The sequence below is a fragment of the Pseudomonas sp. BIGb0278 genome (assembly GCF_024809895.1).
Lineage (GTDB): Bacteria > Pseudomonadota > Gammaproteobacteria > Pseudomonadales > Pseudomonadaceae > Aquipseudomonas > Aquipseudomonas shirazensis.
On the sequence record NZ_JANUEL010000002.1, the window covers coordinates 1 to 57671 of the forward strand.

Annotated in this window: 50 protein-coding genes and 1 pseudogene (1 of these 51 running past the window's edge); 28 read left to right on the forward strand and 23 right to left on the reverse strand. The window is 64.0% G+C overall.

Annotated features, from left to right (window positions below; genetic code table 11):
- Nucleotides 1-328: 328 nt before the first annotated feature.
- Together M2396_RS08780 and M2396_RS08785 are read right to left on the reverse strand one after the other, a co-directional pair.
- On the reverse strand, nt 329-1822 hold the full coding sequence (locus M2396_RS08780; RefSeq protein WP_101316178.1) for a CoA-acylating methylmalonate-semialdehyde dehydrogenase: 1494 nt from the start codon (nt 1820-1822) through the stop codon (nt 329-331).
- A 69-nt stretch (nt 1823-1891) separates the two neighbouring features.
- Complete coding sequence (locus M2396_RS08785; RefSeq protein ID WP_103435945.1) at nt 1892-3238, reverse strand: aspartate aminotransferase family protein; 1347 nt, start codon at nt 3236-3238, stop codon at nt 1892-1894.
- 119 nt (nt 3239-3357) lie between these two features.
- Between M2396_RS08785 and M2396_RS08790 the strand changes: the two genes are divergently transcribed.
- The 6 genes from M2396_RS08790 (at nt 3358) to M2396_RS08815 (ending at nt 9216) form a co-directional block, all read left to right on the forward strand.
- Complete coding sequence (locus M2396_RS08790; RefSeq protein ID WP_101316174.1) at nt 3358-4275, forward strand: LysR family transcriptional regulator; 918 nt, start codon at nt 3358-3360, stop codon at nt 4273-4275.
- 72 nt (nt 4276-4347) lie between these two features.
- Entirely contained in the window at nt 4348-5010 is a 663-nt protein-coding gene (locus M2396_RS08795; RefSeq protein ID WP_101316172.1) for a TetR/AcrR family transcriptional regulator, read from the forward strand.
- A gap of 9 nt (nt 5011-5019) precedes the next feature.
- Complete coding sequence (locus M2396_RS08800; RefSeq protein ID WP_101316170.1) at nt 5020-5601, forward strand: YigZ family protein; 582 nt, start codon at nt 5020-5022, stop codon at nt 5599-5601.
- Nucleotides 5602-6025: 424 nt separating this feature from the next.
- On the forward strand, nt 6026-6712 hold the full coding sequence (locus M2396_RS08805) for an SDR family oxidoreductase (RefSeq protein WP_101316168.1): 687 nt from the start codon (nt 6026-6028) through the stop codon (nt 6710-6712).
- A 120-nt stretch (nt 6713-6832) separates the two neighbouring features.
- The gene (locus tag M2396_RS08810; RefSeq protein ID WP_101316166.1) at nt 6833-8188 is read left to right on the forward strand and encodes an 8-oxoguanine deaminase; all 1356 of its coding nucleotides are present in this window, start codon (nt 6833-6835) and stop codon (nt 8186-8188) included.
- Nucleotides 8189-8268: 80 nt separating this feature from the next.
- On the forward strand, nt 8269-9216 hold the full coding sequence (locus tag M2396_RS08815) for an adenosine deaminase (protein WP_259074255.1): 948 nt from the start codon (nt 8269-8271) through the stop codon (nt 9214-9216).
- Between the two features lie 21 nt (nt 9217-9237).
- Here the strand turns inward: M2396_RS08815 and M2396_RS08820 are convergent, their stop codons facing one another.
- A complete protein-coding gene (locus M2396_RS08820) occupies nt 9238-9954 on the reverse strand; it encodes a helix-turn-helix transcriptional regulator (RefSeq protein WP_259074258.1) in 717 nt (238 codons plus the stop codon).
- A gap of 521 nt (nt 9955-10475) precedes the next feature.
- Here M2396_RS08820 and M2396_RS08825 point away from each other — a divergent pair.
- Nucleotides 10476-10673 (forward strand): hypothetical protein, encoded by a 198-nt coding sequence (locus M2396_RS08825; protein ID WP_101316160.1) that lies wholly within the window; start codon nt 10476-10478, stop codon nt 10671-10673.
- Here the strand turns inward: M2396_RS08825 and M2396_RS08830 are convergent.
- Nucleotides 10624-11805: a multidrug effflux MFS transporter gene (locus M2396_RS08830; protein ID WP_101316158.1), complete on the reverse strand. Its 1182-nt coding sequence runs from the start codon at nt 11803-11805 to the stop codon at nt 10624-10626. The two genes, M2396_RS08825 and M2396_RS08830, sit on opposite strands and share 50 nt — an antisense overlap.
- Before the next feature lie 151 nt (nt 11806-11956).
- Complete coding sequence (locus tag M2396_RS08835; RefSeq protein WP_150573641.1) at nt 11957-12154, reverse strand: heavy-metal-associated domain-containing protein; 198 nt, start codon at nt 12152-12154, stop codon at nt 11957-11959.
- 145 nt (nt 12155-12299) lie between these two features.
- On the opposite strand from M2396_RS08835, the gene M2396_RS08840 reads away from it, so the two are divergent.
- The 5 genes and pseudogenes from M2396_RS08840 to M2396_RS24300 all read left to right on the forward strand — a co-directional run bounded on the left by M2396_RS08840 (nt 12300) and on the right by M2396_RS24300 (nt 17459).
- Nucleotides 12300-12686, forward strand: a complete 387-nt coding sequence (locus M2396_RS08840; protein ID WP_101316154.1) for a hypothetical protein — start codon at nt 12300-12302, stop codon at nt 12684-12686.
- Between the two features lie 52 nt (nt 12687-12738).
- A complete protein-coding gene (locus M2396_RS08845; RefSeq protein ID WP_259074264.1) occupies nt 12739-14937 on the forward strand; it encodes a cation-translocating P-type ATPase in 2199 nt (732 codons plus the stop codon).
- Nucleotides 14934-15338: a Cu(I)-responsive transcriptional regulator gene (gene cueR, locus M2396_RS08850; RefSeq protein WP_101316150.1), complete on the forward strand. Its 405-nt coding sequence runs from the start codon at nt 14934-14936 to the stop codon at nt 15336-15338. The genes M2396_RS08845 and cueR overlap by 4 nt, the downstream gene beginning before the upstream one ends.
- A gap of 375 nt (nt 15339-15713) precedes the next feature.
- Nucleotides 15714-16601 (forward strand): annotated as a pseudogene (locus M2396_RS24295) (cache domain-containing protein); the annotation flags it as partial.
- A 129-nt stretch (nt 16602-16730) separates the two neighbouring features.
- A complete protein-coding gene (locus M2396_RS24300; RefSeq protein ID WP_401181835.1) occupies nt 16731-17459 on the forward strand; it encodes a methyl-accepting chemotaxis protein in 729 nt (242 codons plus the stop codon).
- 35 nt (nt 17460-17494) lie between these two features.
- Here the strand turns inward: M2396_RS24300 and M2396_RS08860 are convergent, their stop codons facing one another.
- Together M2396_RS08860 and M2396_RS08865 are read right to left on the reverse strand one after the other, a co-directional pair.
- Entirely contained in the window at nt 17495-18286 is a 792-nt protein-coding gene (locus M2396_RS08860) for a helix-turn-helix transcriptional regulator (RefSeq protein WP_259074269.1), read from the reverse strand.
- A gap of 64 nt (nt 18287-18350) precedes the next feature.
- Complete coding sequence (locus tag M2396_RS08865; RefSeq protein ID WP_101316144.1) at nt 18351-19628, reverse strand: acetyl-CoA C-acetyltransferase; 1278 nt, start codon at nt 19626-19628, stop codon at nt 18351-18353.
- 117 nt (nt 19629-19745) lie between these two features.
- Between M2396_RS08865 and M2396_RS08870 the strand changes: the two genes are divergently transcribed.
- The 7 genes from M2396_RS08870 (at nt 19746) to M2396_RS08900 (ending at nt 26397) form a co-directional block, all read left to right on the forward strand.
- Nucleotides 19746-21098, forward strand: a complete 1353-nt coding sequence (locus M2396_RS08870; RefSeq protein WP_259074271.1) for a 3-oxoacyl-ACP reductase — start codon at nt 19746-19748, stop codon at nt 21096-21098.
- A gap of 2 nt (nt 21099-21100) precedes the next feature.
- The gene (locus M2396_RS08875) at nt 21101-21964 is read left to right on the forward strand and encodes a MaoC/PaaZ C-terminal domain-containing protein (protein ID WP_188035269.1); all 864 of its coding nucleotides are present in this window, start codon (nt 21101-21103) and stop codon (nt 21962-21964) included.
- A 60-nt stretch (nt 21965-22024) separates the two neighbouring features.
- Nucleotides 22025-22330 carry a MazG-like family protein gene (locus tag M2396_RS08880; protein WP_103435930.1) on the forward strand — a complete coding sequence of 102 codons (306 nt, stop codon included), beginning with the start codon at nt 22025-22027 and terminating at the stop codon, nt 22328-22330.
- On the forward strand, nt 22327-23076 hold the full coding sequence (locus tag M2396_RS08885; RefSeq protein ID WP_150571465.1) for a methyltransferase domain-containing protein: 750 nt from the start codon (nt 22327-22329) through the stop codon (nt 23074-23076). The genes M2396_RS08880 and M2396_RS08885 overlap by 4 nt, the downstream gene beginning before the upstream one ends.
- A 22-nt stretch (nt 23077-23098) precedes the next feature.
- On the forward strand, nt 23099-23731 hold the full coding sequence (locus tag M2396_RS08890) for a DUF4136 domain-containing protein (RefSeq protein ID WP_259074279.1): 633 nt from the start codon (nt 23099-23101) through the stop codon (nt 23729-23731).
- Between the two features lie 20 nt (nt 23732-23751).
- Nucleotides 23752-24321 carry a DUF4136 domain-containing protein gene (locus M2396_RS08895; RefSeq protein ID WP_181089664.1) on the forward strand — a complete coding sequence of 190 codons (570 nt, stop codon included), beginning with the start codon at nt 23752-23754 and terminating at the stop codon, nt 24319-24321.
- Nucleotides 24322-24447: 126 nt separating this feature from the next.
- Complete coding sequence (locus tag M2396_RS08900) at nt 24448-26397, forward strand: pilus assembly protein TadG-related protein (protein ID WP_259074282.1); 1950 nt, start codon at nt 24448-24450, stop codon at nt 26395-26397.
- Here M2396_RS08900 and M2396_RS08905 read toward each other — a convergent pair.
- Together M2396_RS08905 and M2396_RS08910 are read right to left on the reverse strand one after the other, a co-directional pair.
- A complete protein-coding gene (locus M2396_RS08905; protein ID WP_259074284.1) occupies nt 26382-29018 on the reverse strand; it encodes a PAS domain-containing sensor histidine kinase in 2637 nt (878 codons plus the stop codon). The genes M2396_RS08900 and M2396_RS08905 overlap by 16 nt on opposite strands.
- A complete protein-coding gene (locus M2396_RS08910; RefSeq protein WP_150571461.1) occupies nt 29015-29458 on the reverse strand; it encodes a TadE/TadG family type IV pilus assembly protein in 444 nt (147 codons plus the stop codon). Before M2396_RS08910 ends, M2396_RS08905 begins: the two co-directional genes overlap by 4 nt.
- Before the next feature lie 75 nt (nt 29459-29533).
- On the opposite strand from M2396_RS08910, the gene M2396_RS08915 reads away from it, so the two are divergent.
- Both M2396_RS08915 and M2396_RS08920 read left to right on the forward strand, forming a co-directional pair.
- Nucleotides 29534-30004, forward strand: a complete 471-nt coding sequence (locus M2396_RS08915) for a prepilin peptidase (RefSeq protein ID WP_150571460.1) — start codon at nt 29534-29536, stop codon at nt 30002-30004.
- A gap of 97 nt (nt 30005-30101) precedes the next feature.
- Nucleotides 30102-30899 (forward strand): response regulator transcription factor, encoded by a 798-nt coding sequence (locus M2396_RS08920; protein ID WP_101316126.1) that lies wholly within the window; start codon nt 30102-30104, stop codon nt 30897-30899.
- Here the strand turns inward: M2396_RS08920 and M2396_RS08925 are convergent.
- The 8 genes from M2396_RS08925 to cpaB are packed head-to-tail and all read right to left on the reverse strand — an operon-like array spanning nt 30896 to nt 38283.
- Nucleotides 30896-31156, reverse strand: coding sequence for a DUF3613 domain-containing protein (locus M2396_RS08925; protein WP_101316124.1), 261 nt, complete (start codon nt 31154-31156; stop codon nt 30896-30898). The two genes, M2396_RS08920 and M2396_RS08925, sit on opposite strands and share 4 nt — an antisense overlap.
- Before the next feature lie 49 nt (nt 31157-31205).
- Nucleotides 31206-31877: a tetratricopeptide repeat protein gene (locus M2396_RS08930; protein WP_150571459.1), complete on the reverse strand. Its 672-nt coding sequence runs from the start codon at nt 31875-31877 to the stop codon at nt 31206-31208.
- 11 nt (nt 31878-31888) lie between these two features.
- A complete protein-coding gene (locus M2396_RS08935; protein WP_188035266.1) occupies nt 31889-32782 on the reverse strand; it encodes a type II secretion system F family protein in 894 nt (297 codons plus the stop codon).
- A complete protein-coding gene (locus M2396_RS08940) occupies nt 32779-33660 on the reverse strand; it encodes a type II secretion system F family protein (protein ID WP_101316120.1) in 882 nt (293 codons plus the stop codon). The genes M2396_RS08935 and M2396_RS08940 overlap by 4 nt, the downstream gene beginning before the upstream one ends.
- Nucleotides 33657-34913 carry a CpaF family protein gene (locus tag M2396_RS08945; protein WP_150571458.1) on the reverse strand — a complete coding sequence of 419 codons (1257 nt, stop codon included), beginning with the start codon at nt 34911-34913 and terminating at the stop codon, nt 33657-33659. Before M2396_RS08945 ends, M2396_RS08940 begins: the two co-directional genes overlap by 4 nt.
- Entirely contained in the window at nt 34910-36100 is a 1191-nt protein-coding gene (locus tag M2396_RS08950) for a pilus assembly protein (RefSeq protein ID WP_259074291.1), read from the reverse strand. Before M2396_RS08950 ends, M2396_RS08945 begins: the two co-directional genes overlap by 4 nt.
- Nucleotides 36097-37329: a type II and III secretion system protein family protein gene (locus M2396_RS08955; protein WP_188035263.1), complete on the reverse strand. Its 1233-nt coding sequence runs from the start codon at nt 37327-37329 to the stop codon at nt 36097-36099. Before M2396_RS08955 ends, M2396_RS08950 begins: the two co-directional genes overlap by 4 nt.
- Nucleotides 37330-37347: 18 nt before the next feature.
- Nucleotides 37348-38283: a Flp pilus assembly protein CpaB gene (gene cpaB / locus M2396_RS08960; RefSeq protein WP_220633015.1), complete on the reverse strand. Its 936-nt coding sequence runs from the start codon at nt 38281-38283 to the stop codon at nt 37348-37350.
- A 286-nt stretch (nt 38284-38569) separates the two neighbouring features.
- On the opposite strand from cpaB, the gene M2396_RS08965 reads away from it, so the two are divergent.
- The gene (locus tag M2396_RS08965; protein ID WP_101316110.1) at nt 38570-38752 is read left to right on the forward strand and encodes a Flp family type IVb pilin; all 183 of its coding nucleotides are present in this window, start codon (nt 38570-38572) and stop codon (nt 38750-38752) included.
- Nucleotides 38753-38804: 52 nt separating this feature from the next.
- Nucleotides 38805-39212, forward strand: a complete 408-nt coding sequence (locus M2396_RS08970; protein WP_259074295.1) for a response regulator — start codon at nt 38805-38807, stop codon at nt 39210-39212.
- Between the two features lie 50 nt (nt 39213-39262).
- On the opposite strand, the gene pbpC is transcribed toward M2396_RS08970, so the two are convergent.
- The gene (gene pbpC, locus M2396_RS08975) at nt 39263-41623 is read right to left on the reverse strand and encodes a peptidoglycan glycosyltransferase PbpC (RefSeq protein ID WP_259074298.1); all 2361 of its coding nucleotides are present in this window, start codon (nt 41621-41623) and stop codon (nt 39263-39265) included.
- 59 nt (nt 41624-41682) lie between these two features.
- Between pbpC and M2396_RS08980 the strand changes: the two genes are divergently transcribed.
- Nucleotides 41683-41976, forward strand: coding sequence for a hypothetical protein (locus tag M2396_RS08980; protein WP_101316104.1), 294 nt, complete (start codon nt 41683-41685; stop codon nt 41974-41976).
- 162 nt (nt 41977-42138) lie between these two features.
- Here M2396_RS08980 and M2396_RS08985 read toward each other — a convergent pair whose 3' ends face one another.
- On the reverse strand, nt 42139-47040 hold the full coding sequence (locus M2396_RS08985; RefSeq protein WP_259074300.1) for an alpha-2-macroglobulin: 4902 nt from the start codon (nt 47038-47040) through the stop codon (nt 42139-42141).
- Nucleotides 47041-47218: 178 nt separating this feature from the next.
- Between M2396_RS08985 and M2396_RS08990 the strand changes: the two genes are divergently transcribed.
- The gene (locus M2396_RS08990) at nt 47219-48556 is read left to right on the forward strand and encodes an MATE family efflux transporter (protein ID WP_259074302.1); all 1338 of its coding nucleotides are present in this window, start codon (nt 47219-47221) and stop codon (nt 48554-48556) included.
- 216 nt (nt 48557-48772) lie between these two features.
- On the opposite strand, the gene speA is transcribed toward M2396_RS08990, so the two are convergent.
- From speA to M2396_RS09010, 4 genes are all read right to left on the reverse strand, one after another.
- Complete coding sequence (speA, locus tag M2396_RS08995) at nt 48773-50686, reverse strand: arginine decarboxylase (RefSeq protein ID WP_101316098.1); 1914 nt, start codon at nt 50684-50686, stop codon at nt 48773-48775.
- Nucleotides 50687-50837: 151 nt separating this feature from the next.
- The gene (locus tag M2396_RS09000; RefSeq protein ID WP_101316096.1) at nt 50838-51209 is read right to left on the reverse strand and encodes a translation initiation factor Sui1; all 372 of its coding nucleotides are present in this window, start codon (nt 51207-51209) and stop codon (nt 50838-50840) included.
- A gap of 213 nt (nt 51210-51422) precedes the next feature.
- The gene (locus M2396_RS09005) at nt 51423-51959 is read right to left on the reverse strand and encodes an NUDIX hydrolase (protein ID WP_101316094.1); all 537 of its coding nucleotides are present in this window, start codon (nt 51957-51959) and stop codon (nt 51423-51425) included.
- A 2-nt stretch (nt 51960-51961) separates the two neighbouring features.
- Nucleotides 51962-53029, reverse strand: coding sequence for a DUF2333 family protein (locus M2396_RS09010; protein WP_101316092.1), 1068 nt, complete (start codon nt 53027-53029; stop codon nt 51962-51964).
- Nucleotides 53030-53274: 245 nt separating this feature from the next.
- On the opposite strand from M2396_RS09010, the gene M2396_RS09015 reads away from it, so the two are divergent.
- The 3 genes from M2396_RS09015 to M2396_RS09025 all read left to right on the forward strand — a co-directional run.
- On the forward strand, nt 53275-54612 hold the full coding sequence (locus M2396_RS09015) for a diguanylate cyclase (protein ID WP_101316090.1): 1338 nt from the start codon (nt 53275-53277) through the stop codon (nt 54610-54612).
- A 1313-nt stretch (nt 54613-55925) separates the two neighbouring features.
- On the forward strand, nt 55926-56705 hold the full coding sequence (locus M2396_RS24305; protein WP_401181838.1) for a methyl-accepting chemotaxis protein: 780 nt from the start codon (nt 55926-55928) through the stop codon (nt 56703-56705).
- A gap of 78 nt (nt 56706-56783) precedes the next feature.
- Nucleotides 56784-57671, forward strand: partial view of a protein-disulfide reductase DsbD gene (locus M2396_RS09025; protein WP_259074312.1) — the 5' portion only. 882 nt of this gene lie beyond the right edge of the window; only the first 888 of its 1770 coding nucleotides appear in the window; its start codon is at nt 56784-56786; its stop codon lies beyond the right edge, outside the window.

Sequence of the window (57671 nt, forward strand, 5' to 3'; positions counted from 1 at the left end):
TCAACTTCAAACACTTGACTCGCTTGCGATCTCTCGTAGCGGGAGGCGAATTCTACAGCGTTACAACCTGCTGTCAACTGCCTTTTTCACCGCTGGCGATCTTTCGATCGAAGCCCTTGCAGCACCTCTGAAACTTCTAACTCTTTGAAACTCAAGGAGTTTTCCGTTCCAACTACGCTGGAAGTGGGGCGCATTATAAGCGCTTACAGAAACCCGTCAACCGTTATTTCATAATTGCATAACATTAAGAAAAAGCGGCCCTTCGGGCTCACAAAGCACAAACAAAACGGGGAGGCCCAAAGGCCTCCCCGCTCATACCCTGCCCCAGTTACAAGCTAGGGAAGGCAAACTGCGATGCTTCATGGCTCTTGCGCTGCGGCCAGCGCTGAGTAATGGCTTTACGACGGGTATAGAAGCGCACACCGTCCGGGCCATAGGCATGCAGGTCGCCAAACAGCGAACGCTTCCAGCCGCCGAAGCTGTGATATGCAACAGGTACCGGCAGCGGCACGTTGACACCGACCATGCCCACTTCGATCTCGTCGCAGAACAGCCGAGCCGCTTCGCCGTCACGGGTAAAGATGCAGGTGCCGTTGCCATACTCGTGATCGTTGATCAACTGCATGGCCTGCTCCAGGCTGTCGACGCGCACCACACACAGCACCGGGCCGAAGATCTCTTCTTTATAGATGCGCATTTCTGGCGAGACATTGTCGAACAGCGTGCCGCCGACAAAGTAGCCATCCTCGCAGCCTGCAACACGCAGGTCACGACCATCGACCACCAGCTTGGCACCCGAGGCAACGCCGTCATCTATATAGCCAAGTACCTTGTCGCGCGCCGCAGCAGTTACCAGCGGCCCCATGTCCAGACCACAGGAAGTGCCAGCGCCGATCTTCAGCGCGCGGATCTGCGGTTCAAGCTTGGCGATCAGCGCATCGGCTGCCTGGTCACCCACGCATACTGCGACGGAAATGGCCATGCAGCGCTCGCCGCAAGAACCATACGCCGCACCCATCAGCGCGCTGACCGCGTTATCCAGGTCGGCATCCGGCATCACCACCGCGTGGTTCTTGGCGCCGCCCAGAGCCTGTACACGTTTGCCGCGCTTGGTGCCTTCGGCATAGATGTATTCGGCAATTGGCGTCGAGCCAACAAAACTCAGGGCTTTCACCTCTGGCGCTTCGATCAGCGCATCGACCGCTTCCTTGTCACCATGCACCACGTTGAGGATGCCCTTGGGCAGGCCAGCTTCGAGCAGCAGCTGGGCGATATACAGCGTCGAGCTTGGATCACGCTCGGACGGCTTGAGGATGAACGCGTTGCCACAGGCGATCGCCAGCGGGTACATCCACAGCGGGACCATAGCCGGGAAGTTGAACGGAGTGATACCGGCAACCACGCCCAATGGCTGGAAGTCCGACCAGGCATCGATGTTCGGGCCGACGTTGCGGCTGTACTCGCCTTTGAGCACTTCCGGGGCGGCACAGGCGAACTCGACGTTCTCGATACCACGCTTGAGTTCGCCGGCAGCGTCTTCCAGGGTCTTGCCATGCTCTTCGCTGATCATCTGCGAGATCTTCGCTTCGTTCTGCTCAAGCAACTGCTTGAAGCGGAACATCACCTGGGCGCGCTTGGCCGGCGGGGTGTTGCGCCAGGCCGGGAAGGCCGCCTTGGCCGAATCGATCGCCTCTTGCACGGTGGCACGGCTGGCCAGTTCGACCTTGCGTACGGCCTGACCGGTAGACGGGTTGAAGACATCGGCGGTGCGTTCGCCCTTGGAAACCAGTTCGCCGTTGATCAGGTGCTGAACAATGCTCATGCATAACTCCAGAAACAGGAAGGAAGGATCAGGCGCGCCGGTGCACGCCTGCCGTCAAAATCAGACAGATCAATCGATCTGGTTGAGGGTCTCGCCCACCGCGTCGAACAGGCGGTCGAGCTCCTGCGGCTGGGTGTTGAAGGTCGGGCCGAACTGCAGGGTGTCGCCGCCGTAGCGCACGTAGAAGCCTTTTTGCCACAGCTTCATCGCCACTTCGTAAGGACGCACGATGGCATCGCCGTCACGTGCCGCGATCTGGATCGCGCCGGCCAGGCCGTAGTTACGGATGTCGACGATGTTCTTGGTGCCTTTGACGCCATGCAGCAGGTTCTCGAAGTGCGGCGCCAGCTCGGCGGCTGACTGCACCAGGTTCTCTTTCTGCAGCAGGTCCAGCGCCGCGATGCCGGCAGCGCACGCCACCGGGTGCGCCGAGTAGGTGTAGCCGTGAGGGAATTCCACAGCGTACTCAGGCGTCGGCTGATTCATGAAGGTGTGGTAGATCTCGCTGCTGGCAACCACTGCGCCGAGAGGGATGGCGCCGTTGGTGACCTGCTTGGCGATGCACATCAAGTCCGGGGTGACGCCGAACGCTTCGGCACCGGTCATGGCGCCCATGCGGCCGAAACCGGTGATCACTTCGTCGAAGATCAGCAGAATATTGTGCTGGGTGCAGATTTCACGCAGGCGCTTGAGGTAACCCTTCGGCGGCGGCAATACACCCGCCGAGCCAGCCAGCGGCTCGACGATCACCGCAGCGATATTGGAGGCATCGTGCAGCTCGATCAACTTGAGCATCTCGTCGGCCAGGGCGATCCCGCCCTCTTCCGGCAAGCCCTTGGTGAAGGCGTTGACCGGCAGCACGGTGTGCGGCAAGTGGTCGACATCGAGCAGCTGGCCGAACATCTTGCGGTTGCCGTTGACGCCGCCCAGGCTGGTACCGGCGATGTTCACCCCATGATAGCCACGGGCGCGACCGATCATCTTGGTCTTGGTCGCCTGGCCTTTCAGGCGCCAGTAGGCACGTACCATTTTCAGCGCAGTATCGGCGCACTCGGAACCGGAGTTGGTGAAGAACACGTGATTCAGATCACCCGGAGTCAACTGGGTAATCTTTTCAGCCAGCTGGAACGACAGCGGATGGCCGTACTGGAATGCCGGCGAATAGTCGAGCACGCCAACCTGGCGCGCGACCGCTTCGCTGATTTCCTTGCGGGTATGCCCGGCACCGCAAGTCCACAGCCCAGACAGGGCATCGAAGATGCGCCGGCCCTTGTCGTCGACCAGATAGTTGCCATCGGCGGCAACGATCAGGCGCGGATCGCGCTGGAAATTACGGTTGGCGGTGTACGGCATCCAGTGCGCGTCCAGCTTGAGCTGGCTAGCGATACCGGAAGGCGCGGTTTCGGGCATGTTCATCGGGCGGTTCCTCGGCAAACGAATAGGCAACGATGGATGTTGTTGCAGCTAAATTGGCACGGCGATAAAGTCTGGAAAAGCCAACTTTTCAAATCTTCAGTTAGCAGTGGACTAAACTAATGAGCCGACGCCCCGATCCACTTGCGCAAGTCAGCGACTTCGACATCCGCCTGCTCAAGATTTACCGCAGCGTGGTCGAGTGCGGCGGTTTTTCGGCAGCGGAGAACGTGTTGGGCATCGGCCGCTCGGCGATCAGCCAGCAAATGAGCGACCTTGAGCAGCGCCTCGGCCTGCGCCTGTGCCAACGCGGCCGCGCCGGTTTTTCGCTGACCGAAGAAGGCCGCGACGTATACCACTCGGCCCTGCAACTGCTGAGCGCCATCGAGACCTTTCGCACCGAGGTCAACGGCTTGCACCAACACCTGCGCGGCGAGCTTAATATCGGCCTGACCGACAACCTGGTGACACTGCCGCACATGCGCATCACCCATGCCCTGGCCGAGCTCAAGGACCGCGGCCCGGACGTGCACATCCAGATCCGCATGATCGCCCCCAGTCAAGTCGAGCAAGGCGTGCTCGATGGCAGCCTGCATGTTGGCGTGGTGCCGCAGGCCAGCCCGCTGTCGGGCCTGGAGTACCAGCCGCTGTACAGCGAGCGGTCGCTGCTCTACTGCGCCGTTGGCCACCCGCTGTTCTATGCCGACGACCACAAGATCGACGACGAGCGGCTCAACAGCCAGGATGCGATCGCGCCGACCTTCCGCCTGCCCGGTGAAATCCAGGCGCACTATCAGGCGCTGCACTGCACGGCGAGCGCGTCCGACCGCGAGGGCATGGCGTTCTTGATCCTGACCGGGCGTTACATCGGCTACCTGCCCGATCATTACGCCAGCACCTGGGTGCAACAAGGCCGCCTGCGGGCCCTGAAACCTGCGCAGCGCCATTACGACCTGAGCCTGAACTGGGTGACACGCAAAGGCCGGCGACCAAACCTGGTACTGGAAAGCTTCCTTGAAAGCCTTGCTGCCACACGCTAAAGGCTTGTCACTTCGGCACAGGCAGGTAATCTGTCGGACAATCCCGTTGCCTCAGCCCGTTCGGAACCGTCCATGACCCTAGAAGTCCCAGCGCATCGCCTCTCCGCCTCGGGCAAGCCCGCCGGCCGCATTCGCCAAAAGAACGAGCAGGCGATCATCCAGGCCGCCGAAGACGAGTTTGCCCGCCACGGTTTCAAGGGCACCAGCATGAATACCATCGCCCTCAAGGCCGGCTTGCCCAAGGCCAACCTGCACTACTACTTCACCAACAAGCTCGGCCTGTATATCGCCGTGCTGAGCAACATCATCGAGCTGTGGGACAGCACCTTCAACGCCCTGAGCGTTGACGATGATCCAGGCCAGGCGCTGAGCCAGTACCTGCGCACCAAGATGGAGTTCTCGCGGCGCAACCCGCAGGCCTCACGGATCTTCGCCATGGAAGTGATCAGCGGTGGTCAGTGTCTGACCGAATACTTCAGCGCCGATTACCGTGAGTGGTTCCGCGGCCGTGCCGCTGTGTTCCAGGCCTGGATCGACGCCGGCAAGATGGACCCGGTCGACCCGGTGCACTTGATCTTCCTGCTCTGGGGCAGCACCCAGCACTACGCCGACTTTTCCACTCAGATCTGCCAGGTTACCGGCCGCAGCCGCCTGACCAAGCAGGACATGGAAGACGCCAGCAACAATCTTATCCACATCATTCTCAAAGGTTGCGGCATCCAACTGCCCGCCTGACCCGGACTTATGCCATCTACCCTGCTCGACCTCTGCGAGTTTCGCGAAGAAATCCGCAAGAGCCGCTTCATCACCCTCGCCGGCCCGATCAACAGCCCTGCCGAAGCGCAGAGTTTCATCGAGCGCCACAGCGACCTCGCCGCCACCCACAACTGCTGGGCCTGGAAAATCGGCGGGCAATACCGCAGCAATGACGACGGCGAACCCGGCGGCACCGCCGGCCGGCCGATCCTCGCCGCGATCGAGGCGCAGGACTGCGATCAGGTGGTGGTACTGGTGATCCGCTGGTACGGCGGTATCCAGTTAGGCACCGGCGGCCTCGCCCGGGCCTATGGCGGCGGCGCCAACAAATGCCTGCAACAGGCGCCCAAGCGTCTGTTGGTGCAGCGCAGCGAATACACCTGCAGCTGCAGTTTCAGCGAATTGGCCTTGGTCAAACTGCGTCTGGCTGACGTTGACGGGCTGGTTCTGGATGAACAGTTCACTGCCAATGGTGTAGATCTGCGGCTGGCTATCGGGCCCAGCCATCTGCCGGCACTGCAGCAGCAACTTGCCGACCTGAGCCGCGGCAGAATTGTCCTCAGCGCGTAAATCATGGATAAAACCGCTGAAACATTACTCACAACTACTGTGCGCCTGCCTGTGGATAAGCTTGGGGCAGTCCGACCCAGGCCCCGAATTACAAGGCGCGCAGAGCATTGATCATATTTTGATCACAGTTTCGTGACAGCACTGAAAAGCTCCGCATTACAGTAAGTTATCCCCAGCCTGCAATGACAATTCGGCCGCCGGCAGGCAAAACCTGGCCCGCCCGCTTGCGCACAAATACTGTGGAGCAGCCTGTGGATAAACCGTTAGCCACTGGCTCCGGCCCTGACGGCGCAAGGCCCGTAGCCTGCTGATCATTTTTTGCACAACCGTGCATCGGCTGCCACACGCTGGCAAACTGCAGCGACTACGCTGGCAGCTCTGGTGATGGCTGCCCGGCATGCGCTACCTCTGAAGGAGTACAGAAATGACCGCAACCAAGACCGCCCTGATCATTGGCGCCTCACGAGGCCTGGGCCTTGGCCTGGTGCAGCGCCTGCACGAAGATGGCTGGAAGGTAATCGCCACCGTTCGCGACAAGGCCAACCCGGGCGACCTGGGCAGCATTGTCGGCGTGCACATCGAAACCCTCGAGATCAACAACACCGCTCAACTCGACAGCCTCAAGCAGCGCCTGCACGGCGAGACGCTGGATCTGCTGTTCGTCAACGCTGGCGTCATGGGGCCGCTGCCGCAGGATCTGGAAGCGGTCAGCCAAGAGCAGATCGGCGCCTTGTTCATGACCAATGCCGTGGCGCCGATCCGCATCGCCCGCCGCCTGGCCGGGCAACTGCGCGAAGGCAGCGGCGTGCTGGCTTTCATGAGTTCGGTACTGGGTAGCGTGAGCATCCCTGATGGCGGCGAGATTCCGTTGTACAAGGCCAGCAAGGCCGCCTTGAACTCGATGATCAACAGCTACGTCGGCGAACTGCAGCGCCCCGACCTCGCCGTGCTGGCCATGCACCCGGGCTGGGTGAAAACTGCAATGGGCGGAGAAAACGCTGAAATCGACGTGTTCACCAGTACCAGCGGCATGCTCAAGCAGATCAAGGCGCACAGCGGCAATGGCGGCCTGCGCTTCATCAATTACAAGGGCGAACCATTGGTCTGGTGAATTGAAAGCTGCAGGGCGAGGCAGTAGACTCGACGCCTCGCCCCCGCGGCGAACCTGGATCAGCAGACAGGGCAAAACTGAGCTGGCTTACCTGAACCCACTTTCAGAGGAGCCGGCACCATGCCTGCGACCCGTACCTGGTTGAAATCCCCCCTTGCCATCTTCACCGCCAACGACAGCGACGCGCGCGGCGGGCTGGTTATCGAAGACGGCAAAATCGTGCAATTGCTGGCCCTGGGCGAAAGCCCTAGCATCCCCTGCTCACAGGTGTTCGACGCCCGCGAGCACGTGATACTGCCTGGTCTGATCAACACCCATCATCACTTCTATCAAACCCTGACCCGCGCCTGGGCGCCGGTGGTCAATCAGCCGCTGTTCCCCTGGCTGAAGACTTTATATCCGGTCTGGGCACGCCTGACTCCGGCCAAGCTCGAGCTGGCCAGTAAAGTGGCCTTGGCCGAGCTGTTGCTGTCGGGCTGCACCACCGCCGCCGACCACCACTACCTGTTCCCGCAGGGCCTGGACAACGCCATTGATGTACAGGTCGAAGCAGTCCGCGGGCTGGGCATGCGCGCCATGCTGACCCGCGGCTCGATGAGCCTGGGCGAAGACGACGGCGGCCTGCCGCCGCAGCAGACCGTGCAACAGGGCGAGGTGATCCTGGCCGACAGCCAGCGACTTATCCACAGCTACCACGAGCGTGGCGAAGGCGCGCAGATCCAGATCGCCCTGGCGCCCTGCTCACCCTTCTCGGTAACCCCGGAAATCATGCGCGCCAGTGCCGAATTGGCCGCAGAGCTGGACGTGCGCCTGCACACCCACCTGGCCGAAACCCTTGATGAAGAGGAGTTCTGCCTGCAGCGCTTTGGCCTGCGTACCGTGGATTACCTGGACAGCGTCGGCTGGCTGGGCCCGCGCACCTGGCTGGCCCACGGCATCCACTTCAACCCCGACGAAATCGCCCGCCTCGGCGCTGCCGGTACCGGCATCTGCCATTGCCCAAGCTCGAACATGCGTCTTGCTTCGGGGATTGCACCCACGGTGGATCTGGAAGCTGCCGGCGCCACGGTTGGCCTCGGCGTCGATGGCTCGGCCTCCAACGATGCCTCGAACATGATCCTCGAAGCGCGTCAGGCGCTGTATCTGCAACGGCTGCGCTATGGCGCCGAACAGATCACCCCGGAACGCGCCCTGGGCTGGGCCACCCGTGGCTCGGCGCACTTGCTGGGGCGCAGCGATATTGGCCAGCTGGCGGTTGGCAAACAGGCTGACCTGGCCCTGTTCAAGCTCGATGAGCTGCGCTTCTCGGGCAGCCATGATCCGCTGTCGGCACTGCTGCTGTGCGGCGCCGACCGTGCCGACCGGGTCATGATAGGCGGCAAATGGCGCGTGATTGACGGCCAGATCGAAGGCCTTGACGTCAAAGGCCTGATCGCCGACCACCGCCAGGCCGCAGCGCAACTGATCGCCGGTTGATATGCGCAGGCCAGGCCGGGCGCATTGCCCGGCCTGGCCCTGTAGAATGGCGACAACCGTTCCTGATCGAGATCACACACATGTACGACTGGCTGAACGCCTTGCCCAAGGCGGAACTGCACATGCACCTGGAAGGCTCGCTCGAACCCGAGCTGCTGTTCGCCCTGGCCGAACGCAACAAGATCGCCCTGCCTTGGGCGGATGTAGAAACCCTGCGCGGTGCCTATGCCTTCAACAACCTGCAGGAGTTTCTCGACCTCTATTACCAGGGCGCCGATGTCCTGCGTACCGAGCAGGACTTCTACGACCTGACCTGGGCCTACCTGCAACGCTGCAAGGCGCAGAACGTTATTCACACCGAACCGTTCTTCGACCCGCAGACCCACACTGACCGGGGCATCCCCTTCGAAGTGGTCATGGCCGGCCTGAGCAAAGCACTGAAGGATGGCCGTGAGCAACTGGGCATCAGCAGCGGGCTAATCCTCAGCTTCCTGCGCCACCTCAGCGAAGAAGAAGCGCAAAAAACCCTCGACCAGGCGCTGCCGTTCCGCGATGCGTTCATTGCCGTCGGTCTGGACAGCTCGGAGAAAGGCCATCCGCCGAGCAAGTTCCAGCGCGTATTCGAGCGCGCCCGCAGCGAAGGCTTTGACGCAGTAGCCCACGCCGGCGAAGAAGGCCCGCCCGAGTACATATGGGAAGCTCTCGACCTGCTCAAGATCAAGCGCATCGACCACGGCGTACGCGCCATCGAAGATGAGCAGCTGATGCAGCGCATCATTGATGAGCAGATCCCGCTGACGGTGTGCCCGCTATCCAATACCAAACTCTGCGTATTCGAACACATGGGCCAGCACAACATCCTCGAGATGCTTGAGCGTGGCGTCAAAGTCACGGTCAACTCCGACGACCCGGCCTACTTCGGCGGTTATGTCACCGAGAACTTCCACGCGCTACACACCCATTTGGGCATGACCGAGGATCAAGCTCGGCGCCTGGCGCAGAACAGCCTGGACGCTCGCCTGGCCTGACCGGCAACGGTTGCCGGCAGCTCAACCCACCAGCAAGGACGGCTCTGCGCGAGCGATACAATTGATCTGCTGGATACCCAGCGGTGATATCTGCAGCCCGCGCGCACCGTCCTGTTCCTGCAGCCAGCCCGACTGCAGGAACAACGTCAGCAAGGCCTGCCCCAGGCTTCCGCCCAGATGCGGCCCCTGATCGCTCCACTCATTGCAGTGACAGATCACACAGTTGCTCAGTGGCCGCTGTGCCAAGGCCTCGATGTACACGCCGACATTGGCCAACTGCGTGCGACCTGCAAAACTCACCCGCAGCTCACCGTCGTACCCCTCCAGCCAGCCGGCAGTGACCATTCGTTGCAGCAATTCAGCCGCCAGCTCACCGCCCATATGCCCATTGCACAGGCGCGCACGGCGCATCGACATTGGCACCTGCAGCGGTTTGACCTGGGTTACCCGCGGGCGCAAATCATTCAGATGCAGGCTGGCCAACGCCTCGACCGCCGCCCCCACAGCAGGCGTCGCCAGACGGAAATAGCGTTTGCGGCCACGGGCTTCCAGCCGCAGCAAGCCTGCCGAGGAGAGCAGGGACAAATGCGCACACGCTGAAGACGAACTCACGCCGGTCATCACCGCCAGCTCGTCGGCGGGGCGGGGCGTGCCATCGATCAACGCCCACAACATGGCGCTGCGCTTGGGGTCGGCCATCAGGCTGGCGATCTGGCTGATACTGCTGACTGCTTTCATAAGGTAACTCCCTGCTGAATCATGTCTGGGTCCATTGGCCAAACACGCCAGCGCGCTGACCTGCTTACGGTCTTGGCATAGCATTCCCTGGCAGGGAAGTCCCTCTCGCTGGCGCTGGCTGCTGGGGCCAGTATAAGCCGGGCAAAGTCCCGCGATAGCGCTTCCCGGTTCCTCTACAGACCGGACAAAGCGGTGGGTGGGGCGACCCTCGACGCATTCACCAGCAGGGCAGACCTGGCCGGCCAGAACCACCCAGCAGGCGCAAGCCTGTCTAGCCAAAGCCACAAGCGCCCTTAACGCGAGCTGAAAAGAGAAATATCCTCAGACGCTGCCGACAGCGCCTTTCCGCAAATATGGCAAACAAAAGCGAAGGATCCACTGTGGTTGCGCCTCAGCACAACTAGACAGGGCTTGTGGGAAAGGTCCACAGGCGACCGTCAGTCCGAAGCGACTCAAGGATTGGTGGCACTTGGGGGCAGCAGCGCTAGACTGAATCGGCACCTGTTCTGTGGAGGTATGCGATGAAGATCGTCGTCAGTACATCTGAACGTCACCCCAACTGCCCCTGGCAGGTTCGGCTCGACCAGCACGTGGTGAGCTTTCGCAGTGAGCGTGAAGCGCGGGCCTTTGTCGCAACATTGCAGAAGCGCCTGCAGGCCCCTCACTCGTTCAGCCTTGACGCCTGGCCTGCAAGCGCCGAGTCAGCGTCGCGACACTGACCACCAGAGCCCCGCACAGGCTGATCACCATGGCCATTGGTACCGCACTGCCATCATGCAGCAAGCTGACCAGCGCCGCCGAGCCAGCGGCAACGCTGAACTGCAGGCAGCCCATCAATGCCGACGCGCTGCCTGCGCGGTTGCCCTGACCGCTCATGGCCAACGCCGAGGCGTTGGGGATGATGCAGCCCAAGCTGGCGATGCACACGAACAACGGCAACAACAGGGGCCACAATTGCGTCGGCCGCAACGCCGCCACGCCGAGCAGGGTCAGCGCCGCCGCCAGGTACAACCACACTGCTCGCCCCAGCAATACTGCCGGGCCGCGCTTGGCCAACAACCGTGCATTGACCTGTGCAATCAGAATGAAACCCGCTGCGTTGGCACCGAACAGCCAACCATAATGCTCGGCCGGTACCCCATATAGCTTGATGAACACGAACGGCGAGCCGGCGATGTAGGCAAACATGCCGGCAATGGCGGTGCCACCGGTCAACGCGTGGCCGATAAACACTCGGTCAGCAAACAGCCGCAGGTATTGGCGAAACGCCCCTGACAGCGGCTGGCGCGGCATATCCGCCGGCATGCTCTCGGGCAAGCCGAAGCTGATCGCCAGCAGGCAGCCTGCGCTGAACAGGCTCAAGGCCAGGAAGATCGACTGCCAGCCAGCCAGGTTGACCAATACGCCGCCAAGCATTGGCGCAAGAATCGGCGCCAGGCCCATCACCAGCATCAATTGCGAGAAGACCTTGGCCGAGGCAACCGGGTCGCACTTGTCGCTGACAATCGCCCGTGACAGCACCATCCCCGCGCAGCCACCCAAGGCCTGGACGAAGCGCGCGACAATCAACGTATCCAGATTGGGCGCATAAGCGCAGGCCAATGAGGCCAGGGTGAACAAGGTCACTCCGAACAGCAGCGGGATACGCCGACCAAAGCGATCGGCTACCGGGCCGTAGGCCAACTGGCCCAGCGACAGGCCAAGGAAGTACGCGGCCAGGGTAGTCTGGATGTGTTTCTCGTCGGTCAGAAAGGCCTGAGCCATGGCCGGGAATGCTGGCAGGTAAAAGTCGATCGCCAGCGGCCCGAACGCACTCAAGGCGCCGAGAATCAGCACGTAACGCAGGTTCATCAGGAATCCATTAGCAGGCTAAGCAAGCTGCCAAGTCTAACTGCAAAGGCGGATTCTGGCGAAAACCTTTGTGACAATTCCCTGCCCAGAAGCGGCACCGATGACATTCAGCAGCATGGTCGATCACCGGCACCGCTACACTCCAGCGTCGTCAGGCCGATTGCGCCTCGTAGCCTTCCTCACGAATGGCGGCAAGAATCTGTTCGCTGGCCAACTGGCTGTCGACGGTCACTTGCTTGGCAGCCAGATCCACTTCTACCTTGGCCGCAGCATCCTGCCCCTGTACCGCCGCAGTCACTGCTTTTACACAGTGGCCACAGGTCATGCCTTGTACATTGAAAACTTGCATTGGTCAGTCTCCTTCGTGGGTTTGCCACAGTTTCAAGCTTGCCATCGGGTCAAGGTCAAGTTATGCCGTCCTCGGCCGGACTGGCAATCCGCGCCTGGCTCAGCCAAGCTGCGCCTTTGACAGTTTATGAAGCAGGAGATTGTTCATGATCAGGCCAGCACTGAGCCTTGTCGGCTTGCTCGCCGCTTTGACCGTGGTGCCTGCGGCCAGCGCCGCTGGCAACTCGGACTACAGCGTGCTGATTATTTCGCGCGAGCGGCTTGAGGTGGCGACCACCTGCGAGATCGGCGTGTACCTCAATGACCAACTGTCCGGTCGCCTGTTCCAGGAACAATCGACCTCGTTCAACCTGCCGCCCGGCCCGGTGGATATCCGCTTGCGCCTGTTGCCGGGGCAAGCCCCCGGTTGCAACCCTGGCCTGGAGAACCAGCACAATCAGCGCCTGACCCTGCAGGCCGGACAGATCAACAAGTATCGCATCGCCATGGACCACAGCGGCCTGCACCTGACCCGAGCCAGCCTGGACTATTGACCTTGCCCCTGTGGCAGGGTTGATGCTGCAGGCCTGTCCAAGGAGGCCAGCCATGTCTGCATCCACTGTTTTTGACCTACCCATCAGCGGCATGACCTGCGCCAGCTGCGCCGGGCGTGTCGAGCGCGCCCTGCGCAAGGTGCCCGGCGCGGCGCAGGTTAGCGTCAACCTGGCGACCGAGACCGCCCGTGTCGAAGCTCCAGCGCAAACCCTGCCTGCGTTGGTCGAGGCTGTACGTCAGGCCGGCTACGAAGCATCCATGCCGGATGCCGCTGCGCCCGACCCTGATGATGCCCAGCGCCATTTGCGCAATGAGCGCCTGGCCGTGGCCGCTGCGGTGCTGCTGGCGCTGCCACTGGTGTTGCCGATGCTCCTGCAGCCGTTCGGCGTGCACTGGATGCTGCCGGCGTGGGCGCAGTTTGCCTTGGCTACGCCGGTGCAGTTCATCCTCGGCGCACGTTTTTACAGAGCGGCCTGGAAAGCCGTGCGCGCAGCCGCCGGCAACATGGACCTGCTGGTTGCGCTCGGCACCAGTGCCGGTTACGGCCTGAGCCTGTATCAATGGGCCAATGCTCCGCTAGGGGTAGAGCCGCACCTATACTTCGAGGCCTCGGCAGTGGTCATCGCCCTGGTGCTGCTCGGCAAATACCTCGAAAGCCGCGCCAAACGCCAGACCGCCAGCGCCATCCGCGCCCTCGAGGCGCTGCGCCCGGAGCGCGCCCTGCGCGTGCTCGATGGGCGTGAGGAGGATGTGCCGATCAGCCAACTGCGCCTGCACGATCTGGTCCGGGTCAAACCCGGCGAGCGCTTCCCGGTCGACGGCGAAGTCATCGAAGGCAGCAGCCACGCCGACGAGGCGCTGATCAGCGGCGAGAGCCTGCCGGTACCCAAACACCCCGGCGACCCGGTCACCGGCGGCGCCATCAATGGCGAAGGCCAATTGCTGGTACGCACCCTGGCACTCGGCACCGAAACGGTACTCGCGAGGATCATTCGCCTGGTCGAGGATGCCCAGGCGGCCAAGGCGCCGATTCAGAAACTGGTCGACCGGGTCAGCCAGGTGTTCGTCCCGGCGGTGCTGGTGATCGCTCTGATTACCCTGCTCGGCTGGTGGTGGTATGGCGCACCGCTGGAAACCGCCTTGATCAACGCCGTCGCCGTACTGGTAATAGCCTGCCCATGTGCGCTTGGCCTGGCGACGCCTGCAGCGATCATGGCCGGCACTGGCGTGGCCGCCCGCCACGGCATTCTGATCAAGGATGCCGAAGCGCTGGAGCGCGCCCACGCCGTCAACCGCGTGGTGTTCGACAAGACCGGTACGCTGACCTCAGGCAGCCCGCGCATTGTCCACAGCCTGGCCGCCGTTGCCGATGAAGCGCACTTGTTGCGTCTGGCCGGGGCACTGCAACAGGGCAGTGAGCACCCGCTGGCCAAAGCGGTGCTCGGCGCCTGCAGCGAACATGGCCTGGACGTGCCGCCCGTCAGCGACAGCCAGTCACTGACCGGGCGCGGCATCGCCGGCGTGGTCGAGCAACGCCAGTTGGCCCTCGGCAACCGGCGTTTGCTCGAAGACAGCCAGCTGCAACCCGGCGAGCTTGCAGGCAAAGCACAGACCTGGGAAGCCGAAGGCCGCACCCTGTCGTGGCTGATCGAACAGGCACCGCAGCCGCAGGTGCTCGGCCTGCTGGCCTTTGGTGACAGCCTCAAGCCCGGTGCCGCAGAGGCCGTGCGCAGTCTGCGCGCGCGAGGCGTCAGCAGCCACCTGCTGACCGGCGACAACCGCGGCAGTGCCAAGGTGGTCGCCGACGCGCTGGGCATCGAGGATGTCTACGCCGAAGTACTGCCGGCCGACAAAGCCGCTACCGTGACCGTGCTCAAACGCGACGGCGTGGTGGCTATGGTCGGTGACGGTATCAATGACGCCCCGGCCCTGGCCGCCGCCGACATCGGTATCGCCATGGGCGGTGGCACCGATGTCGCCATGCAGGCCGCCGGCATTACCCTGATGCGCGGTGACCCGCGGCTGGTGCCGGCAGCCCTGGAAATCAGCCGCAAGACCTACGCCAAGATCCGCCAGAACCTGTTCTGGGCCTTCATCTACAACCTGGTCGGCATCCCGTTGGCCGCGTTTGGCCTGCTCAACCCGGTGCTGGCGGGCGCCGCCATGGCCCTGTCGAGCGTCAGCGTGGTGAGCAATGCGCTGTGGCTGAAAACCTGGAAACCCGACAACGACCAGCAGGAGGCAACATGAATATCGGCCAGGCTGCCCGCCTCAGCGGGCTGAGCAGCAAGATGATCCGTTATTACGAGTCGATCGGCCTGCTTAAACCGGCGCAACGCAGCGACAGCGGCTATCGCCTCTACCAACAGCAGGACCTGCACAGCCTGGCCTTCATCAAGCGCTCACGCGATCTTGGCTTTTCTCTAGAGGAAGTCGCCAGGCTGCTGACTCTGTGGCAAGACCGTGAACGCGCCAGCGCCGATGTCAAAGCCCTGGCCAACGAGCACATCGCTGCGCTGAACACGCGCATCGAAGAGCTGGTCAGCCTGCGTGACACTCTTAGCCAGCTGGTTGCCGATTGCCACGGCGATGACCGCCCCGACTGCCCGATCCTCAAGGATCTGGCCAGCGGCAAAGCCTGCTGTAGCTAAGACCACACTGCCCTGCCCAGTTTGGTATGCCGTATTAGCCCAATCACGACCGAATCGTCGCCAAACGCGACGTCGGCCAATAAATACAGGGATTTGACCTCTATAAATCGCCCACGCTGCCGATGCCCTGAAGTGCCTGTTTCATGCGTCGATAAAAAAAATACTCCGGGAGCGTGGATGAACATCAAACAAAAACTGACTTGGGCGTTTGCCGTGATTGCCGGCTTGCCCATCGTCCTCGTGGCTACCCTGGTAGTGGTCAACCTGCGCGGCGAGGCCCGCGATGATTTTCTCGACAACAGCAGCCGAGAGATTCGCCAGGTCAGCAATGCGATGAACATCTTCTTCCAGGGCATCGACCAGAACGTCAACTACATGGCCGCGCAGCCAATGGTTGCCGCCACCGGCAGCGAGCTGAACAAGTACACCAGCGCCAACCCGTCCTACACCCTGGGCGAGCAAGACGCCAAGGTGCTCGACTTCTTCACCCGCCTGGCCGACGCCCACCCGGCTTACGCCTACCTGTCCTACGGGGTCGCCGACGGCGGCTACGTCGGCTGGCCGGCCGGGCAGAAGTTCGTCAATTACGATCCGCGCCAGCGCCCTTGGTACCAACTGGCGATGGCCAACCCCGGCAAGACCATCCGCACCGGCGCCTACTACTGGGCCGCCGATGATGCCGTGCTGGTCAGCACCGTGCGCACGGTAACCAACCAGCTGGGCAGCCCCGGCGGCGTGGTCAACATCGACGTCTCGCTGAACGGCCTCACCGAAATCGTCAAGAAGATCAAGCTGGGCGACAGCGGCTACCTGATCCTCATGGAAAACAACGGCAACGTGATGGTCGACCCACGCGACGCCAGCCACAACTTCAAGCAACTGAGCAGCTTTGGCGGCGGTTACGCCGAGCTGGCCAAGGCCGGCAAGGGCCTGGTGCAAGTCGAGATCAATGGCGAGCGCTACATGGCCAACATTTATCCGGACGAAACCCTCGGTTGGACCTTCATTGGCCTGATCCAGGAAGGCGAAGTGATGCAGACCACCACCCGTCTGACCTGGCTGATCGGCACCATTGCGCTGGTCCTGGCCGCGTTGTTCGCAATCGTCGGTGCCGCGTTCGCCAAGCTCATCGTGCGCCCGATCAACAGCGTCAGCAGCGGCCTGGAAGACATCGCCCAAGGCGAAGGCGACCTGACCCGCAGCCTGGAAGTCCGCGGCCGCGATGAAACCGCGCAACTGGCCGGCTGGTTCAACCAGTTCCTCGGCGCGATTCGTAGCCTGATCCAGCATATCGGCGCTGCCGCCGGCAAGATTCTCAGCACCTCCAGCAGCTCGACGCGCGTCTCCAACGACATGGCCGAAGCGGCCGGGCGTCAGCGCGAAGCAGTGGACATGGTGTCTACCGCCTTCCACGAAATGGTCGCCACCGCCAACGAAGTCGCCCGCTCCTGCAGCCAGGCGGCGCAGTCGGCCGACAGCGGCCAGCAGCAGGCGCGTGAAGGTCAGCAGCAGATCGATGCCGCGGTGCAGAGCGTTGATCGCCTGAGCCAGGAGATCGAGCAATCAGCGCAGTCGATCCAGCAACTGGAGCGTGACAGCAACGCGATCCAGTCGATTCTGGGCACCATCCGCTCGATTGCCGAGCAGACCAACCTGCTCGCCCTCAACGCCGCCATCGAAGCCGCCCGGGCCGGCGAGCAAGGCCGCGGCTTTGCTGTGGTAGCCGACGAAGTCCGCGCGCTGGCCAAGCGCACGGCAGATTCCACCGCCGAAATCGACGGCCTGCTCGGCAACCTCGCCAGTCGCACCGCTGAAGTTGCCCAGCAGATGCACGCCAGCCTGGATGTCTCGCAGCAGTCGGTCAGCCGGATTGGCCTGGCCCGCGACAGCTTTGGCCAGATCCGTGAGTCGGTCGACGTGATCCGCGACATGAACACGCAGATCGCCACCGCCGCCGAAGAGCAGCATCAGGTCGCGGAAGACATCAACCGGCACATCAGCCAGATCCACGGTGATGCGCAGTTGGTGGCAGAACTGGCCCAGGCCGCGCGGCAGGACTCGGAGAGCCTGGCTGGCCTTTCGAACGAGCTGGACAGCCTGGTCCGCCGCTTCCGTACCTGATCAGCCGGCCCGCGCCTGCTCTTGGCCAACCGCCGTCAGAGCAGGCGCAGCTCGCCTGGGGTCACGCCGAACATCTGCTTGAACGCGGCGATGTAAGCTGAGGTTGAGTCATAGCCACAGCCCAGCGCCGCTTCGGTGACACTCTCCCCGACTTCCAGCAACGCCAGGGATGACAGCAGCCGCATGCGCTGACGCCAGACCCGAAAGCTCAGGCCGGTCTCGCGCTGCAACAGGCGCATCACAGTCTTCTCCGAACAGCCCAACTGCAGCGCCCAGTCTTGCAGGGTCTGCGTCTGATCCGGCGCGGCAATCAGCTGGTTGCACAAGCGCAGCAGGCCAGGATGACGCGGCAGCGGCAAACTGAAGCCGACCTCCGGCAGCCCGCGTAACTGATCGAGCAGCACCGCGACCAAGCGCGCCTCTGCGCTATCTTCCTCTGGATAATGCGCAGGCAGCAGGCAGAACTGCTTTATCAGCTCGCGTGCCAGTGGCGTGACTTCAAGTACCCGGCATTGCGCGCTGGCCCACGGGCAGGCATCGCGGCGCACATACAGGCTGCGCATCTCGGCTTGCATCGAGGTGGCGACATCGTGCTCGAGGTCAGCCGGGATCCACACGCCCCACTGCGGCGGGGCGAAGTAGCTGCCGTCGCTGGTGTAGACGCTCAAGACTCCACTGATGGCGTAGGAAAACTGCACCCAGTCATGCCGATGGCGAGTGGTCCATGAGCCGGCGCCGAGGCTCTCGGCGCGGGCATAGACGGGGCGTGGCAGGCGCTCCAGCGTAGGGATGGGGCGCGGGGCGGTCAGTTGTCCGTTGCTCGGCATGGTGTCAATCTAGTTGTTCTGATCAGACAAGCCTAACAGGTTTGCCCGAGCAGGCAGCCCAGGCTCAACGCTCGACGATCATGGTCACGCCCTGGCCGCCCGCCGCGCAGATCGAAATCAAACCGCGACCCTTGCCGGCCGTTGCCAGAAGCTTGGCCATGTTCGCCAGCACCCGACCGCCGGTTGCGGCAAACGGATGTCCCGCTGCCAGCGAACTGCCTTTGACGTTCAACTTGCTGCGGTCGATTGGCCCCAGCGCCGCGTCCAGCCCCAACCGCGTGCGGCAATACTCGTCATCTTCCCAGGCTTTGAGCGTGCACAGCACCTGGGCGGCAAACGCCTCGTGGATTTCGTAGTAGTCAAAGTCCTGCAAGCTCAGGCCATTGCGCGCCAGCAGACGCGGCACGGCATACACCGGCGCCATCAGCAGGCCTTCCTGACCTTTGACGAAGTCCACCGCCGCGCTCTCGCCATCGACCACATAGGCCAGCACCGACAGGCCTTGCTCGGCTGCCCATTGCTCGCTGCCCAGCAGCACCAGAGAGGCACCGTCGGTCAACGGCGTCGAGTTGCCGGCAGTGAGGGTGCCGAGGCCGCTGCGATCGAACGCCGGCTTCAATTTGGCCAACTGCTGCTGGCTCAGCTCCGGGCGCAGATTGTTGTCGCGGCTCAAGCCCAGGTAGGGCGTGAGCAGGTCATCGTGCCAACCCTCGGCGTAAGCTGCAGCCAGCTTCTGGTGGCTGTGCAGGGCCAATTCGTCCTGGGCCTCGCGGCTGATCTGCCAGGTCTGCGCCATGCGCTCGCAATGCTCACCCATCGATAGCCCTGTACGCGGCTCGCCGATGCTCGGCAAGGCCGGCTTGAGGTCGGCCGGGCGCAATTGCAGAAACGGTTTCAGGCGCTCGGCCAGGTTTTTGCCACGACCGGCCTGCAGGAGAATCCTGCGCAAGCCTTCACTGACCGCGATCGGCGCATCCGAGGTGGTGTCGACGCCACCGGCAATGCCACTGTCGATCTGCCCAAGGGCAATCTTGTTGGCCACCAGCAAAGCAGCCTCGAGGCCGGTACCACAGGCCTGCTGAATATCGTAGGCCGGGGTTTGCGCCGACAAGCGTGAGCCGAGCACACATTCGCGGGTCAGGTTCATGTCGCGTGAATGCTTGAGCACCGCCCCGGCGACCACTTCACCCAGGCGCAGCCCGTGCAAACGGTAGCGCTCAAGCAGGCCTTCGAGGGCAGCGGTTAGCATCGCCTGGTTGCTGGCCTTGGCGTAGGCGCCATTGGAGCGGGCGAACGGGATTCGATTGCCGCCCAGAATTGCGACCCGGCGAGATGAACGCATGCGGTTATTCCTCCTGAAACAATTTGATCCGTACAGACTAGGTGTTTTTAACCCGGTCGAACGACCGTTACATAAACTTGGTCCACACTTGCATGCTTGCCTTACGGGAGACCCGCAATGACTGACCGCTACCTCGGCTTCGCCAACTCCAACCTGGGCCGTCGCCTGGTCGACGCCCTCGGCCTGCCGCGACCAGCACCGCTGGAGCGCTGGCAGGCTGGCCGCCTGCGCCCGGTCGAGGGCGCGCTGGTGTTGGGCGGCGGGCCGCTGGCCAATCGGGTCGAAGCCATTGCCGCTCGGCTCACCGACGAACTCTACAGCTTTGCCGGCGATGGGCTGCAAGCGCAGCCTTGGGTAGCGGGCCTGGGGCCCAAGCTCAAGGCTGTGGTGTTCGACGCCAGCCATTTGTCCGACAGCGATCAGCTCTGCCAGTTGCGCGAGTTTTTCCAGCCGCTGCTACGCAGCTTGGCGCCAAGTGCCCATGTCGTCATCCTTGGGCGCGCTCCGGAGAGCCTCGGCGATCCGCTGGCCAGCGTCGCCCAACGCGCGCTGGAAGGCTTCAGCCGCTCGCTGGGCAAAGAGCTGCGTAACGGCGCCACCGCGCAGTTGCTGTATGTCAGCGAAGAGGCCGACGAGCAGCTGGAAGGCGCATTGCGCTTCTTCCTGTCGCCCAAGGGCGCCTTTATTTCTGGCCAGGTGTTGCGCCTGCAAGGCTGCGCCAGCCAGGTACAGGACTGGACCCGCCCGCTGGCCGGGCGTCGCGCCTTGGTCACCGGCGCTGCCCGTGGCATCGGCGCGGCCATTGCGCAAACCCTCGCTCGAGATGGCGCCGAGGTGACCCTGCTCGACGTGCCGCAGGCCCGCCAGGACCTCGAAGCACTCGCGGCACGCCTGGGTGGCCGCGCCCTGGCGCTGGATATCTGCGCCAGTGATGCCGCCGAGCAGCTGCTGGCAGGCTTGCCCGAAGGTATCGACATCGTCGTGCACAACGCTGGCATCACCCGCGACAAGACCCTGGCCAACATGACCCCGGATTACTGGGACGCAGTCATGGCAGTCAACCTCAAGGCGCCGCAGGTGCTGACCCAGGCACTGCTGGACGCCGGCGCGCTCGGCGACAACGCGCGGATCATCCTGCTCGCGTCGGTCAGCGGCATCGCCGGCAACCGCGGCCAGTCCAACTACGCCGCCAGCAAGGCCGGCTTGATCGGTCTGGCCCAGGCCTGGGCGCCTATCCTGGCCAGCCGCGGCGCCAGCATCAATGCCGTAGCACCTGGGTTTATTGAAACGCACATGACCGCATCGATGCCGATGGGCCTGCGCGAGGCTGGCCGGCGTCTGAGTTCGCTGGGCCAGGGCGGGCGCCCGGAAGACGTTGCCGAAGCGGTTGCCTGGCTTAGCCAGCCCGGCTCCGGCGCAGTCACCGGCCAGGCCCTGCGGGTATGTGGCCAGGCATTGATGGGAGCATGAGCATGACGCGCCAATGGCAAGACCTGCACAGCCCCGATTCCAGCGCCAGCCTTTACTTGCGGGCCTTGAGCAAACGCAAGATCAGCGGCGACCAGTTACCCACCAGCGGCTTGCGCTGCCAGTTGCGGGTGCAGCCTGACAATCTCGCGGCCTATCGCCGGCTGTGTCACTTCACCGACAACGGCCGCTTGCCGGCCACCTATCCGCATGTAATGGCCTTCACCCTGCAACTGCAACTGCTGACTGCGGCAGACTTCCCCTTCCCGTTGCTGGGGCTGGTTCACCTGCACAACAGCATTCAGGTGCTGCGCCCGCTCGGCGCCATCGACGGGCTGCACTTCGCGGTGTATGCCGACAACCTGCAGCCCCACCCCAAGGGCGGCACCTTCGAACTGATCACCGAAGCCGAAGACGGCCTCGGCCTGCTCTGGCGCGAAACCAGTCGCATGCTGGTGCGCGGCCTCAAGCTTGAAGCAGCGGCCAGTGAGCCGGTCGAGGCCGAGCTCGCCAGTGAGCTGGCCGAGGTCACCCGCTGGTACGCCGACAGCGATATCGGCCGGCGCTACGCCAAGGTCTGTGGCGACTACAACCCGATCCACCTGAGTGCGCCAACCGCCAAGCTGTTCGGCTTCCCCAAGGCGATCGCCCATGGCATGTGGAGCAAGGCCATGGCCATGGCTGCGCTGGCCGGGCACCTGCCGGCGGCCGGCTATGTGTTCGAAGTGGATTTTCTCAAACCGGTGCGCTTGCCGTCGGAGGTAGTGCTCAGCGCCAGTGCTGCCGGCGCGCAAGGCGAACTGCGCCTGGATGGCCACGCTGACCTGCTGCACATGCTGGGCCGCTGGCAGCCGATTGCGCCGAACTGATCGGCAAACTTGCTTTACGTCGGGGCTGGCCGGAAGCTATGCGCCATTAGGAGAGCCCCGATGAATTTGCAAGAACTGACCACACGCCTGCACCAGATCCGCGACAACAACGACTGGCGCGGCTTTCACAGTCCGAAAAACCTGGCCATGGCCGCCAGCGTGGAAATGGCCGAGCTGGTAGAAATCTTCCAGTGGCTGACCGAAGACCAGTCGCGCCAGCTCGCCCCCGAGCAACTCGCCCATGCCGGCCAGGAGGTCGGCGACGTGGTCCTCTATCTGCTGTTGCTGTGCAGCGAGCTGGGGCTGGACATGGAGCAGGTGGTGCGGGCCAAGCTGGCCGACAGCGAAAGGCGCTTCGCGCGATGAACGACCGTCATTTCGATCACCTGGCCACGCGCTTCGCAGAAAAAATCTACGGCGGTGCCAAAGGTGCCATCCGCTTGGCTGTGCTCCAAGCCGACCTCGCTGAAGCCTTGCCCGATCGCCCGCTGCGTATTCTCGACATCGGCGCCGGCCTTGGCCACATGGCGCTGTGGCTGGCCGAGCGCGGGCATCAGGTGACCCTCGCCGAGCCGGCGGCACCGATGCTCGATGGCGCCAGGGCCCGCTTTGCCGAAGCCGGGCAGACCGCGACTTTCATCCAGGCCCCCTGGCAAGATCTGCTTGGCCAGTTAACCGAGCCTTATGACCTGGTGCTGTGCCATGCCGTGCTCGAGTGGCTGGCCGAACCCGAGACCATTCTGCCGGTGCTGCATCAACTGACGGCGCCGGGTGGCTGGCTGTCGCTGGCATTCTACAACCGCGATGCACTGGTTTACCGCAACCTGCTCAAGGGCCATTTCCGCAAGCTGCGCAGCAATCACCTGGCCGGCGAGAAGCAGAGCCTGACCCCGCAGAAACCACTTGATCCGCGCGAACTGCGCGCGCAACTTGAAGGCCTGTGGGCGGTCGAAACTGAAAGTGGCGTTCGCGTGTTCCACGACTACATGCCCAAGGACTTCCAGGACAAGGCCGAGCTGCTCGACCTGCTCGAGATGGAGCTGGCTCACCGCCGCCACCCAAGCTTTGCCGGCCTGGGCCGCTACCTGCATTGGGTCTGCCGCCCGCTCTGACTGCACCGCGCCAGGAGGAACCATGCTCAACCGTCTTGTCTGCCTGGCCCTGCTGCCCTTCGCCCTGGCCGCGTGCCAGGGCACCAACCCGTATGTGGCCAGCGGCAAGCCGATCCCGCCCGCCCCGGCCAGTGCCGCGACCACCTTTGATCGCAGCGCCTACCCAAGCGCGCCACGCGACTACGGCCGCTACCGCAGCTGGGGCTGGCGCAATGGTCAGTTGCCCAGCGGCACAGCCAACGCCGACCCCGCGCAACTGGCCGATGCCGTCAGCGGCGCGCTCGATCAGCACGGGCTGCGCCCGGCGCACAATGGCCAGGCGGATCTGTTGGTCAGCGCGGACCTGCGCCTGGAGCGACGCCTGCGCCAGGTCCGCGATTACGACTACGATCCTTACTACGGTGGCGCACCGTATGGCGGCATCGGTTATGGCGGCTACCGCAACGGCTACGGCGCGTACGGCAGCGTGCCGATCGTGCGCACCTACCAGATTGAGGTGATGGTGGTGCACATCGCCTTTTTCGATGCCCGTGATGGTCAGCCGGTGTGGAGCGCCAGCGCCGAAAGCGGCGCCGACAACGACTCACCACGCGACCGCGAGAGCGCCCTGCGCGAATCCGTGCACAAGGCACTCAACGGCTATCCTCCCAGTTAACGCTTAACGGAGAAACCACCATGCTGCGCAGTCTCGTTGTGTTGTCCCTGGCGTTGCTGCTCGGCGCCTGTTCGAGCAATAACGTCCAGCAGGATTTCGACGCCGGTCGCGATTTTGCCGGCTATCGCACCTGGGCCTGGCAGGAGCCGGCCTTGCAATACCGTCCGGACGATCCACGGATCAAGAGCGACCTCACTGAACAGCGGATTCGCCAGGCGGTCGAGCAGCAGCTCGATCAACGCGGCTTGCGCCTGGCCCAGGGTAACGCTCGTGCAGACCTCAAGCTGCGCGCCTACCTGATCGTCGAGCAGCGCCAGCAGCAGATCACCACCAACTATGGCGGCGGCTGGGGCGGTTACTGGGGTGGCTATTGGGGCGGGCCGATGTACAACGAAACGCGCAACGTCGACTACAAGGTCGCGACCATTCAGGTCGACATGTTCGACGGCCGCGATGACAAGCTGGTCTGGCGCGGCAGCGCCGAGCAGATCATGAACCGCTACCCGCCAAGCCCGGAAGAGCGTAACCAGGCGATTCAGAAGACCGTCGACCAGGTCCTCAGCCAGTATCCACCAGGCCGCGCCAAATAGACCTGAGCGCCACAGGTTCGCCTGTGGCGCATCATCCGCTGCCATCAAGGCAACTCGCCATCACCTTGACTACACTCCTGACACCGCCGCCACGCTGCATGGCTGAAGGTCGGCAAAGGAGTGCCTGTGGGTACGCGTTCTGCCCTGCGCCAACGCGGCGCAATCGGCCTGATGGCGGCGATGACGCTCGGCCTGGCGTTGCTGTTTCTGTTGTTGGTAGTCGACAGCGGCAGACTCTATCTTGAGCAACGCAAGTTGCAGCGGATTGCCGACATGGCGGCGCTGGAAGCCGCCGGCCAATCCGCCGTGTGCACGGGCAGCGGCCCACAAGCCAGCGCCATTGCCCGCGCTGCGGCGACCCGCAACGGCCACTTGCCGGAGGATCCGCTGCAGGCGCTTTGTGGCTACCTGCAGACCGGCGCCAACAGCGTGCGCGCCTTTACCAGCAACAATGCCCGTGCCGAAGTGATCAAGGTTGATGTCAGCCATACCGTCACTACCAGCATTGCCGGCGGCGTGTTCGCGCTGGTGCGCAACGGCCAGCTGCCAGCCACCTCGACCTTGCGCGCCAGCGCCGTGGCGGCCAAGCCCCTCCCCGCCCAAGCCATGCTGCGCATTCGCACTACCCTGGTTAACCTGGATTCGCGACAGTCGAGCTTGCTCAACGGCCTGTTGAGTGCGCTTGGCAGTACTGCACAACTCAGCCTCGCCGGCTGGCAGGGTATCGCCGACACCAACATCAACCTGCTCAAATACCTCGATCAGTTGGCCATCGACCTCAAGGTCAAGGCCGGCGACTACCAGCAACTGCTCAACGCCGACGCCACCCTGAGCCAGTTACTCAACGCCGCCGCCAAGGTCTTGCAGCAAGGCGGCGCTGCAGTGGATGTAGTGACCAATCTGGGCAATCTGGCGGCCGGCAGCGCCAACGGTACCCTGCTCAATCTGGGCGAACTGCTGAACATTAAGAACGGCACCGCCCAAGCCGGCCTGGATGCGAACATCCAGCTGCTGCAAATGGTGCAGGGGGTGATCCAGCTGGCCGCCAGGGACAGCGCGGTTACCGCCGATCTGCCGCTCAGCGTGCTGGGGCTGCTCAACGGCCGCGTGCGCATCAAGGTGATCGAGCCGCAGCAGATCTCGGCAATCGGCGACCCGAGCAAGGATCAACTGGCTGTTCACACTGCGCAGATCCGGGCCCTGATCTCCCTTGACCTGCCGCTGCTGGGTGGCATCGCCGGGCTGCTCAATGCAGTGCTCGACCTGGCCGCGCCGTTGACCAATATCCTCAACAACCTGCTCAGCCTCAATCTGTCCGGCACGCTGCAATCGGTAGGCTGCGCACTCGGGATACCGTGCAAGGTCAGCGACATCAAACTGCTCGAAGACAAGCTGCACATCGACATCGGCCTGGAAGTGGCCGAGGCCAGCGCGATGCTCACGCCCACTGCGGCGGATGCGTTCAGTTGCTCACCCAAGAGCCTGAAAACAGCGTCGCGCAAATCAGCGGTAAAAATCGCGGTTGGCAAATTCGATACCCCTGAGACTTTCTTCACCCAAGGCACCACAGCAGTCAAGGCGCTGCCGCTGATCGACATCGGTACCAACTATTGCAGCCGCCTGCTGATCCTGCCGCCCTCGTGCGGCACCCGGGTGCCGTATGCCGGTGGCGGCATCGGTGTGCGGGTCAACAGCAAGGTTCTCGGCAGCGGCCCGCTGGACCTGCCGTTGTTGTTCAAAGCCAGCAGCGAACCGCCGAACATCGGCCTGGCGCCGGCATATCTGCCGTTGGCGGACACCCTGGTGGTCGCTAGCCTCAGCGACACCCTCATGGGGATTCATCTGGAGGCCTACAAGCCCACCAGCAACAGCGCCCTGGGCGACATTCTGGTGCTGACCGCCGGCCTGCTCGACGGCGTCAAGCTGCTGCTGGAGCCGGTGATCAAAAGCCTGCTCAGCCCCCTCCTCGATCCATTGGTCAACGCCCTGCTGAAGGTACTCGGGATCGACCTCAACAACGCGGCCGTGGGCGCCAACCTGACCTGCGCCGGGGGCCGCGCTCAGCTGATGCTGTGACATGGCAGGCGAATACAGAAGCAGGCACCGTCGCCCTGATTGCTCACCTGCAGTCTGCCGCCCATGGCGCTGACGATGCCATGACTGACCGACAGGCCAAGGCCGGTACCGACGCCGGCAGGCTTGGTGGTGAAGAACGGTTCGAAGATGCGCTCATGCAGCTGGGGATCAATGCCGCCGCCGTTATCCTGCACCCACAGCACTACGCTGCCCGGCTCAAGGCTCTGGTGCAGGCTGATCGCCGCGTCGCGCCGCCCCAGCCCGAGCAATGCATCGCGGGCGTTGACCAGCAGGTTGATCACCACCTGTTCGAGCTGATCCTGATGGCCAAGCACTTGTGGCTGCTCATCTGGCACGCTGACCTGCACGCTCACGCCTTTGCCGCGCAGGCCTTCATCGAGCAACGCCACCGCAGCAGTCACTGCAGTCCAGGCCGGGAACCACTCGCGCTCTACCTCCGAGCGCCGGCCGAACACGCGCATATGGTCAACCAGCCGCGCCACGCGATCGGTCTGCGCCTCGATTCGGCGCAGCTTCTCCAACAGGTAGTCGGTTTCGGCCAGGCCGCTTTCCACTCGCTTGATGGTGTTGACGGTGGCCATCCGGATGACATTGAGCGGCTGATTGATCTCGTGCAGCAGGCCGGTCGCCAGTTCACCCAAGGTCGCCATCTTGGCCCCTTGCAGCAGTTGCTGCTGGCTACGCCGCACTTCGGTGTTGTCGCGCCCGACGGCCTGGATTTCCAGCAGTTGGCCGTGCTCGTCGAACAGGCCGCGGTCGGCCCAGATCCACCAGGCGTGCTCGCGGCCGGGCAGCTGCAGACAGATTTCGCTGCTGCTCAGCGGCTGCTCCGGGGTCAGCTGCCGCAGCCGCTCGACAAACGCTGCGCGCTGCGCCGGCGACAACCACTGCCCCAGATCCATCCCTACCAGTTGCTCCGGCGTGCATTGCAGGTAGTCGGCCAATGGCCGGTTGCCGAACATCAGGCTCAGGTCAGGCCGGTAGCGGCAGATCATCGCGGGCGAGTCTTCTACCAGCACCCGATAGCGCTCTTCGCTCTGGCGCACGCGCTCAGCCGCTTCGGTGGCCTCGCTGACATCCAGCCACAGGCCGACCACTTCCAGCGGCTGGCCGAGGTCATCACGCAGCAAGCGCGCTTCATCAAGAATCCAGTGATAACCGCCGCGGCTGTCGCGCAGGCGCACGCGGCAGCGGGCCTGGCCCTCGCGCAGCAGGTCGCGGGTGCGTTGCAACCACAGCGCATGATCATCCGGGTGCACGGCCAGGCCAGGCTGGCGCGCCTGCTCGCTGTCGGCCGCCCAGCCAAGCATGGGCTGCAAGCTGGCGCTGAAGAATTCGCTGTGCAGCGCGCCGTCGCTGCAGCGCTGCACATAGATCACTGCCGGCGAGCTGGCGATCAGGTTTTCCAGCCGGGCCCGCGCGGCGCTGGTTTGCAGCTCCTGGGCCTTGAGCGCACTGACGTCGAGGATGAAGCCGCGCAACTGGCGGCCCTGCAGTTGCCCTGCCCAATGCAACCAGCGCGGTGCGTCAGTGCCCGGCAGGCGCAGGCTCACACTCAGCTCGCGGCCCGCCCAGGCTTGCTCAAGCGCCAACTGCAGCGGTTCGCGGTCGGCCGGATGCAGCCGCGCCAACCATTGCTCCAGGCTTACTTGCGCAGGCAGCTCAAGGCTGGCGGCAAGGCATGGGTCGAGCTGCAGCGGGCCATTCAGCGACCACTCCCACCAACCCGCGCCCAACTGCTGCTGCAGCTGCTGCAGATGCCGCGCCTGATGCACGCTGCGGGCGTGGTGCAGGTGGCCCAGCAGCGGTTGCAGCAGCGCCTGCATCAGGGCCTGTGCTGGCTCACCGTGCAGCGGCGTGGCGACACCGGCGCACAGCAGCCAGGCTTGCACCTGCGGCCCTTGCCGATAAGGCAGCAGGCATAGGCCGGGGTCGGCACACAGCGCCTGCAACTCGGCAGACGCAGGGCCATCGAGCAAACCCTGCGCGGGCAACTGCACCAACCACGGCTGCAAACGGCTGGGGTCAGGCCAGGGCCAGGTTGCGTCACTGCGGGCGTAGCTGCGCCACCGTTGATCGTCGCAGAGTAACAACTGCAGCGAGGCCGCTTGCCAGTGCTCGGCCAGGCGCTGCAGTTGTTCGCTGACGGTTTGCTGCAGATGCGCTTCACTGCAGTCGCGCAGGGCACGGCTGATATCGGCTGCAAGCTGCTGCTCGACCTGTTGCTGCTGCGTGCTGGCGTGTTCGTGCAGCAGGTCACCGATATCGAACAGCTGCAGCATCCAGCCCTCGCTCTGGCGCAGCAGCCAGCCGCGGGTGTGCAATGGCTGGCCAAGCACGCCATGAAAATCCAGGTCCAGTGGCTGCCCTTGCCAATCGGCCGGCGCCCCTTCGATCACCAGCCAACTGCGCCGCTGCAGGTAATCGTGCAGTCGCCCAGCGCCCGGCGCGGGCAAAGCGAGCACGCTGCGCAGCGGGCCGCCCAGGCGCAATACCCGCGCTTGATCGTCCAGCCAGACCTGCAGGCCGATCGGCAGCGGTGGATGATAGTCTGCGGCCGGCTCGGCCGCCGTGCGCCAACGATCGAACAGGCCGCTCATAATTGCAGGCTCGCTTCGGCCTTGAGCCGCGCCGGCAGGCGTGGCACCTCGCCGATCAAGGGCAAGCGCAGCACCGGCACCAACGCGGTGAGGCGCTCACGGGGATAGTCGATGGTCACCGTCAGCAGCTTGTTCGCCGCCAGGCTGACCTGGGCATCGGTGGCCGAGCGAAAGCCCAGCGCCGCCGGCATCCACGCCAGTTGCTGGTCGATAGCCTGACGGGCAACGTTTTGCACATCAGTGGCATACGAGGCACTGGTGGGGTCGAGGGCCACACAGCGGCGTACCGCCTCGCTGCTGGCCTGATTGAACGATTGCAGCATGAGCATCGGTAGCGCATAGCTGACCAGCCCGTAGAACACTGCAAAAAACACCATGAATACAGCGACAAATTCGATGGCTGCTGCGCCTTTTTGCCGTCCCGCCGAGCCTGCTTGCATGTTCGCGTCTACCCTGACTATGAAACCTGCCTCTGAGCATAGAAGTGTTCAACGAATAGGGATGGCGATTTGCCAATGCACAGCATAGTTGTCTTGATGTGGCTGGCCTTGTGTACTGAACAGGATGTCCGTGAACGGCAGATTTCCAACACGCTCACCCTGGGCGTGGCTGCCTGCGCCCTGGCCTGGCTGTTCGCCACCGGCAAGAGCTGGATCGGCGCCGATGCCAGTGAAGCCGGCTGGGCCCTGGCCATCGTCATGCTGTTGACCTTGCCCGGCTATATGCTCGGGCGCTTCGGCGCGGGCGACGTCAAGCTGATGGGCGCCCTGGCTCTGGCCACCAGTCATTACTACGTACTCGGCACCTTCATCGGCGCCGGCGTGGCTGTGTTGCTCTGGCTGCTGACACGTCGGCGGTTGTGGAGCCTGCTCAATCCCAAAGTGAAAAAACGCTTGCAGATCCTCGCCGAACAGGTTGGCGACAAGCAGCCATTTGCCCCTTACGTGCTGGTCGGCTTCCTCCTGGCATCTGTATGGATCCAATAGCGCGACCTGCTGTCGCATAAGTTGTACAGCCTTTGTACATAATCACGAGGTCAGCCTACTTTCTATAGGACGAGCAGGTCTGGCATTGGAGCGGCACATGTTGAACAGGGAGTTGATCGTGAGCAAATCGGTAAGCGAGGTAAAAATACTGGTAGTCGACGACCAGCCGATAATCGTCGAAGAGTTATGTGAGTTTCTCGAGGAGCAAGGCTATGTCTGTTTTGCCGCTCACTCGACGGCTGAGGCGCTGGAGCGTTTCCAGGCCGACGATGGCATCGGCCTGATCCTTAGTGACCTGCACATGCCAGAACGAGATGGTATCGAACTGATGCGCGCACTCAAGGAGCAGGCCGGGCGCCAGCGCATGTTCGAGGCGATAATGCTGACCGGCCGCGCCGACAAGCAGGACGTCATCCGCGCCCTGCGCGAAGGCTTTGCTGACTACTACCAGAAACCCATGGACCTGAACGAGTTGCTGACGGGGGTACGCCGGCTGGAGCAGACCCTGCTGGAGCGGCGGCGCAACTTCCGCGAGCTGGGCACGTTGAATGAGCGTCTGCAGTATCTGGCCGACTCGATCGATGACCTCTATCAGGACCTGGAAAAGGCCCGTGGCCAGGGTGTGCACCGCCGCGCTGGCGATGCGCCGGAAAGCGAGGGCGAGCTGCCGGCAGTGTTCGACAAGCTGTCGCCACGGCAGATGGAAGTGGCCAAGCTGGTGAGCAAGGGCAAGACCAACTACCAGATTGCCTGCGAGCTGGGCATCACCGAGAACACGGTAAAGCTGTACGTCTCGCAGGTGCTGCGCCTGACCCACATGCACAACCGCACCCAGCTGGCGCTGGCCCTGACGCCGCGTATGTCACCACTGCACCAGCGCTTCACGACCCACTAGTTTTTCTCGGAGCTGACCTTCTCCCAGCGGAAGAAGTCCGGGATCTGATACTTGTAGCTGTCCAGCCAGCGCTGCATGGACTGGTCGCGTTCGCGAGCAGTCTGCTGCTGGGGCCTGCTCGACGCCTGCTGATTGCTCGACTGCACCCGCAGCAGTGCTTCGGTGGCAGTCTCGGCTGGCGGCGGATAGGTGGTTTCAGCCGCCAACGCGTCAATTGGGAAGGCGATGCAGGCAAGCAGGATCAACGATTTGAGCATGACGACTGTCTCCATATAGGCCGGTTGCCAGCGCCGCTGGCGTTGGCGATCAGCTGAGTGGCGCCCGCGCAATGGCCTGCAACTGCTTGGCCCGCGCCTGGGCCTCGGCGAACTGCTGCGGCTTCAGGCGCAATCGAGCGACCAGATCAGCCGCCTGCTGCCAGTTGTCCTGCAGCAGCGACAAGGTCACCAGGTTGACTGCTGGCAACTGGTTGTCGTCCTTGAGTTCCAGCGCCGTGAGAAACTCGAAGCGGGCCTGTTCATGCCGGCCCAGATTCATCAGTACCACGCCCAGGTCATTGCGCACCTTTTCATCGGTCGGTGCCAGGCGCACGGCACGCTGCAGGTTCTGCAGCGCCTGCACATCATCGCCGCGGGCCGAGGCCAACTGGCCCAGACCATGCTCGCCCTCGGCCGCCAGGCAGCCGCCGAGCAGGCTGCGGTACAACGGCTCGGCTTCGCTGCGACCAAGCAGGCGCGACACCTTGGCCTTGCGCAGGCGCACCTGGGCAAGGCTGTCAGGCAGCTCCTGCAGGTGCGCAAGGCTCGCGTGCGGGCGGCCTTCATTGAGCATTTCATCGGCAAGGTTCAGCGCCAGTTGCTGGTCAGCGTCCGGCTTGGCGCAACCGCCGCTGCCGAGCATCTGTGCCAGGCCGCCAGGCGCTTGTCCGGCGCAACCACTCAGGGCGAGCACGCCCAGCAGTACCATCAATCGCTTCATCAGCCCTCCCCTCACGAGCCCAATGCCCGTGCCAACGCAGTCAAACCCGGCCCCGCCAGCACGATCAGCAAGGCCGGAAACAGAAACACCATCATCACTGCCGACATCTTTGCCGACATCTTCGATACACGCTCTTGCAGGCGTGTCAGGCGCCGGTCATCGAGCAGGGTTTTCAGTGCCAGTAGTGACTTCAACGCACCGCTGCCCTGTACCAGCAGCTGGCGCAGAATCACGCAGGTGTCGCTGAACTCGTCGACGGCCAGCAGGTTAGCGGTTTTCTCCAGCTCGCCAGCCAGGGTCAGACCGGAGTCGACCCGCTGCAGAATCAGGCGCAACTCTTCGCTGATCTGCGGCACCAGCGTGCGGCCTTCCTGGCTCAACACCCGTAGCGCCTGCTCGACGGTCAGCCCGGTCTCGAAGAGGATGCGCAGCAACGGGATCAGCAAGCTGATTTCGTGGGCGATCCGCTGCTGACGACGCGCGGCGGCCACCGCCAGAAATCGCTTGGGCAGCAGATAACCCAGGCCCAACGCGCACAGCGGCAGCACCAGCCAATGACCAGCCCAAACCCCGTCCACGCCATGCTGCAGCAGCAGCGCCAGCACCACCGCCAGCAGCGGCAGACCCAGTTGCACCGCCGCAAACAGTGCGCGCTGGCGGCTGCGGCGCCAGCCCAGGCGATCGAGCAAGGTCTGGGTTTCGCCATCGAGCTTTTGCAGGCGCCGGCCCAGGCCACTGCTACCCAGCCATTGCAGCCAGTCACCAAAACGTTCTTGCCGCGCCAACTGGCCCTGCAAGCGCCGGGCAATCAGCAAGCGCGTGCGCAGCCGGCGCAGCAACTGCGCAGCCAGCAGCCCGCAGCCGGCCAACAGGCACAGCGCGCACAGCAGCCAGGCCGCGCTCACAGGCTCCTCATCATGCGCCACAACACCAGGCAGCCGAGCAACTGCAGGGCAAATGCCAGCAACAACAGCATCTGGCCCTGACTGTCGCGCCACATGCCCAGCAGGTAACTGGGATTACCGAGCAAGAAATAGCCGACCATGGTCAGCGGCAGCGCGCCGAGAATGCATGCCGTCACGCGGGTTTCGCCGGTCATTGCCTTGAGCTGGCGTGCGCCCTGCTCACGCTCGCGGATCAACTTGATCAGGTTTTCCATCAACTCGCTGGCATTGCCGCCGTACTGCTGATTGATGCGCAGGCCCATGGCAAACAGGCGCAGCTCGGCCTGGTCATACAGCTCGGCCAGCTCGCTCACGGCAACGTCCAGGCTCACCCCCAGGCGCACATTGCGGCGCACCCGCTGCATGGCCGACTGCAACGGCTCGCGCGTACCATCGATACCGCCGAGCACAGCGTCATTGAGCGTGCGGCCGGCCTTGAGGCTGCGCACGCTGTAGTCGAGCAGGCCGGGCAGTTGCTCGATGATCAAACGCACCCGGCGCCGATAACGCCAGCTCAGGTACAGCCGACCCAGCACAGGCACACTCAGCGCAAGCATCAGTGCCGCCGTCCAGCCCGCTGCCAGTTGCGCGACGATCACCCCGGCCAGCCAGCCCAGCAGCCACGGTTTGGGGTTGAACTGCGCGGTGTCGAAACCTGCGCGTTGCAGCAGTGGATCAAACCAGTCACGGCGGGCCTTGCTGCTGTGCACGGCGCGAAAGGCGCGGCCCAGGCGCAGCAAGGTGCGCTCTTCGCCGCGCTTGTACAGGCCCTGGCGCAACAGCAGCAGTGCCACCCCCAGCAGCAGGGGCGACAGGGCCAGCAGCAGCGCCCCGCTCACAGCACACCGTCGTTGCGCAGCTTGGCCCCGGCGGGGTTCGGCGCATCGCGCAAGAACACATCGCCGCCGCGCCGGTCGAGGCGGAACAGGGTGTTGGTGACGTAGACGTCGTCGCGCACCCCGACCACTTCCAGCACCTCGCTGACACAGCGCCGGCCATCGGCCAGGCGGGTCAGCTGGATGACCACGTCGAGCGCGGCGCAGATCATCTGGCGCAGGGTCTTCTCGGCAATCTGCCGACCACTCAGGCCGACCAGCGTCTCCAGCCGCAGCAAGGCGTCCTGGGCGGTGTTGGCGTGCACCGTGCTCATCGAGCCGTCATGCCCGGTGTTCATCGCGGTCAGCACGTCGAGCACTTCGCCGCCCCTGATCTCGCCAAGCAGGATGCGGTCCGGGCGCATGCGCAGGGCGTTGCGGATCAGCTCGCTGGACTTGATCTCGCCATGCCCTTCGACATTCGGCGGGCGCGTCTCCAGGCGCACCACATGGGGGTGATGCAATTGCAGTTCGGCCACATCCTCGATGGTCACCAGACGCTCCTGCGGTGCGATCATTTGGCTGAGGATATTCAGCAGGGTGGTCTTGCCGGTACCGGTACCGCCGCTGACGAGGATATTGCAGCGCCGGCCCACCGCCCGTTCGAGGAAGTCGAAGATGGCCTGGTCGATGGCCCGAGTGGCGAGCAGGTCGGCGCCCTTGAGCATGTCGCTGCGAAACTTGCGAATCGACAGGCACGGCCCATCCAGCGCCACCGGCGGGATGATCGCGTTGACCCGGCTGCCATCCGGCAGGCGCGCATCAACCATTGGCGATGATTCATCCAGGCGCCGCCCGAGTGGCGCAAGAATGCGCTGCATGACCCGCTCGACATGCTGCGCATCGATGAAGCGCAGGTCGGTCAATTGCAGCAAACCGGCGCGTTCGACAAATACCCGGTGCGGCCCGTTGACCAGAATTTCGGTCACGCTGGGGTCGCGCAGCAGCACCTCCAGCGGGCCATATCCGGTCAGCTCATCGACCAGTTCCTCGGCCATGCGCTCCATTTCATAACGCGAAAGGGCCAGGCGCAGGCGCGCGACATAGTCGCCGACCTGCTCGTAGACGAACTGGGTCAGCGCCGGCCGGGCGCCTTCGAGCAGGCTACGGCCGCTGTCTTCGATGCTGTCGATCACATGCCGGTGCAGGGCGCGCTTGAGCGCCTGCGGCTCAGCTGCAGCATGGCGTGGCCCGCCGAACAGTTCGTCGCCGCTCATTTGCTCCACCACAGGCGGCGCAGCCAGGTCAGGGTCGGTCGCTCAAGGCTCTCGGAGCGATGCGCCAGGCGCTCGCCAAGGCTGTGCAAGGCTTGCGTGAGGGCCTCGCGCGGGGCCAGCTCGAACAGGCTCAAGCCCTGATTCTTGGCATTCAGGCGCAGCTCCGGGCTGTACGGCAGTGCCTTGAGCAGCGGTAAGCCATAGCGCTTGGCCAGGGCATCGGCATCCGGCGCCAGGTTACGCAGGTAGCAGTCGACCAGCAGGCTGGCGTGCTCCAGCTTGATGCCGCGGTCGCGCCATTGATCGAGCACGTCCAGGTTGCGCCGGCAGTCGAGGATGTTCTGGTCGGTATACACGATCAGCTTGTCGCAGTGGCTGATGATGGTGCGCAGGGCTTCGCTGTCGGCCTGCCCGGTCAGGTTGACGACGATATGCTGAAAGTGCTGGCGCAGGGCGCTGAGCAGCATGTACAGCTCGGCGGCGCTGGTATTACGCAAGGGCTCGTCGGTGTCGGCGTAGGCCAGAATGCGCAGACCGCTGTTGTCACGGCTGAAGGCGCTGTCGATCAATGAGGTGTCGAGGCGCCGCAGGTGGCGCAAGGCGTCGCCAAAAAAGAACGAGGCTTCCAGCCCGAGCAGCGCCAGGCTGTCGCCACGCGGCAGGCCCAGGTCGAGCAGCAGGGTCTGCTGGCCGCTGTCTTGGACTACCCGCGCCAGATGGGTGGTGAGCAAGGCCCCATCAGCGCCGCGCTGAGCACCATAGAGCACAGTGAGGCCGCCCAGGCTGGGGTTGCTGGACACCGCCGGCAGACGTTTGCCGAGGCGCCGCACCAGCCCGGCAACTTCACTCGAGCGCGAGCCGTAGGCAACGAAGTCACGCGCTCCGGCGCGCATGGCGTGCAACACTAGCTGGTTGTCCATGCCGTCGCCAAGGGCAACGATGGCCAGCATCGGCTTGGCCTCGAGTACGCCTTCGATCAGCGCGCACTGGTTGACCAACTGCTCACGGTCCAGGCCGATGAACACCAGGTTGCTGAAGGTCACGTCGACCAGTGCCAGCAGTTCATCGAGGCTGCCGCCGCTGGTGCCGATGACCTGGCCGAGCGGTGCCAAGGCGCCCTGCAACCAGTGCAGGTCTTCTTCATTGCGGGTGATCGCCAGGTAGGTCTGGTTGAGGCTGTCAGTCATCGTGATAACCCGCTACGGCCGTCGAAGTTGCCGTTTTCCATGAAAAACAAGCGGCCCCAGCTGGGGTCGTAACTGCGCAGACTTTCGCCGGGCAGCTCCGGAAGTCGGGCGTTGGCGGCCAGGGGCTGGACCAGATGGGGGGTGACGATCATCAGCAGTTCGGTCTCTTCACGCACCAGTGCCGACTGACGAAAGAACGCACCAAGCACAGGCAGGTTGCCGAGTCCTGGCAGTTTGTCTACAGAGGAGCGGGTATTGCTGCTGACCAGCCCGCTGATGATGAAGCTCTCGCCATCGGCCAGCGAAATGCTGGTGTCGGTACGCCGCACACTCAGCCCGGGCACCAAGGTACCGGCGATATTCACGGCATTGTTGTAGTCCAGCTCGCTGACCTCGGGTGCCACCTTGAGGGTGATGCGATCGCGGCTGACCACCGTCGGCGTCAGCGCCAGACGCACGCCGAACTCCTTGTACTCGATCGACACGTTGTCGCTGCCGGCGCTCGGCACCGGGATAGGGATTTCGCCACCGGCGAGAAAACTTGCGGTCAGGCCGCTGAGCACGGTCAGGCTGGGACGGGCCAGGGTGTAGGCGAACCCGCTGTTTTCCAGCGCGCTGATGGCTGCCAGAAAGCGGCTGCTGCCGCCACCCCAGACGATGTTGAAGACATTGTCGTTGAGCGGGATCAGCGGCCGCGCCACCGGCACGTTGCCCGGCGAGACATTGACGCCCGGCACACTGCCTGGCGAGCCGATCAGGCTGTTGTTCGATCCACTGAAGAACAACCGCGCGCCGGCTTCCTTGTATTTGCTGCGATGCACTTCGACAAAGCGGATGTCGGCCTGTACCTGGATCGGCAGTTGCTCATCCTGCGAGGGCAGCGCCATGTCCACCGAGGCACTGCCTTTGACGAACAACATCGCCCGGTGCGGCGTCGCCGCGCAGGCAGTCCACAGCATCAGGCTGGTGCTGCCAGGCGCCAGCGCCGTCAGCAATACCGCGCGCGGGCCGCTGGCCTGCACGTCGGCCACCTTGGGTTCGCCGACGGCCACCCGGCTGATGGCCAGCGGCAGGCGCAGCTCCTGCTGCAGGCCTTGGTCCATCTCGATCACCGAGGGCAACTCGGCCACCGCGGCACAGCCTTTGTCAGCCGCTTGCGCACAAGGCGCGGCGCCGAGCAGCGTCAACGCCAGGCACAACGGAGTGAATAACCGCGAGGAACTACGCATGGCTGCATCCTTGCTGGGTCAGGGGGCGTCTGCTGGCGCTTGGTTGTGGGCGCCACGAATAATCTGCATGCCGGCCACAGCGCCGCTGGGCGCGGCCTTGGCTGGCGGCACCTGCGACAACTGACTGAACCGGAACAGCTCGCGGTTGGCGCTTTGCAACTGCGACTCGGCCTGGCGCTCGGCCCAGTAGCCGGCCAGCAGCTGCTCATCGGCGCTGCGCACTGCCAGGCGCAAGGTGCCGGCCTGGGCGGCGAGCATCAGCCGGCTGGCCAGCGCCTCGGGCACGGCCAGGGCCACGGTGCGCGTGCCACCCGTGCCCAGCGCATCGCGCCGCGCCTGCTGCTCATCGGCGCTTTGCGCAGGTCGGCCGTCATTGGCCAGGCCGGTCTGGTCACCGACGCTGAGCACCCGCAGCGCGGGCAGCACGACTTGCGCCGACGCCTGTGGGTTGTTGTTTTCTTCGCGCAGAAACAGCAGCACATCGACGTAATCCCCCGGGCGCAACTGCCCTGCCGCACCGATCACATCGTCTACCGCCAACGCGACGGCGCGCTCATGTCGACGGATCATCCGCGCCAGCGGCCCACCACTCTGAAAGCTTTGTTCATCCAGCCACAAGCCCTGCGGCAAGGGGCGCGCGCTGCTGCGCCCGAGCACGTCTTCGAGCTGGCTGAAGGCGCCAGCAGGGACTACCTGCAAACGCTCGATCAGCACATCTTCAGCGGTGAGTGGGGTGTTGGCCGGGACCTGCCGAGCCATGATCACGATGGGGAAACGCGTAGGCTCCGGCACGGCTAAGGGCGCCGGAGCCGCAACTGGCGGCGCACTGGTCTCGACCACCGGCGGTGCGGCGACAGGCTCGGCCGGGCGGCTCAGCATCAGCCCCCAATAGCCGGCGAGCAGTGCTGCCAGCAGGAACAGACCGGCGAGGATCATGGTCAAGCGACTGCTCATTAACGCTCTCCTGTCCCTGGAAAACCATGATGGCCAAAAGTAACTATTTCGCTATTGCACGGTAGCGCAGAGCGGCTATTTCGCCATGAATACGGGGGGAGATTTGCAGCCGACAAATTGACGCTGAACAAAAACAGGGGCTTAGCGCAGCTGTTCAAACCTAATACTTTGTAGTTAACGCCTTCTTACATTTGCAGGTCTGCACAGTTTGACGATGCTCTGATGGCAAAGGGGTATCACTGCACGCCGCCCCGCCACCGGCGCCCACCGCGCAAGGAGATGTGCCATGTTGCTGTTGAAGATCTATACCCGCTGCAAAACCTTTATCGAAAGCAAGGACGGCGCCTCGGGTATCGAGTACGCAGTGATCGCGGCGATGGTGGCCGTAGCGCTGGCGGCGTTCGTCACGCCGATATCGACCCAGGTAACGGCCTTGATGACGACCATCCAGACTGCAATTACCCGTTGAGTGGCCCAACCCTCAATTCTGCTGCGCACTCTCAAGCGACCAGGAGCGTTCCATGCTGACTTCTTCCTTGCGTCAACAGATTCTTCTGGTCGACGATGAGGAAGAGGCCCTGCTGGAGCTGGCCGAGTTGCTCGAGAACGAGGGGTTCACCTGCCATACCGCCAACTCGTTCAAGGCCGCGCTGGTGCTGCTCACACAGCACCCGGACATGGCTCTGGTGATCACCGACCTGCGCATGCCCGAGGAGAACGGCATCGCCTTGATCAAACGCCTGCGCGATCACACGGCACGCCAGCACCTGCCGGTGATCGTGATGTCCGGGCATGCCGATATGGACGATGTCAGCGACCTGCTGCGCCTGCATGTGCTGGACCTGTTCCGCAAGCCGATCTATCACGCCCGCCTGCTGGAAACCCTGGATAACCTGTTCCCCAAGCCACGCATGCAGTCGGTCGGCTAGCGCGGCGACCGATATACCTCCGATTACCCGTACGGCACGCTGATCAGCCCTCAGCCACCGGCATCCACCTGAAATTCCACCCGCGCCGTCTCGCCGCTTTCATCGAGCACGCTCAGTTCGACCCGCCCGACCTGCTCAAAGCGCACCAGCAGGCTGTCCTGACCGGACGTTTCGCCCAGCGGCTGGCCGTTGCGGAACCACCAGCGTTGGCCACCACCGCCCAGTGCCGAGACATAGAGTTGCAACGGCTCGCTGCTGGTCCTTGGGCGGCGCAGGTTGTCGCCGTTGCGCACGCCGACGATCGACAGCGGCGGCGCGCTGGCGGGCACCTGCGGCGGGCAGCTCGGGTCAATTGCCGGCAGCCGGGCCGCGCGCCGTTCGACCCGCGCCAGCCAAGGTTCCAGTGGCGCAGGCCAGAGCGCGATCTGTTGCGACGTGGCACCTGGGCAACTGGCATCCACGCGCAACCCCTGCGGGTTGACCCAGACCGTGTCGCGCAGGCCCAGGCCGAGCGGCTGGTCTGCCGCCTGCAAGGTCGGCGGCGTGGTGCCGTCAAGGGTCCAGGCGAAGCGCTGGCGCCGGCAGTTAGCGTCCTGGCGCGGCATGGGCTGGCCGAGCGGCCAGCAGATCGCGGCCACCCCGACCGACGCCGGCACCTGCTCCACCGGTGGGCGAATACCGCGCTGGCTGTCGCGGTTGCTCAGCAGGTCGTGCACTTGCAGCATCAGCGGCGCCGCCGAGGCCAGGCCGAACTGGCCAGGCACCGGGGTGCCATCCGGGCGGCCGATCCATACCCCGATCAGGTAGCGCGGGCCGACCCCGACCGACCAGGCATCTCGAAAGCCATAGCTGGTGCCGGTCTTCCAGGCCAGTTGCGGGCGCTGCACCAGTTCGGCGTGCGGATCGCGGTCGGGCCGTGCCTGGCCGCTGAGAATCCGCCGGATGATCCACGCCGCACCGGGCGACAACAGCCGCCGTTCGAGCAGCGGATCCTGCGGTTGCAGGCGTACCTGGGCACTCTGCCCGGCCCGGGCCAAGGCTGCATAACCGCCGACCAGATCTTCCAGCCGACTGCCGGCGCCACCGAGGATAAGCGACAGGTTGGGCTCGGCCAGTGGCGGCAGTATCAACGGCATACCCCCCATGCGCATCTGCGCGGCAAAGCGTTTGGGGCCGTAGGCTTCGAGCAGTTGCACGGCGGGCAGGTTGAGCGACAACGCCAGCGCCGAGCTGGCTGACACCGGGCCGCTGAAACCCATCGAGAAGTTGCCGGGCCTGTAGTCGCCATAGCGCCGCGGCACATCCTGCAGAAGGGATTCGGAATGGATCAGGCCGTCGTCCAGGGCCATGCCATACAGGAACGGTTTCAGGGTCGAGCCGGGCGAGCGCAGGGCGTGCACCATATCGACATGACCAAAGCGGCGGGCATCGCCGATGTCGATCGAGCCGATGTAGGCACGGGTGGCCATGGTTTGTGTCTCGACCACCAGAATCGCCGCCGAGGTGCGCTCCGGCAGGCGTGCGCGCCAGCCCAGCAGCAAGTCTTCGAGCCGGCGCTGTAGCGAGGCATCCAGGGTGGTGCGGATCAGCGGCGGGCTGTTCGCCGTGTTCAGCCTGCGGGCCAGCAGCGGCGCCAGTGCCGGCTCCTGCCGCGGGGCGAGCAGCAACGGCTCTTCTCGGGCTTCGGCGACTTGCTGAGCCGACCATACCTGATACTCGCCGAGGCGCTGCAAGACCTTGTCGCGGGCCTGCTGCGCACGCTGCGGATGACGGTCCGGGCGCAGCCGGCTGGGGGCCTGGGGCAGCACCGCGAGCAAGGCGGCTTCGGCTGGGGTGAGCTGTTTCGGTGACTTGCCGAGATAAGCCCAGCTGGCCGCCGCCACCCCTTGCAGGGTGCCGCCGAAAGGAGCGCGGTTCAGGTAGATCTGCAGGATCTGCTGCTTCGACAGGTGCCATTCCAGCTGCAACGTGCGCCACAGTTGTCGCGACTTGCCAGCCAGGGTCCGCTCATGCGGATCGAGCAGGCGCGCTACCTGCATCGACAGGGTGCTGCCGCCGGACACCACGCGGCCGCCGCTGAGGTTGAGCCAGGCAGCCCGCGCCAGGGCCAGCGGGTTGACCCCGGGATGGCGATAGAACCAGCGGTCTTCGTAGGTCAGCAGCGCTTGCAGGTACAGCGGCGACACTTCATCGGGGCTGACGGGATAACGCCATACGCCATCGGCATCGGCAAAGCGCCAGAGCGGCGTACCGTCCTCGGCCAGGACCACCCGGGCAAGGTCGTCGGCCGGCATCGGCAACGGCCAGATGCGATCGGCCAGCCAGAGCAGGCCGACCAGCAGCAGTGCACCGGCAATACTGGTTTGCAATACACGCAGCGCACGATGGCGCGGGCGTATTAAGCTTGGCATGGGGAACCGACCTGGCCAGGTAATGGCCAAAGCCTTGGAATGATCATCAGGACGCGACTATGCATGTAGAAGGTTTTTTTGAATGGCTGGGGCAGGCACTGGGGGCGGTGATCCGCTTCATTGTCGATGGCTTGAGCGGGCTGTTCAATCTGCTGGCCAATGCCGGCGGCAATTTCATCGACGGGCTGGCGCGCACGCTGGGCATGGATACCTCGCTGGTCAGCATCCTCGCCTTGATCGTCGGTTTGCTACTGTTGTACTCGGCAATCCGCGCGTTCATGCGCGCCTCGATCATCGCCGGGATCATCTGGCTGGTGCTCGGCTTGTGGGTCATGAGCTGGATCATTCATTGACTGCAGATTGCCGGGAGGGCTGCGCCCTCCTTTCGCGACACAAGGCCGCTCCTACACAGACCGCGTGACGCCCGGGCGGCGCGGTCCTTGTAGGAGCGGCCTTGTGTCGCGAAAGGGCTGCAAAGCAGCCCCAGCGATCTCGAGCCAGGCACAAAGCCCGCCTCAGCGGCCCTTGACGGTCATATCCCCCTGACTCTCACCCACCGCCTGCAGATTAGGTCGATACATCGACTCAACCTGCGGCGGCGGCACCCGGTAGGTACCCGGGGTCACGGCGCGGGCCAGGTACAACAGATGGGTCGTGCCGTAGCTGTCCAGTTTCAGGGCAGCGACATAGCGGTCATCACGGTACTCCTGATGCACCACGCTGGCGTTCTGCATAGACTCGCGCCATTCCTTCACCGCACTGCTGGCGTTGTCCAGGCTGGCTGCGCTCTGCGCCAGGTTCTGGTTTTCCAGCTCAAGGCCCGCCGGCAGCAGGTCAACCACCAATGCGTCCGGCACTTGGGTCGAAGCACGCAAGGCCAGGTGCACCAGCACCAGCTCACCGCTACGCAGATTGCGCAGATCCAGCGGCTGACCGTTCATGCCCAGGTACTCGCGGCGGATCTCCATACCGTTACTGCTGGCCGGCGGCGCTTGGCGCGGGTAACCGGACAGGGTCAGTTGCTGATAAAGGGTGTCGCTGCCCTGGTTCTGCAAGGTCAGCGGCGATGCCAGTAACGGCCCTTCGAGCTTCATCCCCGATTCGACGTTGTTGAACTCGCGCACCTCGCCGGCGCTGTCCAGCCGCGCCTGCCACTTGCCTTCAGGTTTACCCAGCAGGCCGCGGCCCGCGAGGAACAGCGCGTTGCGCTCCTGGGTCGACAACCAGCGGCTGGCGGCCAGTTCGTCAGACAAGGCAAACAGGCGCTGATCGACCTGATTGGTGGCCAGGTTGTTTTCCTGGAGCAAGGCGAGGATCAACGCCTGGTCACGCACTGCACTGCCGTAGTCGGCCATCCAGCCCTTGCCGCGGCTGATCGCCAGGCCCGCTTGCAGCGCTTGCTGAGCACGTGGCTTGTCGCCCATCTTGTCCAGTGCCACCGCCAACTGCACCAGCGGCAGACCGGAACGGGCATCGCTACGGCGCTCGAACACTGCGCGCAGGGCACCCAGCGGCGCCTGCTGACTGCGCGCCAGTACCAAGGCGGCGTAGGCTTGCACGGCAAAGCGGGTGTGCTCGGCGTTGTCGCTGTAGTTGACCTCGATCATATTGCGCTCCTGCAAGTACCGCAGCAGCCGCTCGTTGGCCTTTTTCAGCGCTTCGGCCGGCACGCCATAGCCCTGCTCGCGAGCACGCAGGAGGAAGTCGGTGACATAGGCGGTCAGCCAGTATTCTTCTTCACTGTCGGAGCTCCACAGGCCAAAGCCACCGTTGTAGCGCTGCATGCCCAACAGATGCTCGATGCCCATCTCGATCTTGCGCTTGCGCACATCGGCAGGCTCGCCCTTGATGCCGAGGCGTTTGAGACTTTCGGCATCGGCATAGAGCGACGGGTACAGGCCGCTGGTGGTCTGTTCCAGGCAACCATAGGGATAGGCCTCGAGCGCACGGATCTGCTCGGCCAGGTTCAGCGGCGGCCGGCTCGACAGGGCCAGGCTGGCCTCAAGACCGGCCGGCTCGAACTCAGCCAGATCGCTCTCCGGCAGGCTCCACGGCTGATCCTTGAGTGCCACGCGGTAGTGTTTGAGCATCGCCGGATAAGCCGGGCGCACGCCCAGTTTCCAATCACGCTCAAAGCTGCTGGCGGCTTCACCCGGCAGTTGCAGGCCGTTGACACGCACGCGCAGGGTGCCCTGGCCGAGACCGCCCAAGGCCTGCACCGGGATCATCAGCGTCTTGCGCTGGCCCTCGGCCAGGGCAACATTCTGCTGACTGCCGGCCGCCAGGCTCAACTGGCCTTCGCCGCTGAATTCGACCGTCAGCTGCTGAGCGCGCCCGGACAGGTTGGCCAGATCCAGCGCCAGGCTGGTGCGGTCACCACCGGCGAGGAAGCGCGGTGCCGACAGCTCGGCGATCAGCGGCGCGGCGACCACGGTCTTGCCTTCGGCCATGCCGAACTGCTCGTCGTTCCAGGCCTGGGCCATGATCCGCAGTTCACCGTTGAAGTCGGGGATATCGACCGTTGCTTCGCCCTCGCCCTTGTCGTTGAGGGTCACCGGCAGGCTCTGCTGGGCAACGATGGTCACCGTGGTATTGGGCCGCTTGCCGCCCTTGGCCAGCGCGGCGTCACCACCAAAAGCCAGGCTGGCCAGACGGCCCTGCCCGGCTTCGATCAACTGGCCATAGATATCCAGTTGGTCAGCACCATAAGCCTTGCGCCCGAACAGGCTGGCGAAAGGATCAGGGGTCTTGAAGTCGGTGATATTGAGGATGCCGACATCCACTGCGCTGAGCAGCACATGCACCTTTTTAGGCACGCTGCCGTCGGCAGCGGTAGCCTTGAACTTGACCGTCAAAGGCTGCTTGGGACGCATCTTCTCGGGCGTCTGCAGGGTCAGGGCCAGCTTGCGCTCGGTCCGATCCAGTGGCAGATGGAGCACGCCGACCGCGCGTTTTGGCGTGGCGTTGGCCTTGCGCTCACCTGGGCGAATCACCAGCGCACTGATGTACAGGTCGTGCCGCGCCCACTTCTTGTCCAACTGCACGTCGAAGGTCTTGCCTTCGGCGGGCACGTCGATTTCCTGCCACCACAGCGGCCCATCGCTGGATTCGATCATCAGGTAGCCGCTGCCGGCTGCAGGCGGCGTGACCGTGACCTTGGCCGTAGCGCCGTCGGCATAGGACGGTTTGTCCAGGGCTAGCTTGACCTGATCCGGGCGCACCGCGCCGCCTTCAGCATTGTCCTGAGCGCGGTAACCGGCCCAGAAGCGTGCACTGGACACCAGCCCGGTCTGCGGGTCTTCAACCTCGACCCGGTACGGGCCCCACTCGACCTGGAAGTTCAGTTTGGCGGTGGAGCCGGCTTTGACGCTGACGGTCTCTTCGCTCTGGGTCAGGTACTTCTCGTTGTAGTTGTAGCTCCAGCCGTCGCTCTGCGAGTAGTTCCAGTAGTAGTCGCGGCGCTCACGGATCAGCCGCACCTTGAGGTCGTCGGCGGCCAGCTTGGCACCGTTGCGGTCGGCTACCAGCACTTCGAATTCGACCGGGCCATCGCCATCGGTTTCTTCACCGTCGAACAAACCGCGCAGGCCAGGTAGGCGCTCGGCCGGCCAGATCGGTTGTTCAAGGCGGCGGGTAATCGGTCGGCCGCCGGATTCCTGCAGGCTGGCCTGCACACTCAACTGCAGCGGCGAACGGGCCTCGCTCCAGCGGCTTTCGATGTCGATGGTGGCCTTGCCGGCCTGGTCGAGGGTGACTTCGTCCAGCTCCAGATCCTGACTCAGCTCGGTTTCGGTTATCGACCCGAACTGGTAGCCGGGCAACGCCGGCACTGCTTCACGCAGCGGCCGCACGTAGGCCTGGCCACTGAGGCGGTTGCCCGCTGCCGGGGCGCCATACAGGTAGCGGCCATTGACTTTGATCTGCGCGGTCTGCTCGAGGCTCAGCGGCGTGGCGCTGCCCTTGAGTTCAAGCGCCAGACGCTCGGGCAGGAAGTCTTCGACGAGGATCTCGAAAACCTGCTTACGGCCACCGCCGAGATCGAGCAGCAACTGCCAGCGACCGGTCGGTGCCTCGCTCGCCAGTTGCAGCTGATATTGATAGAGGCCATTGGCATCGGCCTCCCAGACGAACTTGCGGCTGACCTGCTCATCTGGCCGGCGCACCTCGACGCTGACTGGCTGCGCCTTGACCGGCTTGCCATCCTGATCACGCAACAGGCCATTGAGCAGCACGGTCTCGCCCGGGCGATAGAGGTCACGCGGGCCGAACACGAAGAACTGCAGCGGGTTGGCCTGCGGCCCGGTGATGTCGAACTCGGCCAGGTCGAGGGCGGCGGTATTGAGCCGCAATAGAGTGGTGTGCACGCCCTGGGTGGCGATCAGGGTATCGGCCTTGTCGGTGATCGGCAGCTGGGCATGGCCATCACTGTCGGTCTTGGCCTGAGCCAGCAGCTTGCCCTTGTCGTCGTGCAGTTCGAGGTTGACGCCACTGAGCGCCTTGCCGCCTTCCAGTGCCTGGGCGAACACATCCAGGCGGTCACGGTAACGGTGCGCCGAGACGCCGATATCACTCAGGGTGAACAGGGTTGCTGGCTGGGAGTAGTCATAGGTGCCAGATGCACGCATCACCGCCAGGTATACGCCTGGCTCCTGCAGTGGCTTGATCCCGGCAATCGGCAGCAACACAGTCTCGCGGGTGTTGCGGGCAGGGTTGAGGTCGAAGCGCCCGCCGTAGACCAACTCGGCCATGTCCAGGGTTTCTTTGGACTGGTAGTAGTACAGGCTGCTGTTGCGGCCCCAGTTGGCCAAAAAGGTCGAGAGCATCTCCGGCTTGATGCGGAAGAACTCGACATCGACCTTGTCGACGTTCAGGGCAATCACCGGCAGGCCTTCGGCCAGGCGCGTCGGCAGCAACGAGCCTCGGCTGGCAAAGCCGATGGTGGCCTGCATGTCGCGGGTTTCCAGGCGGCTGACCGACTCGGCCGCGAGGCTGTTGCCATTCACCGCGAGCAGGCCCTTGTCCAGGGTCAGCACCAGCTTGCGCTGCGGTTCAAGGTGGCGCAGGCGCAATTCCATCTGGTTGTCGGAAAGCTCCCAGGCGCCGTCCACCTTGCCTTTGACGGTGTCGACCAGGTGCACCTTGCTGGCGAAGTCCTGCTTAGCATCGAGCGGCGCCGAGAAACTGATCGACAGCGCGCTGGCGCCGTCGAGCTGGGTTTCCGAGACATCGAGCACGGTCAGCTCGCGGCCTGCGTAGCGCTTGGCGAGCAATGCCGGGTCTTCCCGTTTGGCGGCCTTGGCTTCGGCCGGCGCAGTTGCCGCAGGCTTTTCGACAGCGGCAGTGGTGTCCTTCGACGAGGAATCACAGGCACTGAGCAATGCCAGCGCGCAGGCCAGCAACAATCCTTTGTTGAACATGGAGAGAAGACTCTTGGGCAGCGTGTTCTTGAGGCCTGCAACTATAGCGCAACGGCCAGCGGCTTACCTGCTGTCGCGTGGTAACTGCGAGCTTGTTCGCACGGGCGGCCGGGCAGCTCGCTAGAATAGCCTCGGCGGCGCCCCGCCAATCTCAGCCTTGATCGCAACAGGAGTCCGTATGCCCCCGCTGTCCGCCGACTGGCGCCACCACCTGACCCACCGCAAGGTCTGGGCGCTGGCCGCACCGATGATCCTCTCGAACATCTCGGTGCCGTTGGTTGCATTGGTCGACAGCACGGTGATTGGCCACCTGCCGCATGCGCATCAGCTCGGCGCGGTGGCCGTGGGCGCGACCTTGTTCACCTTCATGGTGGGTTTGATGGGCTTCCTGCGCATGGGCTCCACGGGCTTCGCCGCCCAGGCCGCCGGGCGCAACGATGGCGCGGCGCTACGCCAAGTGCTGGTGCAGGGATTGCTGCTGGCGCTGGGTTTTGCCGCGCTGATCGGGGTGTTGGCACTGCCCTTCAGCCAACTGGCGTTGCAGGTAATCAACCCAAGTGCGGCGCTTCATCAGTCCACCGAAGATTTCTTCCACACTCGGTTGCTCGGTTTGCCGGCAGCCTTGGCCAGTTACGCCCTGGTCGGCTGGTTTCTCGGCACGCAGAACGCGCGCGCGCCGTTGGCGATCCTGCTGACCACCAACCTGCTCAACATCGCGCTCAATCTGTGGTTCGTGCTGGGCCTGGACTGGGGCGTGATTGGCTCGGCGCGGGCTTCGGTGATTTCCGAATGGAGCGCCGCCCTGCTCGGCCTGGCCCTGACCCGGCCGGCGTTACGCCGCTATCCTGGGCAGCTCGCCTGGGTGGCGCTGCGCCGCTGGCAGGCCTGGCGGCCGCTGCTTTCGGTCAACCGCGATATCTTCCTGCGCAGCCTGGCGTTGCAGTTGGTGTTTTTGCTGCTGACGGTGCAAGGCGCACGCCTCGGTGAAGCGACGGTGGCGGCCAATGCCCTGCTGCTCAATGGCCTGTTGCTGACTGCCTATGCCCTCGACGGGCTCGCCCATGCGGTTGAAGCGCTGTGCGGTCACGCCATCGGCGCCCGCGACCGGCAGACCCTGCGCCGCTCGCTGGTAGTCGCCGGCGGCTGGTCGCTGATTGTCAGTATTGGTTTTGCCGGGCTGTTTCTGCTCGGCGGGCATTTGTTCATCAACCTGCAAACCGACATCGCCAGCGTGCGCGAGGCGGCCTATCCGTACCTGCCGTACCTGGCAGTGCTGCCGCTGATTGCCGTGTGGAGCTACTTGCTCGACGGCCTGTTCATCGGCGCGACCCGCGCGCGTGAGATGCGCAATGCGATGCTGCTGAGCTTGCTGCTGGCGGCGCCATTGGCGTGGATGGCCAGCGGGTATGGCAATCATGGATTGTGGCTGGCGTTTCTTGGGTTCATGGCGTTGCGCGGGGTGACGCTGGGGTGGGTTGGCTGGCGGATGCAGCGAGAGGGGCGGTGGTTGGGGTGATTTAGGGCGATCTTTTCAACGGCCAATTCGAGGATGACCATATCCACCAGGGCGCTGGCCGAGTAAAGCTGGGGCCGCTCTGCGGCCCTTCGCGGGTGAACCCGCTCCCACAGGGGGCACATACAGCCCTGCGGGAGCGGGCTTGCCCGCGAAGGATCGCGCAGCGGCCCCAAAGTCTCAGGTGCAGCAAAGGCTGCTAGCGGCCCCTTTTGTACATTACGACGACAGGTACGAAGACCGGGTCAGGCCCAACCGCAGCGCATCCAGATACTGGGTGCGTTCGCGGGCGGTGATCTTGGCGCTGGCGACCTTGTCACGGTAGTGAGTCATCAACTCCTCCGGAGACAGGTGCACGTAGCGCAGCATGTCCTCGATGGTGTCGTGGGTCTCGATCCCGGCGTGGTAGGCGCTGCCGTCGGCGTTCTGGTAGATGTTCACCGAGTCGGTGTCACCGAACAGGTTGTGCATGTCACCGAGGATTTCCTGATAGGCACCGACCAGGAAGATCCCCAGCAGGTAGTCTTCACCCTCGTTGATACCATGCACCGGCAGGCTGGTTTCGATGCTCTGCTCGTCGACGTACTGGTTGATCTTGCCGTCCGAGTCGCAGGTCAGGTCCTGCAGCACGGCGCGGCGCAGAGGCTCTTCGTCCAGGCGGTGCAGCGGCAGGATCGGCAGTACCTGGCCAATCGCCCAGGTATCCGGCAGGCTCTGGAACACCGAGAAGTTGCAGATGTACTTGTCGGCAAGCTTGTCGTTGAGTTCGTCGAGCACCTGGCGGTGCGAGCGCTGACGGGCCTTGAGCGAGTTGTGCAAGCGGCGGCACACGGCGAAGTAGCACTGCTCGGCGAGGGCCTTTTCCGACAGGGTGAGTTTACCGTCGGCATACTGCGCCGCGACGTCGCCCATGTAGTGGGTGGCACGCCAGTAGGTCTCGGTGACCATCTCGATATCGGTTGGGCCGAGCAAGTCGACCAGCCATTGCACGGTCTCGGGCAGGGCTTCCTTGTTGTCGATGGTCGGCACTTCGTCGTTGTGCTTCTCGACGTCGGTCACCTGCACCACCAGCATCGCGTGGTGCGCGGTCAGGGCACGGCCGCTTTCGGAGAAGATGTGCGGATGCGGCAGGCCCTGCGCATCGCAGAACTCCTTGAGCATACCCACCACGACGGCGGCGTAGTCGTCGATGTCATAGTTGATCGAGCTGGCATTGCGCGAGTGGGTGCCGTCGTAGTCGACCCCAAGGCCGCCGCCAACGTCGATATGGTCGACCGGCAAGCCCAGTGAACGCAGCTCGCCGTAATAACGGATCGCTTCCTTGAAGCCATGCTGATAGTCGGCCAGGTTGGCGATCTGCGAACCCATATGGAAGTGCAGCAGGCGAATGCCCTGGTCCAGCCCCGCAGCGCGGAAGCGCTCGACCACCGACAGCAGCTGCGCCGCCGACAGACCGAACTTGGACTTCTCACCGCCGGTGTCGGCCCACTTGCTCGACGCCAGCGACGACAGGCGTACGCGCAAGCCGACCTGTGGCTTGACCTTGAGCTCGGCAGCCTCTTCGATCACCAGGGCGACCTCGGATTCTTTTTCGATAACGATGAATACGTTATGACCAAGCTTCTGGCCCATCAGCGCGAGGCGGATGAACTCACGGTCCTTGTAGCCGTTGCAGACGATGGTGCCGCCCTTCGGCGCCAGCGCCAGCACCGCCAGCAGCTCTGGCTTGGAGCCGGCTTCAAGGCCGATCGATACGTTCTGGGTGGCGATGATGTTCTCGACCACCGCTTCCTGCTGGTTGACCTTGATCGGGTACAGCGCGGTGTACTCGCTCTGGTATTCCAGGCGCGCGATGTTGGCGTCGAAAGCGCCGGTCAACTGGCGGACGCGGTCTTGCAGGATGTCCGGGAAACGCACCAGCAGTGGCAGCGAAAGGCCACTCTGGCGCAGCTCGTCAACCTGTTCGAAGAGGTCGATGGGGGCACTGTCGGGGCCGTTGGGGCGCACTTCGACGCGCCCGGCTTCATTGATGGCGAAATAACCAGCGCCCCAATGGCGGATGCCATAAACACTGCGGCTGTCGGCCACGGTCCACTGGCTACCATCGTCTTTGCGTGTGCGTCGTACGGACATTCAAGTCCCCTGTAGATAAGTCGAAGACACTGCCTTGGCGACAAGGCGACGGCAGTGTAAAAGCGAAAAATGACGATTCGTCCATGCCAGGGGTAGACCCTGGTTACGGAATCGAGTTTAGAAAGCTCGGGGGAAAAAATCGCCTGGTGATTCAACCACCGGACTTTTTCGCCTTGAAGCCTTGCTTGGTCAGCTCTGCCAGCAACAGCTCGACGTGGTCGCCCTGGATCTCGATAACGCCGTCTTTCAAGGCGCCACCGGTGCCACAACGCCGCTTGAGGCTGGCAGCCAGCTCTTTCAAGGGTTCGAGCGCCAACGGCACACCGCTGATGGTGGTCACCGTCTTGCCGCCGCGGCCTTTGCTTTCGCGGCGCACACGGGCAATACCGTCACCTTCGGGGATGGCTTGCTGCTTGCAGATACAGGCGTCCGCCGGCTGGCCACAGTCGGGGCAGTGCCGACCGGCATCGGTGGAATAAACGAGACCGCTCAAGGCGGAAAAGGAAGAAGCTTTCTTGGCCACTTTTGTTCCTCTTGCTGAGGACAAAAACTGGTCGATTCCGTTGCCTGGAGCCGACCGCGAAGCCCCACTCTGGCAGGGGCGGCGCTACTGACGCAAAAGCTGCGACAGCCCGAAAAGGGCGCGCAGTGTAACGATAATTGCGCCGCTTGCTAAGTACTGGATTGCGCCATTTTGCGCAGGTTTTACGACCTGACGCAGACTCCGGGCCGCAGACTAGCTCAAGCCTGCCTGATAGCGCTGCAGCGCAACCAGTGAATCCGGGCAATAAGGCAAGCGCTGACGCTCGTCGTCGACCTGCGCCAGGCTGACGAAGCGCGCCTCGCTGACCTCCTCCGGCTGCAAGCGTAACGGCCCGTCCCAGACCGCCGAAAACACGCCGCACCAGAGCCGATTGCCCGGCTGGTCAAAATAGAACCGCTCATGAAAGCGCAGTTCGACGCCGGTCACCCCGAGTTCCTCGGCCAGCTCGCGGGCCGCCGATTCGGCATAGCTCTCATCGGTCGCCACCATGCCGCCAGCGGCCACGTCCCAGTACCCCGGGTAGACCGCCTTGCTCAGGGAGCGGCGGTTGATGCAGAGCAAGCCGGCGCTGTTGAACAGCAGAATGAACGTGCAGCGGCCGATCAGCCCTGCCTCACGCAGCTGCGCACGCGGCATGGCGCCGAGCAGTTGATCATGCTCGTCGACCCAGGCGATCAGTTCGAGGTCCGAGGCCGCCCGGTGGGCAGCCTCGGCTGGGGTGATGGTCATGCTCAGCCTTGCGACAGCAGCTGACGCAGGTCGATCACTGCAGCGTTGGCGCGCGAGATGTAGTTGGCCATCACCAGCGAGTGGTTGGCCCACATGCCGAAACCGCTACCGTTGAGCACCATTGGGCTCCACAGGGCTTCCTGCGAGGCTTCCAGCTCACGAATGATCTGGCGCACGCTAACCGTGGCGTTCTTTTTGGCCAGGACGTCGGCGAAGTCCACTTCAATGGCGCGCAGCAGGTGCGACAGCGCCCAGGCCTGGCCGCGTGCTTCATAGAAGACGTTGTCGATCTGCATCCATGGTGTTTCCACCAGCTCTTCGTCAAGCTGCGGCACCTGGCCAGCCACCACGGTTTCAGTCTTCAGGGTGCTGTTCAGCTTGACCCGGCCGACACTGGCCGACAGCCGCTGCGACAGCGAACCCAGACGGGTGGCTACGTCACCCAGCCAGTTGTTCAGGTTATCGGCACGGGTATAGAAGATCGCGCCTTTGTCGCCTGCGGCCAGACGCGCCTGATAACGCTCGAGCGACTTGATGCCTTCAGAGAACTCGGACTCGCTCGATGGCAGGATCCAGCTCTTGTTGTCGAAGTTGAAGCGCGGCTCGGCCTTGGCCAGGTCGGCGTCTTCGGTCGACTGCGACTGCGAACGGGCGAAGTCCTTGCGCAGTGCCCGCGACAAGTCGCGCACCTGCACCAGCACGCCATATTCCCAGCTCGGCATGTTGTCCATCCACAGCCCAGGTGGGAAGCGGTCGTTGGAAATGTAACCGCCCGGCTTGTCGAGCAGGGTGGCGGCAACGGTTTTCAGCGTCTCGACGGTGGTGTAGCCAATGACCATCTTCTGCCCGCTGCGCTCGGCGCTGGCCTGGGCATTCTGCTGCACCGGGAACAGGTCAGGCTCCTGGCTCCAGTACCAGCCAAGGCCGATACAGACCAGCAGGTACAGCCCGATCACGACCCCAAGAGCGCGGCTCCAGAGGCCGCCAAAGTAGCTACGGGCGGCGGCGCGACGGGAGTCGGGCCGCTCACGAGGCTCGGCAGTGGCCTCACGGTTTTTCCAGTCCAGCATGGCATTGTCCTTAATCAGTCACGACGGTTCAGAGCTTGGACCTCAGGCTACGGCCAGGGTGCCACGGCAAGCCCACATCGACCCACTATAAAGCAGACACCGGCTTGCGCATAAGCGACCGGGCGGTCAGCAACTGAATAACAGGACCAGACGCAATGTTGACCTGGCACACGCGCAGCTTGCAGAAGTGGTGCTAGCATACAGCCATCATCGAAGCTGCATTCCCCCATAATAAGTAGTCAGCCATGATCCAGTCACCACAGCCCAGCCACGAGCGCGCCAAGCGCAGCAGCGATCACGTCGACGAGGTGCCGCTGCCGCCGTTGCGCAAACCGGTGTATATCCTGCTGCAGGATCATGACCGCGCCGAACGCCTGGCGCAGCAGCTGGAATTCTTTGGCCTGGGGGTGCACGCACTGGCCACTGCCGAGGCGTTCTGCGCGGCGATGCGCGAGCGCTTGCCGGCGGCGATAGTCATGGACGTCGACTTCAGCGGCCCGGGCTGTGGCCTGCTGCTGGCGGCGCAGGCCCAGCTGGGGCTGGATCAGGCTGTGCCGCTGCTGTTCTTCAGCCTGCACGAAACCGACACGCCGACGCGCCTGGCCGCCGTGCGCGCCGGTGGCCAGGCGTTCATGACCGGTACGCTGGAAGCATCGAGCCTGCTGGAAAAGGTCGAGATGCTGACCAACGCCACTCAGTACGACCCGTTTCGAGTACTGATCATCGACGACTCGCGTACCCAGGCACTGCATACCGAGCGCGTGCTCAACAGCGCCGGGATGATCACCCGCAGCCTGACCGAGCCGATCCGCGCCATGGCCGAGCTGGCTGACTTCCAGCCCGACCTGATCATCCTCGACCTCTATATGCCCGACTGTACCGGGCCGGAGCTGGCCAAGGTGATCCGCCACAATGACCGCTATGTCAGCGTGCCGATCATCTACCTGTCGGCCGAGGACGACCTGAACAAGCAGCTCGATGCCATGAGCGAAGGCGGTGATGATTTTCTGACCAAGCCGGTGCGTTCACGCCAGCTGCTGACCACGGTACGCAACCGCGCCGTGCGCGCGCGTCATCTCAAGGCGAGGATGGTCCGCGACAGCCTGACCGGTCTGTACAACCACACGCATATCCTGCAATTGCTGGAAGACTGCAGCTTCCGCGCCCGCCGCGAACAGCAGCCGCTGAGCTTTGCCATGCTCGACATCGACCACTTCAAGAAGATCAACGACCGCCACGGCCACCCCATGGGCGATCGGGTGATCAAGAGCCTGGCATTGTTCCTCAAGCAACGCCTGCGCAAGACCGATTACATCGGCCGTTACGGCGGTGAGGAATTCGCCATTGTGCTGCCCAATACGCCGCTGAGCGCGGCCTACAAGGTGCTCGACGAGATCCGCCGGCGCTTTGCCGAGATCATCTATCCGGCCCAACCCCATGACCTGCACTGCACCTTCAGCGCCGGCGTGGTGCAGTTGGATCAAGCGCACGATGCCCTGAGCATGGCCAGTGCCGCTGACGAAGCGCTGTACCGGGCCAAGCATGCCGGGCGCAACTGCGTGGTGCGGGTAGACCCCGCGTAAACGGCGCCAGGCCCGGTCAAGGCAAAAGGCCACAATTGTCCAGCGCAGCACCCTCCTCCGTCATCACCCCGTCATGAAATCGCAATAACTTCAGGCACCTACCTCTCTCCACGCTGCCGGAAGCCTGCGCCATGCGCCTGAAGTGGTTGACCAATTTCAATACCTTGTTGCTCGTTGCCGTGTGCATTGCCCTGGGCGCAACCCTGTGGTGGTCACAACGAGCGCTGGAGCGTCCCTATCTGCTGATGGAACGCTATCTGGGCTTGTCGCAGCAGTTTCAGAACCATATCGAGCGCGATACCCAGGCCTACCTGGCCAGCGGCGACGCCGTACGCCACGCCGCCGCTGTGCAGGGCAACCAGCAGTTGCAGGCAGCGCTTGCTGACTGGCCCGAAGCTCTGGCCGAGCAACTGCGCCCCAGCCTCGGCGAGTTGCAGGCATTCACCGGCAATCAGCTACTGGCCGCCGGCAAGCTGGCGGGTGATCCGCAAGCCTTGCTGCTGCAGGCCGAGCGCGAACTGGGCGGCACTCTCGAACAGCTGGCTGGCTACGCCCAAGGTAGCACCAGCGAGCAGGCCCAGCGCTACCTGGCGCCCTTGCTGGACGCAGCGGTGCATTTGGGCCGTTTATCGCTGGCCCGCGACAAGCTGGTCAGCAGTGGGCGCGCCGAGCTGGCTGAAGAAGTCGAACGCGAATTGCAGCAGGTACGTGTGCAGGCCGAGCAGATTGCAGCATTGCCGCTACTGGGCGTGACCCGCGCGGCCGAGTCCGGCGCTGACGACTTCGCCGCGCTGATGGGCCTGCAAAGCCAGGCTAGCGAGCAGCGCGAAGACTTCGCCGTGGCCCTCAAGCGCGATCTGCAGAGCCTGCTCAGCCGCTATCGCGCCGAACTGCAGCGCACCCGCGAACAGATCGATCAGCGCGCAACCCTGGCCAACAGCACCCGCGAGCGGCTCGAGGCGGTGCAGCAAGCGATTGCCGGGCTGGAGCCGCAGGTACGCGCGCAACACGCGAGCATCGCCGCCGAGGTGCGCATCATTCAGGGCGTGATGATCGTCTTGATTCTGTTCATCGCGCTGCTCATCGACAGCCTCCAGCGGCGCCTGGCGGGAACCCTCGGCAGCCTTGCACCAGCACTGTCACGCTGGGCCGAGGGCGATTTTGCCCAGCCCATTTCCTTGGGCAAGACCAACCGCGAACTGCACGACATCGAAGATTCGCTCAACCACCTGCGCCAGTATCTGGTGCAACTGGTGGCGACCTTGCGCGCCAACGCCGAGCAGGTTGCCGGCAGCAGTCATGCCCTGGCCGGCATGAGCAGCGGCCTGCACCAAGGCGCCGAACGCCAGGCCGGTGACACCGCGCAGATCCGCGATGCCCTGGGCGAGCTGGAAGCGACCATTCAGCAAGTGGCAGGCGATGCCAGCGCTGCGGCCCAGGCCAGTCGCGAGGCCGGCAGTGCCGTCGAGCACGGTCAGCGGGTGATCGGCCAGAGCCTGTCCGGGCTGCGTACCTTGGTTGATGAAGTCCAGGGCAACGCGCAGATGATCGAACAACTGGCACAGGAGTCGGCGACCATCGGCGGTGTGCTCACGGTGATTCGCTCGATTGCCGAACAGACCAACCTGCTGGCGCTCAACGCCGCAATCGAAGCGGCTCGCGCCGGCGAGATGGGCCGCGGCTTTGCCGTGGTCGCCGATGAGGTGCGCTCGCTGGCGCAGCGCACAACTGGCGCTACCGGCGAAATCCAGGCACTGATCGACCGCCTGCAACTGGCCGCGCGCGACTCGGTGAATGGCATGCGCACCCAGCTCGAGCATGCCGAGGCCACTGCCAGCCAGGCGCAGACGGCAGATGGCGCTCTGGATGAAATCGTCACGGCAATCCGCACCATCGCCGACACCGCTGGGCGTATCGCCGATGTGACGGCGCAACAAACCGGCGCCGTGAGCGACATCCGCGACCACAGCGAGCGCATTCACCAACTGGGCGAAGACAACCTGCAGCGCATCGGCGAAGGCCGTGAACAAGGCGAGCAATTGCTCAAGCTGGGCGGCGAGCTGAACACTGCAGTGGCTGCATTCCGCGTTTAAACAAGGGTGCCGGGCGGCCGCCCCCAATGCCCGCCAAGTCCGCTATCATGCGCCCACGTTCGACCTCGCGAGTCCGCCATGCGCCGCCTGTTTTTCCTGCTGTTTCTGCTTCTGGCCAGCCCGGCTTTCGCCGCTGGTCTGCTCGACAACCGCCCCAGTGCCACGCTCGGTGCCTCTGCCCTGAGTAACAACAGCGACTTCCTGCCGGTGCATGAAGCGTTCAAGTTGAGCCTGGTCAGCAGTGATGCGCAGAACATCACCCTGCGTTTCGTCGCCAGCGACGGTTACTACCTCTATCGCCACCGCTTCCAGTTCCGCAGCGAGCCTGCCGATATAGCTCTGGGCACGGCGCAGATTCCGCCCGGTGAGGCCAAGCACGACGAGTTTTTTGGTGATGTCGAGGTGTATCACGGCGTGCTCGATATCGTCGTGCCGCGACCTGCCGCTGACAGCCGCGGCTTTACCCTGCTGGCGGGCTACCAGGGCTGCGCCGACAAAGGCCTGTGCTATCCGCCGGAAACCGCAAGGATTGCCATCGATGCGGCTGGTGCAGCCAGCTCGCCAAGCAGCGCGCCCGGCTTGGACTGGCAAGCGTTGCTGCTGTTCTTCCTCGCCGGTGTCGGCCTGACCTTCACCCCCTGCGTACTGCCGATGCTGCCGATCCTGTCGGGTGTGGTCTTGCGCGGTCAGGTCGGCGGCTGGCGTGGTTTCAGCCTGTCGCTGGCCTATGTACTGCCGATGGCGGTGTGCTTCGCCACCCTCGGCGCGCTGATGGGTGTGTTTGGCGCGGGGCTGAACCTGCAGGCGCGGCTGCAATCGGCCTGGGTGCTGGTGCCGTTTGCGCTGTTCTTCGTGCTGTTTGCCCTGGCCATGTTCGGCCTGTTCGAGCTGAAGCTACCGCAAGCCCTGAGCAATCGCCTGGACCGCGTGGCCAATCGCACCCAGGGCGGCTCGCTGCTCGGTGCC

Coding starts and splice junctions, on each gene's coding strand:
- M2396_RS24305 (WP_401181838.1), top strand. CDS start 55,926: ATGAGCAGCGGCCTGCACCAAGGCGCCGAACGCCAGGCCGGTGACACC.
- M2396_RS08965 (WP_101316110.1), top strand. CDS start 38,570: ATGTTGCTGTTGAAGATCTATACCCGCTGCAAAACCTTTATCGAAAGC.
- M2396_RS08925 (WP_101316124.1), bottom strand. CDS start 31,156: ATGCTCAAATCGTTGATCCTGCTTGCCTGCATCGCCTTCCCAATTGAC.
- M2396_RS08795 (WP_101316172.1), top strand. CDS start 4,348: ATGACCCTAGAAGTCCCAGCGCATCGCCTCTCCGCCTCGGGCAAGCCC.
- M2396_RS08805 (WP_101316168.1), top strand. CDS start 6,026: ATGACCGCAACCAAGACCGCCCTGATCATTGGCGCCTCACGAGGCCTG.
- M2396_RS08950 (WP_259074291.1), bottom strand. CDS start 36,100: ATGACTGACAGCCTCAACCAGACCTACCTGGCGATCACCCGCAATGAA.
- M2396_RS08895 (WP_181089664.1), top strand. CDS start 23,752: ATGCTGCGCAGTCTCGTTGTGTTGTCCCTGGCGTTGCTGCTCGGCGCC.
- M2396_RS08835 (WP_150573641.1), bottom strand. CDS start 12,154: ATGCAAGTTTTCAATGTACAAGGCATGACCTGTGGCCACTGTGTAAAA.
- M2396_RS08915 (WP_150571460.1), top strand. CDS start 29,534: ATGCACAGCATAGTTGTCTTGATGTGGCTGGCCTTGTGTACTGAACAG.
- M2396_RS08990 (WP_259074302.1), top strand. CDS start 47,219: ATGCCCCCGCTGTCCGCCGACTGGCGCCACCACCTGACCCACCGCAAG.
- M2396_RS08845 (WP_259074264.1), top strand. CDS start 12,739: ATGTCTGCATCCACTGTTTTTGACCTACCCATCAGCGGCATGACCTGC.
- M2396_RS08810 (WP_101316166.1), top strand. CDS start 6,833: ATGCCTGCGACCCGTACCTGGTTGAAATCCCCCCTTGCCATCTTCACC.
- M2396_RS08970 (WP_259074295.1), top strand. CDS start 38,805: ATGCTGACTTCTTCCTTGCGTCAACAGATTCTTCTGGTCGACGATGAG.
- M2396_RS08860 (WP_259074269.1), bottom strand. CDS start 18,286: ATGCCGAGCAACGGACAACTGACCGCCCCGCGCCCCATCCCTACGCTG.
- M2396_RS08785 (WP_103435945.1), bottom strand. CDS start 3,238: ATGAACATGCCCGAAACCGCGCCTTCCGGTATCGCTAGCCAGCTCAAG.
- M2396_RS24300 (WP_401181835.1), top strand. CDS start 16,731: ATGGTGTCTACCGCCTTCCACGAAATGGTCGCCACCGCCAACGAAGTC.
- M2396_RS08930 (WP_150571459.1), bottom strand. CDS start 31,877: ATGAAGCGATTGATGGTACTGCTGGGCGTGCTCGCCCTGAGTGGTTGC.
- cpaB (WP_220633015.1), bottom strand. CDS start 38,283: ATGAGCAGTCGCTTGACCATGATCCTCGCCGGTCTGTTCCTGCTGGCA.
- M2396_RS08800 (WP_101316170.1), top strand. CDS start 5,020: ATGCCATCTACCCTGCTCGACCTCTGCGAGTTTCGCGAAGAAATCCGC.
- M2396_RS08830 (WP_101316158.1), bottom strand. CDS start 11,805: ATGAACCTGCGTTACGTGCTGATTCTCGGCGCCTTGAGTGCGTTCGGG.
- M2396_RS09010 (WP_101316092.1), bottom strand. CDS start 53,029: ATGCTGGACTGGAAAAACCGTGAGGCCACTGCCGAGCCTCGTGAGCGG.
- speA (WP_101316098.1), bottom strand. CDS start 50,686: ATGTCCGTACGACGCACACGCAAAGACGATGGTAGCCAGTGGACCGTG.
- M2396_RS08910 (WP_150571461.1), bottom strand. CDS start 29,458: ATGCAAGCAGGCTCGGCGGGACGGCAAAAAGGCGCAGCAGCCATCGAA.
- M2396_RS08980 (WP_101316104.1), top strand. CDS start 41,683: ATGCATGTAGAAGGTTTTTTTGAATGGCTGGGGCAGGCACTGGGGGCG.
- M2396_RS08945 (WP_150571458.1), bottom strand. CDS start 34,913: ATGAGCGGCGACGAACTGTTCGGCGGGCCACGCCATGCTGCAGCTGAG.
- M2396_RS08955 (WP_188035263.1), bottom strand. CDS start 37,329: ATGCGTAGTTCCTCGCGGTTATTCACTCCGTTGTGCCTGGCGTTGACG.
- M2396_RS08985 (WP_259074300.1), bottom strand. CDS start 47,040: ATGTTCAACAAAGGATTGTTGCTGGCCTGCGCGCTGGCATTGCTCAGT.
- M2396_RS08865 (WP_101316144.1), bottom strand. CDS start 19,628: ATGCGTTCATCTCGCCGGGTCGCAATTCTGGGCGGCAATCGAATCCCG.
- M2396_RS08780 (WP_101316178.1), bottom strand. CDS start 1,822: ATGAGCATTGTTCAGCACCTGATCAACGGCGAACTGGTTTCCAAGGGC.
- M2396_RS08875 (WP_188035269.1), top strand. CDS start 21,101: ATGACGCGCCAATGGCAAGACCTGCACAGCCCCGATTCCAGCGCCAGC.
- M2396_RS08880 (WP_103435930.1), top strand. CDS start 22,025: ATGAATTTGCAAGAACTGACCACACGCCTGCACCAGATCCGCGACAAC.
- M2396_RS08820 (WP_259074258.1), bottom strand. CDS start 9,954: ATGAAAGCAGTCAGCAGTATCAGCCAGATCGCCAGCCTGATGGCCGAC.
- M2396_RS08905 (WP_259074284.1), bottom strand. CDS start 29,018: ATGAGCGGCCTGTTCGATCGTTGGCGCACGGCGGCCGAGCCGGCCGCA.
- M2396_RS08840 (WP_101316154.1), top strand. CDS start 12,300: ATGATCAGGCCAGCACTGAGCCTTGTCGGCTTGCTCGCCGCTTTGACC.
- cueR (WP_101316150.1), top strand. CDS start 14,934: ATGAATATCGGCCAGGCTGCCCGCCTCAGCGGGCTGAGCAGCAAGATG.
- M2396_RS08815 (WP_259074255.1), top strand. CDS start 8,269: ATGTACGACTGGCTGAACGCCTTGCCCAAGGCGGAACTGCACATGCAC.
- M2396_RS08890 (WP_259074279.1), top strand. CDS start 23,099: ATGCTCAACCGTCTTGTCTGCCTGGCCCTGCTGCCCTTCGCCCTGGCC.
- M2396_RS08920 (WP_101316126.1), top strand. CDS start 30,102: ATGTTGAACAGGGAGTTGATCGTGAGCAAATCGGTAAGCGAGGTAAAA.
- pbpC (WP_259074298.1), bottom strand. CDS start 41,623: ATGCCAAGCTTAATACGCCCGCGCCATCGTGCGCTGCGTGTATTGCAA.
- M2396_RS08870 (WP_259074271.1), top strand. CDS start 19,746: ATGACTGACCGCTACCTCGGCTTCGCCAACTCCAACCTGGGCCGTCGC.
- M2396_RS08885 (WP_150571465.1), top strand. CDS start 22,327: ATGAACGACCGTCATTTCGATCACCTGGCCACGCGCTTCGCAGAAAAA.
- M2396_RS08825 (WP_101316160.1), top strand. CDS start 10,476: ATGAAGATCGTCGTCAGTACATCTGAACGTCACCCCAACTGCCCCTGG.
- M2396_RS09015 (WP_101316090.1), top strand. CDS start 53,275: ATGATCCAGTCACCACAGCCCAGCCACGAGCGCGCCAAGCGCAGCAGC.
- M2396_RS09005 (WP_101316094.1), bottom strand. CDS start 51,959: ATGACCATCACCCCAGCCGAGGCTGCCCACCGGGCGGCCTCGGACCTC.
- M2396_RS08790 (WP_101316174.1), top strand. CDS start 3,358: ATGAGCCGACGCCCCGATCCACTTGCGCAAGTCAGCGACTTCGACATC.